Source organism: Rhizobium sp. BK376 (assembly GCF_004341625.1).
In the GTDB taxonomy this organism is placed as follows: domain Bacteria; phylum Pseudomonadota; class Alphaproteobacteria; order Rhizobiales; family Rhizobiaceae; genus Rhizobium.
In genome coordinates, this window is the sequence record NZ_SLZG01000002.1 from 1 (window position 1) to 55,824 (window position 55,824).

A 55,824-nucleotide genomic window follows, 5' to 3' on the forward strand; every position below is an offset into this window, starting at 1 on the left:
AGATGGGTCTGCGAGCAGGCCCATCAGCAGATGAAGGAAGAACTCGGCCTCGATCACTTTGAAGGCCGATCATGGCAGGGCCTACACCGACACGCCTTGATGACGATGATTGCCTATGCCTTTCTTCAGCATCAGCGCCTCAACAAGGCAAAGCGGGAAAAAAAGAAAGAGGCACGGCCCGCCTAAGCCGACACTGCCAGCTGTCCGGCGTGCCGTCATAGCCGCACTCTCAAACCACCATCCACCACAACGATGTCCACACTGCCGTATCAGGTTCCAAATGAACCTAAATTCAATTCTGCCAAAGTAGTGCTCGGCGGCGTAGACAAACTCCACATGTCACGGTTTCCCTTAAAGCGCCCCGTGCAGGCACGCCTTGGCCGACGAGTTGTCGAGGAGGGTTTGAGCTTCTTGTTCGTTCCTTCGTCACTATGACGAAACCCGAACCCTCCTCAGTTTGCGAATACGATGATGGACAAGAGGTGTCGTCAAGACCTGATGAACGAGAGCAGGTCGGGGTTGAGGATATCCGCATGTGTGGTTAGCATGCCATGGGGGTAGCCAGGATAAGTCTTCAGCGACCCGTTCTTAAGCAGGTTGACCGCACGCGGCACGGAACTTGCGAAGGGGACGACTTGATCGGCCTCGCCATGCATCACGAGCACCGGCACGGTGATCTTCTTGAGGTCTTCGGTATAATCTTCGAGCCAAGAGTCGACAGTCGCGTGGTGAGCGAGGGCACCGCCGGCCATTCCTTGGCGCCACCAGTTCGCAATGATCGCCTCCGAAGGCTTGGCCCCATCGAGGTTATAGCCATAAAACGGGTTCTCAGGGACGAAGCGGAAGAACTCCGCCCGGTTGCCCAGCACGCCTGCCCGGATCGCTTCGAACCACTCCGGCGGTTGACCGGACGGGTTTTCCTCGCTCCGGTACATGTTCGGCGTCAGGGAAGCGACCAGTACCGCCTTCGCGACGCGCTCCTGGTGGCGAGCGACATAGCGAGCCACCTCACCGCCACCTGTCGAGTGCCCGATATGGATCGCGTCGCGCAGGTCGAGGTGTTCAGTTAAGGTCGCGAGGTCGGCAACCCAATGGTCCATATCGTTGCCGGTGCTGGGCTGGTCAGACCTGCCGTGTCCGCGCCGATCATGGGCGATCACCCGGTAGCCGTGGCGAAGAAAGAACATCATCTGGGCATCCCAGTCGTCCGCCGATAGCGGCCAGCCGTGGCTGAAAACGATCGGCTGGCCTGAGCCCCAATCCTTGTAGAAGATATTTACGCCGTCTGTAGTCGTGATCGTAGGCATGATTTGCTCCTTTGATAGCCGCGGATAAAAGTCATCACTCGCTGTCGCGGCGTTTTAGCGAGAAACTTATTAAATACATGACCGGTCGTATATTAATCGGCCAAAAATTATTCAGGCCACAAGGGCAGGCAAAACGAAACCTTCAAAGCTGTCGAACGGCGACCGGTTACGTTCGACTTTGGCGCGCGTGACCGCACCTTCGAACGCGTCGATCAACGCGACGGCGACCTGTCCTGGCTCCTTTCCAGCCGGCAATTCGCCCTGGGCCTGGGCTTCCCCGAGGCATTCAGTGAGCGAGGCCGTCCATTGGCGGTAGATTGCGGCCAGCTTAATGCGTACTTGCTCGCTCGACGGCGTGACCTCGAGCGCCATATTCCCGATCAGGCAACCAACCGCGTAACCGCGGCGCCCGTGAAACTCTGCCAGGCCCGCGAAATAGCATGCGATACGCGCGAGCGGCGTCATGTTGTGATCGGCCAAAATCGGGCTGTAGGTAGCAATCAATGAATCCCAATACTCGGTCAGCACTTCAACAGCAAAAGCCTCCTTGCTTTCGAAATAATTGTAGAACGACCCTTTGGGTACACCGGCCGCCGCCGTAATCTCCTGCACGCCGGTGGCATTGAAGCCGAGGGTGCTGACGAGGTCTCCCCCCTTTTCCAGGAGGCGCGATCGGGTTTCTGGATTGGCTGGTCTCGGCATAGCTAAGCTTTAAGGTTGGTGTTTGCGTTTCGATGGTTTATATATGACCAGTCGTCTTTTAATTGTCAAGCAGTTTTTTGCTGGGACAGGGTAATGCATTCACACCCGCTGCGATCGCTGCGCCAACGCCTTTATGGGCGCATCACCCTCGCCGCCATCCTCCTATTTGGCCACTCCGTTGTGAGTCCTGAGCCTAGATTATTTGAGCAAAAAAAGGCCGGCATACGGGCTGTAGAGGTCCGCAGGCCGGCCGAGTAGGACTGAAGAAGAAGGGACGATACGCTTCAGTCATCGGACGGTTGTCCATCCGATAGAAAGCAGGCTACCGCCCGTCGCCTGAACGGCCGCAGAACCGGGCGTTCATCTGTCGTTCACGCGCAAATTCGCGTCAAAATCGCAGGCTCTTGAACTGCGCCGGCCCCATCACCATCTCCTTTTTGCGGGCGCCGAAAGGGTCCGCGGAACCGTCTCGGGGCCGCCGCAACAGGGGTCTCAGGGGCAATATCAGTATCGCAAACAGTCGCTCACAGGAGGACACCATGCGTCACGTAGACTTCTCTCCCCTTTATCGTTCCACCGTCGGTTACGACCGCCTCTTCACCATGCTCGATAGTCTGGCCCAGCCCGATCAGGCCCAGACCTATCCTCCCTATAATATCGAGCGCACCGGTGAAAACACCTACCGTATCACCATGGCGGTTGCCGGTTTCGACGAGAAGGAACTCTCCCTTGAAGCCCATGCCCATGTCCTGACGGTCAAGGGCGAAAAGAGCGACGAGGGCACCCAGAACAGCGAATATCTCTATCGCGGCATCGCCAAGCGCGCCTTCGAGCGTCGCTTCCAGCTTGCCGACCATGTCGAAGTCCAGGCTGCTTCCCTGAAGAACGGCCTGCTGCACATCGACTTGCTTCGCAACATTCCGGAAGCCATGAAGCCGCGCAAGATCACGATTGCCGCTGAGCCGGTCGAGGCTCCCAAGGCTATCGAAGCCCAGGTGATCAACAGCTAATTTTCCCGATTTCCGGGTAACGGAAAGGCGGCGTTCCGAATGGGACGCCGCCTTTTTTACGAATGCCTGGCCAGCCCCATAAGAAGCTAGATGGGAAGTGATCGAAGCTTTGTGCCTTTGTTTATGGGCACTTCATGCATCGACGGCGGCTGGAGCAGATTGGTGATCTGCAATATCTCGGGCCAACGCCATATGAGAACAGATGCCACCTGATGAAGAGGAGCCTTTTGATAGGCGGGCGCTAGGATGAAGCCATGAAGTCCAGCTGATCGCAGTGCGGCTCTTTCTGCCGCATTTTTCAGTATACGGCCGTCTCCGGATACAAATATCCAACGATCATTGGATTTTCTAAGAAAATCGATCCACTCGACATCTTTCGAATTTCTACCGTTTGGCAGACCTGCAATGTCTCGAATATGTGCTGCAGCATGACCTTCGTGTTCAATGAATCCATGCAAGGTGGAGGCAAAAACTGGAGACGTGCAATTGTCAAAAAAGACCTTCACGCAGCGAGCCGTTGTTCCATCATCGTTTCAAATTCGATTGCGTGCTTGATCGCCGCTTCGGATACGTCATATGCGCGGGCTGCGGCCCGTATACTTCCGTTTTGCTCGACGGCAGCCGCTAAAACCGCAGTCGGCACACTCGATGATGCATCGATTGGCTGACCGAAAGATCGGGTTGGATCGACAACAATATTGAGCCGTCGTCCGCCTGGCCACCAAATTGCCGGACTACCATCGTCACCGAACTCAACCGTTTTTAAAATTGGATCCAATATGCCGTTAAATTCGAACTGGCGGCGGAAGAGATTAAGCAATTGTTCGCGCTGCTCGCCGCCTTCATCTTCTTCCACGATGTGAAGAAAAATCTCGCGACCGTCAGTTCTGAATTTATTGGTGGATAGTGGGCGCTCCCGTCCGATCACATCTCTGGCAACAAGAATTGCCGAGCGAACTCTAATTGCTGAGACGCCGGCCCGAATGAAGGCGTCGGCCACCCGCACCTCCATGAGATCATGGAAACCTAGAAAGACGCTGTCATCGTCAAGCGAAATTTGAGGAGTCCAAAGGGGAGGATAGAATCTGTTTTGGATTCGATGACCTCTGAGCCAACGAGAAATCTTCACGGTGGGAATGCGAAGAAGCCGTCCCGCTTCCGCAGGTGTGTATACCCCCATACCGATCAATTCATCGCTGTTCATGTGGCCATAATCCATCGCGTTGATTCGGTGTCAACGGATAAGCTATCAAGGGCTGCCTTTTGCAATAGGATCGAGCCGATTAGTCCTCATTTAGGCCGTAGTGGGGGTTTGTTCAGCTTGCTCTCTACTTTTCCGGTTCGCCGCGTCAGCATATTTCTGGGCAATGACGGCGCAGGCCATCAATTGGATCTGGTGGAACAGCATCAGGGGCAGCACGATTGCGCCGATGCTCTGGCCGGCAAAGATGACGCTTGCCATCGGTACGCCGCTTGCGAGACTCTTCTTCGATCCGCAGAATGTGATGGTGATCTCGTCAGCGCGCGAGAAGCCGAGGGCGCGGCTGCCGAACATGGTGATGCAGAGAACGAGCGCCAACAGGACCATGTTGGCGATGATCACGGTTGCAATGTCGCCTATGGAAAAGGTGTGCCACAGGCCTTCGACGACGGCTTCGCTGAATGCGGAATAGACCACCATCAGGATCGAGCCGCGGTCGACCGGCATCAGGATCTTCTTCTTGGAGCGTATCCAGTTGCCGATCCAGGGCTGGAGGATCTGGCCGAGGATGAAGGGGGCGAGCAGCTGTTCCATGATCTGTTCCAGCACGCTCCAGGAGAAGCCGCCACCATGGCCGCCGACGGAGAATAGCAGGCCGACGAGCAGGGGCGTCAGGAACATGCCGAAGATATTGGAGGCCGATGCCGCGCAGATCGCAGCCGACACATTGCCGCCGGCGATCGAGGTGAAGGCAATAGAAGACTGCACGGTCGAGGGCAGAACGCTGAGGAAGAGGATGCCTGTATACAGCGTCTGCGGCAGCACCGTCGGTACCAGCACGCCCATGCCAAGGCCGAGCAGCGGGAACACGCCGAACGTGGTCAGCAGGATAGCGAGATGCAGCCGCCAGTGCAGGGCGCCGGCTATGACGACGTCGCGAGACAGGCGTGCACCGTGCAGGAAGAAGAGAAGCCCGATGGCGAAGTTCGTTGCGATGCCGAAGTAGTGCGCGGTTGAACCCTGTACGGGGAAGAAGGATGCTGTCAGCACTGTCAGTACGAGCAGCATGGTGAAGGTGTCTGGTAGAAAGCGGCGCATGATGCCTATCCCGGTCGCATAAAATATTGCCTTGCTCTTACCGCTATCGCGATCCACGATGCAAGGAATAACAGTTATCAAGAAGGTGGATGCCTCATGCTGGATCTCACGCAGTTGCAGAGCTTCGTCGCCGTCGAGCAAATGGGAAGTTTCACTTTGGCCGCCGAGCGGCTCGGCCTCGGCCAGTCGACGGTCAGCCAGCATATCCAACGGCTCGAGGCCACGCTCGGACGCAAGCTCCTGGCGCGCGACACGCACCGCGTCGTGCTGACCGGCGATGGCGAGGCGCTGCTCGGTCACGCGCGGGCGATGCTGTCGATCCAGGGGCAGGTGCAGTCGCTGTTTGCCGATAACAGCCTGCGCGGCACGCTGCGGCTCGGGGTTTCGGAGGATTTCGTCACCAGCCAGCTGCCCGATGTGCTGGAGGAATTCGTGCGCTCGCATCCGTCGGTCGATCTGGAACTGACGGTATCGCTGAGCGGCATACTTTATGAGATGCAGGATAATGGCGAACTCGACCTTGTCCTTGCCAAGCGCCGGCTCGGGGACACGCGCGGGCGTCTGGTCTATCGCGAGCCACTGGTCTGGCTTGCCCGCGATCCCGAACTCATCCGTTCCTCCGCCGCGCCGCTGCCGCTGATTGCGTTTCCGGCGCCGAGCGTCACCCGCGCCATTGCGCTCGAGGCGCTGCGCCGTCAGGGCGTGCCATGGCGGATCGTCTGCACCTGCGGCAGCCTGAGTGGGCTTACGGCCGCCGCTCGCGCGGGGATGGGCGTGCTGGTGCAGCCGCGCAGCATGGCACCGACGGGGCTGGAGGAGATCGGAACGGAGTGGCTGCCGCCGCTCGAGGATGTCGAATTCGTGCTGGTGCCGCGCAAGGGCGCCGATCAGCTTCTCGTCAGCGCGCTGTCGGAGGATATTCTCGCGAAGATCAGGGATTTGCGGGCGGGGTAGGGTAGCCGACGCCCTGGACGGTCATGGCCGCTTCCGCAGGCAAGGATTTCGCCGATCTCGCCTTCGTCAGGAAACAGGCGAGCCCAATGCAAATGGCCGCTACCCCGAAGCCAGCAAAGACATCTATCACGTAGTGATTGGCGATAGTGAAAGCGGATACCGCCATGAGTACATTCAGCAGAAGAGCAGGATAGCGAAGAGGTTTCAGGTCCCACATTGCCCAGGCACAGATCGCAGCTACTGCCGCATGTCCCGACGGGAAGGTCAGGATGCCTTTTGTTTCTGTCAGCCTGAAGATGAAATTCGGATCTTCTCTGATCGCATGCAACTGCGGAACGAAGTCGCTCCAAAAGTAAGGGTTCAGGTTCTGTAGTTTGGACGCATCCAGCGGGTAGGTCGCTACAGTTCCAAATGCCGGAAATGCGCTGGCGAACACGGCGGATATGAAGATCATCGCGCCATACGCGAAGACCATGCGGTATGCGCGTGTCGTTCGGCCGAAGATCGAAAGCAAGTACGGCACAGTCAGCAACTGGAAACTGAAGCTCGTGTAGGCCAGCATCAAAATCCGAGCCAGCAGAGCATGCCTATCGACAAAGCCGATCATGGACGGCCAGTCGACGCCAAGACCGCGATCGATCGCTGCCAGGAAATGGTCGGCGAGCGGCATGTCCAGGCGCATGGAGAGATAAACAAACATCATGCCGGGCAAGCTCAGAAGAAGGCCTGCACAAATGGTTTCGACCATTACCCGCAGCCTCAGCATTCGCCGGTATCCGCACCATCCGCCGACGATTGCGAGAAATCCCAGCGTCGCCAACAGCTTGCCGGTAAAGTCGTCATAGTCGATCCGCATCCCGACCGACCATGCGAGGGGAAATGCGATTGCATAGGCCAGTGCGACAAGGCTCCAAAGCAGATATCTTGATCGCTCGAGTTCGGACATGACTTACTCCCAACGCATTCGACTTAGGCGAAAAACGTTAACGGTGCGGTAAAGTCACGTTTAAATTATCGCATAGGTTGCGCTTGCTGGTGTTATGTTCTCTCTAAGATTGAGCAGCAGCCTCGAACGAAAGGGCATGACGTGACCCGACATGCCCGATTTATCCTGAAGATTTCGTCAGCCCGCCAGGCAGCCTAGGAAGCCTTCGACATCAGCATCGGTCGTCGCAAAACTTGTCACGAGGCGGATCAGGGTTTCGTCGGGGGTGATCAGGTCCGGCTGCTTTTCCGGGATCGGCCATTCGTAGAATTTCGCGCCCTTGTCTTCGGCGGTTTTCGCTGCCGACTTGGGAATGATGGCGAAGACTTCGTTCGATGCCGTCTGCCAGGCGAGCTTGGCACCGGCGGCGGATTCGACGCCAGCGCGGAGCTTGTCGGCCATGGCATTGGAATGGCGGGCAAGGTTGAGCCAGAGGCCGTCCTCGAAGTAGCCATCGAACTGGGCGGCGATGAAGCGCGACTTGGAGAAGAGCTGGGCGGCGCGCTTGCGGATGAAGGCCATCTCCTTGGCCATCTCAGGATTGAAGAAGACGATGGCCTCGGCGCACCAGCAGCCGTTCTTCGTGCCGCCGAAGGAGAGGATGTCGACGCCGCGCTTCCAGGTCATTTCGGCCGGCGTTGTATCGAGCGCGACGAGCGCGTTGGCAAAGCGTGCGCCATCCATGTGCAACGGCAGGCCGTTTGCCTTGCAGATCGCGGAGATAGCGTCGATCTCGGCCAGCGAGTAGATGGTGCCGATCTCGGTTGCCTGGGTAATGGTCACGGCCGCCGCGCGGCCATGATGGACGGCGTCCTGCGGAAAACGGGCGACCTTGGTGGCGAGCGCCTTGGGATCGATCTTGCCGGCTGCGCCGTCGACCGTCGCCAGCCGCGCGCCGCTGAAGAAGTCGGGCGCGCCGCATTCGTCCTCGGCGACATGCGCCTCGTTATGGCAGAAGCTGATGCCGCCGGGCTTCTGGACGCTGGCGAGCGACAGCGAATTCGCGGCCGTTCCTGTTGCAACGAAGAAGACGGCGACTTCGCGCTCGAAGATCTCGGAAAAGCGGGCCTCGACCTTGCGGTCGAGATCGCTGGTGCCGTAGGCGGCTGCAAAGCCGCCAGCTTCCTTGACAAGGCGTTCTGCGATTTTGGAATGGGCGCCGGCCCAGTTGTCGGAGGCAAAGAACATGTGATGAACCAGTGAAAAATTGAAGGTTAAAGCGATAGGGGCGGACATTAGTCCAACGCCCCTATGGGTCAAGCCCGAGGGCGGCCGCGACCCATCACAGAAATTGAACTACGCAATCAACAAACAAAATGATCCACCGTGGCGAAACTTTATTTCCGGATTTTGATGCAATCGGCAATCTTCCGTCGTTAAGGGCAGATATTTTGCCGTTAACCTCTTGCGAAGGAGAATGCTTTCTGGCATAGAACTGATGAATTAGGACAGGGTTGCTGTCCTATTTTGGCCGTTGAGGCCGAAGATGCGCTGAAAACCCTGGAGATGACGGGATTTCACGCTATAGTTCTCGCGAGCGCTGCCGCAAGGGCAGAGCGGCGGTGAGCAAGTAGCAGGCGCGGAACGCCGACGGTGATGCTCCGCCACGAGCGACCGTTTGCGGACGTATCTTCACAATGCAACAGCGCTGTCCCGCGCGCCGCATCCGGAATAGCCGGTGCGACGCGAGAGAAGGGTCGCCCGCGACGCGGGCCTATCGGAGGAAAGACGATGACGAACAGGACGCCGTCCATGACTTTTGACCAGATTGCCGCCGTAGAGGCCAAGGCAACGGCCAATACGTCGAAACGCGCCGCCGTGGGTCTTCCGCCGAAACAGGGCCTTTACGATCCGCGCAACGAACATGACGCCTGCGGTGTCGGCTTTGTCGCGCATATGAAGGGCAAGAAGTCGCACCAGATCGTGGCTGACGGCCTGTTCATCCTGGAAAACCTGACGCATCGCGGTGCCGTCGGCGCCGATCCGCTGATGGGCGACGGCGCGGGTATTCTCGTGCAGATTCCGGACCGTTTCTTCCGCGAGGAGATGGCGACGCAGGGCGTCATCCTGCCGAAGGTCGGCGAGTATGGCGTCGGTCACTTCTTCCTGCCGCAGGACGAAAAGCTGATCGAGCATTTCAAGAAGACGATCAAGGATGTGATCGCCGAGGAAGGCCAGGTGTTCCTCGGCTTCCGCGAGGTGCCGGTCGACAATTCCTCGCTCTCCAAGGCGCCCGACATCGCCGCAACCGAGCCGCATCATGTTCAGGTCTTCATCGGCGCGGGCAGCCATGCTGCGACCGAGGACGAATTCGAGCGCCGGCTGTTCACCCTTCGCAAGGTGATCTCAAACCGCATCTATGATGAGTATGAAGGCGAAGAGAGCGGCTTTTATCCCGTCTCGCTGTCGAGCCGGACCATCGTCTACAAGGGCATGTTCCTCGCCTATCAGGTCGGAGCCTATTATAAGGACCTGGCGGATCCGCGCTTCGAGTCGGCCGTTGCCCTCGTGCACCAGCGCTTCTCGACCAACACCTTCCCGTCCTGGAAGCTGGCGCACCCATACCGCATGGTCGCCCATAACGGCGAGATCAACACGCTGCGCGGCAACGTCAACTGGATGGCGGCACGTCAGGCATCCGTGTCTTCGCCGCTCTTCGGTGACGACATCTCGAAGCTGTGGCCGATCTCCTATGAAGGTCAGTCGGACACCGCCTGCTTCGACAACGCGCTCGAATTCCTGCAGCGCGGCGGCTATTCGCTCGCCCATGCCGTGATGATGCTGATCCCGGAAGCATGGGCCGGTAACCAGTCTATGGCGGCAGATCGCAAGGCGTTCTACGAATATCATGCTGCCCTGATGGAGCCGTGGGACGGACCGGCTGCTGTCGCCTTCACCGACGGCAAGCAGATCGGCGCGACGCTCGACCGCAACGGTCTTCGCCCGGCACGCTATCTCGTCACCAATGACGACCGCGTCATCCTGGCGTCGGAAGCCGGCACGCTGCCGGTGCCGGAAGAAAACATCATCCGGAAGTGGCGCCTGCAGCCGGGCAAGATGCTGCTGATCGACATGGAAAAGGGCCGCATCGTCTCCGACGACGAAGTGAAGTCGGAGCTTGCGACCAAGCATCCCTATCGCAACTGGCTGGATCGCACGCAGCTTATCCTTGAAGATCTGAAGCCGGTCGAGCCACGCGCTCTGCGCCGTGACGTTTCGCTGCTCGATCGTCAGCAGGCATTCGGCTACACGCTGGAAGACACCCGCATCCTGATGTCGCCGATGGCGACGACGGGCCAGGAAGCGATCGGCTCGATGGGCACCGATACGCCGATCTCGGCCATGTCGGACAAGTCGAAGCTGCTCTACACCTATTTCAAGCAGAACTTCGCGCAGGTGACGAACCCGCCGATCGACCCGATCCGCGAAGAGCTCGTCATGAGCCTTGTGTCCTTCATCGGCCCGCGTCCTAATATCCTCGACCACGAGGGTGCGGCCAATGCCAAGCGTCTGGAAGTGCGCCAGCCGATCCTGACCAATGGCGATCTCGAAAAGATCCGTTCCATTGGCCATACGGAAGATCGCTTCGACACCAAAACGCTCGACTTTACCTATGATGTCGAGCGCGGCGCCGAAGGCATGCCCGATATGCTCGACCGGCTCTGCGAGCGCGCGGAAGCAGCCGTCAAGGGCGGTTACAACATCATCGTGCTCTCCGACCGCCAGATCGGGCCGGATCGCATCGCGATCCCGGCGCTTCTGGCGACGGCTGCCGTCCACCATCACCTGATCCGCAAGGGGCTTCGCACTTCGGTCGGTCTCGTCGTCGAAACCGGCGAGCCGCGTGAAGTGCATCATTTCTGCCTGCTCGCCGGCTACGGCGCTGAGGCGATCAACCCCTATCTCGCCTTCGACACGCTGCTCGACATGCATGCCAAGGGTGAATTCCCGAAGGAAGTGGACGCGAGCGAAGTCGTCTACCGCTACATCAAGGCGGTCGGCAAAGGCATTCTCAAGGTCATGTCCAAGATGGGCATCTCGACCTACCAGTCCTATTGCGGCGCGCAGATCTTCGATGCCATCGGCCTGCAATCGGAATTCGTCGCCAAGTATTTCTTCGGCACGGCGACGATGATCGAAGGTGTCGGCCTTGAAGAAATCGCCGACGAGACTGTCGCCCGCCACAAGTCCGCGTTCGGCCGCGATCCGCTGCTGGCAAGCACGCTCGATATCGGCGGCGAATATGCCTACCGCATGCGCGGCGAGAGCCATGCCTGGACGCCTGACGCGGTTGCAGCCCTGCAGCACGCCGTTCGCGGCAATGCAGAGGATCGCTACCGTGAATTCTCGGAAATGGTGAACACCTCGGCGTTGCGGATGAACACCATCCGCGGCCTGTTCAAGATCAAGAGCGCGGAAGAGCTCGGCCGCAAGCCGGTTTCGCTCGATGAGGTCGAGCCGGCCGCCGATATCGTCAAGCGTTTCTCGACGGGCGCCATGTCCTTCGGCTCCATCTCCAGGGAAGCACATACGACGCTGGCGATGGCGATGAACCGGATCGGCGGCAAGTCGAACACCGGCGAGGGCGGCGAGGAAAGCGATCGCTACATGCCACTGCCGGACGGTTCGCAGAACCCGGAACGCTCGGCGATCAAGCAGATCGCCTCCGGCCGCTTCGGTGTGACGACCGAGTATCTCGTCAATGCCGATGTGCTGCAGATCAAGGTCGCGCAGGGCGCCAAGCCCGGCGAAGGCGGACAGCTGCCCGGCCACAAGGTCGATGCAACTGTTGCCAAGACCCGCCACTCGACCCCGGGTGTCGGCCTGATCTCGCCGCCGCCGCATCACGACATCTATTCGATCGAGGATCTGGCGCAGCTGATCTACGACCTGAAGAACGTCAACCCGACGTCTGATGTCTCGGTCAAGCTCGTCTCGGAAGTCGGCGTCGGCACGGTTGCCGCCGGTGTCGCCAAGGCGCGCGCCGACCACATCACGGTCTCCGGATTCGATGGCGGTACGGGCGCTTCGCCGCTCACCTCGCTGAAGCATGCCGGCAGCCCTTGGGAGATCGGCCTTGCCGAAACCCAGCAGACGCTTGTCCTGAACGGCTTGCGCTCGCGCGTCGCCTTGCAGGTGGACGGCGGTCTCAAAACTGGTCGCGACGTCATCATCGGCGCGCTTCTCGGTGCGGACGAGTTCGGCTTTGCCACTGCGCCGCTGATTGCGGCAGGCTGCATCATGATGCGCAAGTGCCACCTGAACACCTGTCCGGTTGGCGTCGCGACCCAGGATCCTGTCCTGCGCAAGCGCTTCAAGGGAACGCCGGAGCACGTCGTCAACTACTTCTTCTTCGTTGCCAACGAGGTCCGGGAAATTCTCGCCTCGCTCGGCTTCACCAAGCTCGACGACGTCATCGGCGCTGCCGAGCTTCTGGAGAAGGACGACATGCTTGCCCACTGGAAGGCGAGGGGGCTCGACTTCGGCCGCATCTTCCACAAGGTCGAGGCACCGAAGGAAGCCACCTACTGGACGACGCGCCAAAACCACCCGATCCACGACATTCTCGACCGCAAGCTGATCGAGCAGGCCGAGCCTGCGCTGACGGCGCGGCAGAAAGTCTCGATCGACGTCGACATCAAGAATGTCGACCGTTCGGCCGGCGCGATGCTGTCGGGCGAAGTCGCCAAGCGCTTCAACCACAAGGGGCTGCGCGAAGACACGATCAACGTCACGCTGACGGGTACGGCCGGCCAGTCCTTCGGCGCGTTCCTTGCGCGTGGCGTCACCTTCACCCTGATCGGTGACGGCAACGACTATGTCGGCAAGGGCCTGTCGGGCGGTAAGATCATCATTCGTCCGCCGGAGAACTCGCAGATCGTTGCCGAGAACTCGATCATCGTCGGCAACACCGTTCTTTACGGCGCGACCGAGGGCGAGTGCTACTTCCGCGGCGTTGCCGGCGAGCGTTTTGCCGTTCGTAACTCCGGCGCGATCGCCGTCGTCGAGGGTGTAGGCGACCACGGTTGTGAATACATGACCGGCGGCGTGGTCGTCGTGCTCGGCGGAACTGGACGCAACTTTGCGGCTGGCATGTCGGGCGGCGTCGCCTATGTGCTCGATGAGCAGGGCGATTTCGCCAAGCGCTGCAACATGGCGATGGTCGAGCTTGAGCCGGTTCCGGAAGAGGACGACATGCTGGAGAAGCTGCACCATCATGGCGGCGACCTCATGCACAAGGGCCGCGTCGACGTCTCTGGCGACATGACCCGTCACGACGAGGAACGTCTCTACCAGCTGATCTCCAACCATCTCCACTACACGGGCTCGACCCGGGCCAAGGAGATCCTGGATGCCTGGGCTGACTATCGTCCGAAATTCCGCAAGGTCATGCCGGTCGAATACCGCCGTGCCCTTGAGGAGATGGAACGTAGCCGGATGGGTGTCGCGGCGGAGTAAGTTGGGTTTGGGAAAATGCTGTGATATGACACGTCATATCACAGCGTGGAGGTTGCGATGAACGAACATTCCGAAGTCATCAAAATCGCCCAGGTATTCAATAATGGTCGGAGCAGGGCGATCAGAATTCCAAGAGAGTTCGAATTCGATGCGGACAGGGTCGAGATCCGGATGACTGAGAAGGGCGACCTGATTGTTCATCCGCTCAAGCGGAAATCTCTGCTTGAGGTGCTGGCCACGCTTGAGCCGCTTGGTGAAGAGGATCGGCTACCTGAAATCGAGGACTATCCGCCGGAGCCTGTCGATCTTGGTGGAATTGACGAAAAGTGAGGTATCTGCTCGATACCAATATCGTTTCGGACATCATGCACAATCCGCAGGGACGGGTAGTTCAGCGGATTGCGCAAGTTGGTGAGGACCTTGTTTTTACCAGCATTCTCGTCGTTTCCGAAATTCGTTTCGGTATCGCGAAGAGCCAGTCGAAGAGGCTGGCAAAAAGGCTGGTGGAAATTCTCGATGTGTTTCCCGTCGAGAGGTTCGAAGGGCCAGCTGATGAACATTACGCCGCTATTCGTGCGGCGCTGGAAGGAATAGGCCGAAAGATCGGCCAGATGGATATGCTGATAGCAGGGCATGCGCTGGCACTCGATGCGGTGCTGGTGACGGCCAATGAGGGCGAATTTTCCCGCGTGCCGGGATTAAAGGTTGAAAACTGGCTGCGCTGAGGAAGAGGCGGTCATGACAGTAGTAAGGGAAGACAGCATGGGCAAGGTAACAGGTTTCCTGGAAATCGACCGGCAGGTGGCGAAGTATCAGCCGGCGTCGGATCGCATCCGCCATTTCCGTGAATTCACGATTCCTATGTCGGACCCGGAAGTACAGAAACAGGCCGCGCGCTGCATGGACTGTGGCATCCCCTATTGCCACGGTCCGACCGGCTGCCCGGTGCACAACCAGATTCCGGACTGGAACGACCTCGTCTACAACAACAACTGGGAAGCGGCGATCCAGAATCTGCATTCGACCAACAACTTCCCGGAGTTTACCGGTCGCGTCTGCCCGGCGCCCTGCGAGGAAGCCTGCACGTTGAACCTCGAAGATGCGCCGGTTGCGATCAAGACCGTCGAGCAGGCGATTGCCGACAAGGCTTACGAGCTCGGCTTCATCCGGCCGGAGCCTGCAACGGTTCATACCGGCAAGAAGATTGCCATCATCGGTTCCGGTCCTGCCGGCATGGCGGCTGCGCAGCAGCTCGGCCGCGCCGGTCATGAAGTCCATGTCTACGAGCGCGAAAGCAAGGCTGGTGGTCTGCTGCGCTACGGCATCCCCGACTTCAAGATGGAAAAGAACTTCATCGACCGCCGCGTCGAGCAGATGAAGGGCGAGGGCGTCACCTTCCATTACGGCGTCAATGTCGGCGTCGATCTGAAGGCCGAGGAGCTTCTGGCGGGGCACGATGCCGTGCTCTATTGCGGCGGCTCGGAAACCCCGCGCGAGGCCGGCATCCCGGGCACCGATCTCTTCGGCGTCCATGATGCCATGCCCTATCTCGTGCAGCAGAACAAGCGGGTCGGCCGCGAGAACATCGACAGCGTCGGTTGGGCCGCCGATCCGATCCTTGCCGGAGCCAAGCATATCGTCGTCGTCGGTGGTGGCGATACGGCATCGGACTGCGTTGGCACCGCGTTCCGCCAGGGTGCGGTCAAGGTCACGCAGCTCGACATCCGCCCGCAGCCGCCGGAGAAGGAAGACAAGCTCGCCGTCTGGCCGTTCTGGGCAACCAAGATGCGCACCTCTTCCAGCCAAGCGGAGGGCGCCGTGCGCGAATTCCAGGTTGCGACGCTGGAATTCATCGGCGAAGACGGGATCCTGACCGGCGTGAAGTGCTGCGAAGTGGATGAGCGCCGCCGCCCCGTCCAGGGCACGGAATTCATCATTCGCGCCGATCTCGCCTTCATCGCCATCGGCTTCCGCGGCCCGTTCAACAACAGCGTGCTGAAGGAACTCGAAGGCAAGCTGACGCTGAATACGGACAAGCGTGGCTCGACCAATGTCGTCGCCAACGAGAAGGACTACAAAACCTCGGTCGACAAGCTCTGGACCGCCGGCGACGTGCGTCGCGGCCAGTCGCTGGTCGTCTGGGCGATCCGCGAGGGCCGTCAGGCGGCCCGCGCTATCGATGAAGAACTGATGGGCGCGAGCGTCCTGCCGCGATAAGCGTAGTCTTTGAGACTGACATCAAAAAAGGCCGCGCTTGCGGCCTTTTTCATTGGATGCCAGTTGTTCTCACGGTGCTGCTCGCTTCAGACGGTAATCATCGACACGGCCGGCGGGGGCGGGGGCCATCTCTCCTTTTTCGACCAGGAGATCGCGCGGCGATTGGGTCGAAGGTGCTGGAGAGATTGCTGCGCCCAAGAGTTCCGCTCCGCCGTCAAGATTGGGATCCGAGAGGCTGATCGGTTGCGTGCGCAACGGTTGATTGACCTCTGAAGGTGGCAAATCGGCGTTTATCGCAGCGTTGTCCGTATCCAGCCGTGTAATGTCGGGGCTTGCCTGATCGCCGAGCAGTCGACGTGCGGATTTTTCGACATAGAAGGCGACCTTGCGCCGGCCGGCGGCCGTCATGTTGATACCATCAGCGGTTCGCAGCCGCACCTGCTGGCCGTTGATATCGGAGCCGGTTATGACGAAGTCTCCGTTCTCATCGGTGAAGCCGTCCCAGATATTGATGAATTCGCCGCCGATGCTCGTCACCTTGCTCTGGTAGATCTGGTTCAGCTTGACGACATCAGCCGTCATCGAATCAGAGCCGAAGGATGGCAGTCCGACCCATAGCAGCGGGATGTGCCGGTCCGTGACCAGCTTGGCGAAATCCTGCACACGCTCCTCATAAGCCATGTACCAGGCGTCGGTGCCGAATTTTTCGTTCAGACCGTCGCCGATCATCTGCTGGCGGTCGTTGGAGCCGATCATGACGACCACGATCGCGGGCTTCACCTGATCGATCATTTGCGGCAATTGCTGCGGCCAGTTGTAATAATCCTGGCGAACGAGCCCCGAGGCGACGTTGCCGCGCGTATCGATTACGACGCCGGGGGAGTTCGAGAAGGCGTCATCCAATCCGCTACCGAGGCCGCCTGCAAGGAAATCGCCGACGACGAGAATCTTCTGGGCAGTATCCAGCTTTTCGGCTGGCGGTGGTTCGTCGGGCTGCGTGACGATCTGGCGAGGTGGGGAGGCCGGTGCTGCCTTCTTGCGCGGCGGGCGGGCCATGCGCCGGGGCGCCTGCTGAGCGGGAGCGTAATAGTAGGGTTCCTGGACGCGGCGGCCAAACAGCATTTCAAGCAAGGTGCGGCGCTGCTGTTGCGGCTGCTGCGCCTCAGCAGGCATTGCCAGTCCGACGAACGCAAAACACAGCGCAAGCAGGGCCGCAGCGATTGCTCGTGCGGCGGCCACTCTTGTCATGCGGTGGGACTGGTTATTCATTCGACCGCTTTCCGATTTAGGCCCATTTTCTCATGGAGCGGGCGATTCCGTCCAGCCGCCAAGTGGTCCGATCGGTCTATTTGCGCAGTGCGTTCAGCAAGTCCTTTGACGGTTCGCCGTCGGCGTTCATGCCCATGCGCTGCTGGACGGCCTCGATGGCTGCCTTTGAACCTGATCCGAAATTGCCGTCCACAGTGCCGTCATAATAGCCCAGCGTCTTCAGGCGCGTCTGCAGCTCGAATTTCTCCTTGATGTCGAGCGTGCCGTCCGGGCGCGGCCATGCCTGCTGCATGCCGCCAAAGCCTGCGATTTGGTCGGCCAATACTCCGACCGCAAGCGCATAGCTGTCGGACGCATTGTAGCGCTTGATCGCGAAGAAATTGGCCGTCATCAGGAAACCGGGTCCATTCGGGCCGCCCGGCATCTTCAATTGCGCGCGGTCGGTGCCGAGGCGGAAGCTCTTGCCGTTCGGCCGGGAAAATCCAAGGGCGGCCCATTGCGCCAAGGTGCGGGTCTTGCCGATCTGGGCGTTGCCGCCCTTCGGCACCACGACTTCGTAACCCCAGGTCCTGCCGCCCTGCCAGCCGTTCTTCATGAGAAGATTGGCGGAGGTCGCAAGTGCATCCGGCACGGAATTCCAGATGTCGGCGCGACCGTTGCCATCGGCGTCGACGGAATAGAGCAGGTAGCTTGTCGGGATGAACTGCGTATGCCCCATGGCGCCTGCCCAGGAGCCTGTCAGTCCTTCTGCCGAAACGTCGCCTTCCTGCAGCATCTTCAGCGCGGCAATCAGCTGCTTCTTAGCATAGCCGGCGCGCCTGGGATCGGCATAGGCAAGCGTTGCCAGCGCGCGCGGCACGTAGTGAAGCCGATCGTCCTTGGCCAAAACCGTGCCGTAATTCGATTCCATCGACCATATGGCAAGCAGGATATTACGGTCTACGCCATACCGCTGCTCGATCGAGCGCAGGGTAGAACCGTATTTAGCCGCCATTTTCCGGCCGACATCAGCGGTATAAGGGTTGACGCGGGAGTCCATATAGTCCCAGATTTGGGTCTTGAATTCAGGCTGGTATGCCGCTTTTTCCAGGACCGTCGGATCGGGGTCCGTCACGCCGGCAAATGCCTTACGGTAGGTTGCCGACGTGATTCCGCTTCTGGCGGCAACGTCGTAAAAGCCGGAAATCCACTTTTGGAACCCGGTGTCGGCGCTGGCGTTATTAGGGGTCAGTCCGACGAGGGCACCGAAAGCAAGCGCCAGCGTCAGGCCGCGAAGGGAGGTTCTGTAGCGTTCGATCATCACAGCCGCATCCGTCATGTCCGATGGTCGGTTCGCGATGCACAAGGCATCGGTTCATGCACGAAAATACAGAAACGAAGTCAACAAATTCTTTACCATGGAAGACAGGCTCAGTCACCATTTGCAAAACAGTAGCAAACTTATACTAGAGACTAGCCAGTTTGCCTTGAGCCAAGGCAAATCATTCGCCCCAGGAGGTATGTGTGGGAAAGCATAGTAAGGTGCGTAAGGCAGTATTTCCGGTGGCCGGACTTGGAACGCGGTTCTTGCCCGCGACAAAGGCCGTGCCGAAAGAAATGCTGACCGTCGTCGACAAGCCGGTCATTCAGTATGTGGTCGATGAAGCGATGGAAGCCGGTATCGAGCACTTCGTCTTCGTCACCGGCCGCAGCAAGCACGTCATCGAAGACTATTTCGATATCCAGTTCGAGCTGGAGCATACGCTGCGCCAGCGCAACAAGAAGGCGGAACTGACGCTGTTGAACGGCTTGCTCCCAAAGGCCGGCACAGCGAGCTTTACGCGCCAGCAGGAGCCGCTCGGTCTCGGCCACGCCGTCTGGTGCGCCCGCGAGATCGTCGGCCACGAGCCTTTCGCGCTGCTTCTGCCCGACATGGTCATGCGCGCCGAAAAGGGCTGCATGAAGGGCATGATCGAGCTCTACGAGCATAGCGGCGGCAACGTCATCGCCGTCGAGGAATGCGATCCGGAACAGACGCACAAGTACGGCATCGTCGGCGTCGGCGACACGGTCGGCTCGGGCTTCAAGATTACCGAGATGGTCGAGAAGCCGGCAAAGGGTACCGCGCCCTCGAACTTCTTCATCAACGGTCGCTACATCCTGCAGCCGGAAATCTTCTCGATCCTGGAAACCCAGGAACGCGGGGCCGGCAACGAGATCCAGCTGACCGACGGCATGCTCAAGCTTGCGAAGGAGCAGGATTTCGCCGGCTATCACTTCAAGGGCGAGACCTACGACTGCGGCGCCAAGGATGGCTTCATCCTCGCCAACGTCGCCTTCGCGCTCTCGCGCGCGGATATCCGCCCGACCATCGAAGATGGTTTCAAGGCGCTCCTCAACGCGTTGAAGTAATCCATCGTCTCTTAGGCGGCGCCCCGCTTGTGGCGCCGCATTTCCCTGGAGCATTTCCGTTTTTCTTCGAAGCACGGAAATGCTTTATCTCTTTGATTTGGCACAATTCCAGACGCAAAACCGCGCTACACTTTCGCTGGAATTGCTCTACCGCTTGGCGGCAATGCCGATGCCGGCGATGAATTGTTGGGTGTCGTCACCCGTCTTTCTCGATGTCAGCTCGTAGCCGAGGTCGCCGGTCAGGTCGAAGTACCGGTTGATGCCCCAGGCAAGGCCGGTGCCGATGTCGTACACTGTCTCATCATCGAAAGTGCTGTTCGAAGGATAGTCGCGCCAAGTGATGCCGCCGGTCAGCTTGCCCGTCAGGTTGTCGCGCAGTTGATGATTGATGGTGTTGGTCAGCTGATAGGCGACGTAGCCGCTGTCGCCTGCTGCCGTCGACGGTTCGACGGTGGTGGAGAAGCCGATGTTGACATCGGTGCCGCGCTGCGGCGACCAGGCGATGTTGCCGTCGATCGTCGGCGAATCGATGGCCTCCAGGCGGGAATCCTCGAACTCGGTGCGTTGATAGCCGATGCCCAACTCACCCTTCAGCTTTTCGCCGAGATCGACTTCGACACCGACCTTGCCGCCATATCCATGGTTTGAACGGGCGTAGCCATCCGAATCGAGGTGCTGGTCGTAGAGTGTGCGGCCTAGATCGGCCTCGATGAAGGGAATGATCGCCGGGGAGAGTTCGTAGCCGATGCGGCCTCGCCAGGTGCCGGCCGTTTGGTTGCGGTCGCTGAGATTGACTTCCGTTCCATCGGAAAGCGTGGCGTTGGAATAGATGGTGCGGGTCAGCGCCACGGCTGTGGTGCCGCGCAGCAGGCCGAAATCGCGCTCGATGGAGAAGCCGCCGTCAAACTGATTGACGGCAGACTGCTTTGACGCATTGGCGATCGCGTTCGGATCGTCGGTATCCTCGCGGAAGAACTGGTAGCCGGCGGTCACATGCGCAGTGGTATCGGACGGAAGATCTAGGCGCAGGTCCGCATTGATATCGACCGTCGGCTTCTCTTCGCCTGTGCCGCTGATGTTCTTCTGCCAGACGCCATCGCCCTTGATCGTCAGCGAGTGTCGGTCCCAGTCCGATGTCAGCGTGCCGTTGAGATCAGTCTGCAGGTAGGAGCGGTCCTCGTCGTCGACGGAGCCGGTGGTCTGCTTTTCATAATTGATCGATTGGTTGACCGAGGGGCGCAGCGTAAACGTTCCAATCGGAATTCCCTGCGCGTCGTCGCGATCCGGATGCTGCTTGGCATTCAGGTTATCGACGGTCGTTTCACGGGCGTTGAGGCGCCTGAGATCATCGTCGAGGATGGAGCCCGTCGTTTGGGCGTCGGTGCCATCCAGCCGCAGACGGGGATTGAGAGGCGCGTTGCTGTCGTCGCTGGTGCTCTGGGTCGCGGCCTTCGAGGTCTTCGTCGAGGTGGCAGAGCCGGTCGAAGAGGAGCCGCCCGTTGCCGTATTTCCAGGAAGTGTATCGGAAAGGCTGGTGTCGTCGGTTGCGGATTGATTGGAATACAGCGACTGCGAACTGGCCGCGTCCGGCAGGACAAGAATGCCGCAGCCGAGCAGAGCCGACGCGGCGCAGGCCGTCAGCCGGAAGGGGCGTCCACCCGTCCTGTCATTCCATATGCCCATGCAATTTCGCGTCCGGCATTTCTCAAATTCGTTACCTGAACGTAAAGCGATGTGGTTAACGCATCGTTGAGAAATTGATGCGGGCTGGAGCACTTCTTCGCAATCTCGAAAAGTTGAGAGTGCCTGTTCGCCGATTTGTCGGGGGATCATGTCTGCAGTGTATATCATTCCGTGCATTGCCCGATGGACTCGGATGGTGAAAAGCGTTAACGCTCAGCCCATGAACAAGAGAGCAGTCAACCTTGTTGAAGATGGCGTGATCAGTTCCGCCACCCGCACGATCGCCACCGAACGAAGAGGCCTTGAGGCGCTGGAGCGAGCGCTCGCCAATGGTCTGGCCGGTCCCTTCAATCGCGCCGTCGAACTCATCGGCCATAGCACGGGCCGGGTCATCGTAACGGGCGTCGGCAAGAGCGGCCATATCGGTGCAAAGCTCGCTGCCACTTTCGCCTCCACAGGAACGCCGGCGTTTTTCGTGCATTCGGCCGAGGCCAATCACGGCGATCTCGGCATGATCGCCCAGAACGACGTCATCATCGCCATGTCTTGGAGCGGCGAGACGGCGGAGCTGAAGAATATCGTTTCCTATTCCCGCCGGTTTTCAATTCCGCTGGTCGCAATTACATCAGGCGAAAAATCGACGCTCGGCCGGGAAGCTGACGTTGCTATCGTACTGCCGAAAGAAGAGGAGGCTTGCCCGCACGGGCTGGCGCCGACCACGTCGACGATGATGCAGCTTGCCATGGGCGATGCGCTTGCCATCGCGCTGATGGAGGCCCGCGGTTTCACCGCCGGCGATTTCCATGTATTCCATCCCGGCGGGAAGCTCGGTGCTTCCCTTACCCACGTTGCCGATATCATGCATACCGGCGATCGCGTTCCTGTCGTGAAGCACGGAACGCCCTTTACCGAGGCAATCTCGGTTCTTTCGCGCGGGCGCTTCGGCTGCGTCGCGGTGCTGGACGACGACGGTCGCCTGTGCGGGATCGTCACGGAGGGCGACATGGCCCGCAACCTGACGCGCAACCTCTCCGAACTCGATGTCGATGACATCATGACGCGCACGCCAAAGATCGTGAAGCCGACCACGCTTGCGACCAGTGCGGCCGCCGTGCTTAACCGGCACAATATTTCGGCGCTGATCGTGATCGATGAAGACAACCGGCCGATCGGGCTTGTGCATTTCCACGATCTGCTGCGGATCGGCGTCGTCTGATCAGAATGGTTCGACAGTCAGATCCCGGCCGTTGCTTGCGACGATCCTGACGCGCGTCCCGGCCGGCAGATCCGGCCCCATGACTGACCAGAATGTATCATCGAGGCGAATGCGACCGCGACCTTCGGCGATCGGTTCCTGCAGGGTCGCCGTACGACCGACGAGGCTCGCGCCACGCTGGTTCAGGAAGGGTTGGTCGGATGGTTTGTCGTTGCGATAGATATAGCGGCGGCCGAGCACGACCGTTATCACGGCAAGCGCTGCGAAGAGCAGCAACTGCAGCTGCCAGCTCCAGAACGCCTGATCCCATAGCGCCAGAGACAAAGCGCCGACGATGATGGCGGCAAGGCCGATCCAGACGAGGAAGACGCCTGGAACGATCAGCTCGGCCGCCAGCAGAACCAGTCCGACCACCCACCAGCTCCAGGGGCCAAGTTCCTCGGCCAGGCTCAGCAGCATGGATCAACTCCCTTGTGACGAAAGCGGATTGACCGACGGCGTGCTGCGCGGAGCGGTCGGGCGCGGCCGCGGGGCCGGCGGGACCGTTCCGCCGTCGTTGCCGCTATCGCCAAAGACCTCGCGGGCAATAGCGCCGATACCGCCGAGCGAGCCGAGGATGGACGAGGCTTCCATCGGCATCAGCACGATCTTGGAATTGCCAGCGGAACCGATCGCCGTCAGCGCTTCGGTGTATTTCTGCGCCACGAAATAGTTGATGGCCTGCACGTCACCGCTGGCGATCGCCTCGGAGACCATGAGGGTGGCCTTGGCTTCGGCCTCGGCCAGACGCTCGCGCGCCTCGGCGTTGCGGAAAGCCGCCTCGCGCTGGCCTTCGGCTTGCAGGATCGCGGCCTGCTTTGCGCCTTCGGCACGAAGGATCTGCGCGTTGCGGGAACCTTCGGCTTCCAGAACCTGCGCGCGCTTCTCGCGTTCCGCTTTCATCTGGCGTGCCATGGCGTCGACGAGATCGCGTGGCGGCTGGATGTCCTTGATCTCGACGCGGGTAACCTTGATACCCCATGGTCCGACCGCCTCATCGACGACGCGCAGGAGCCTGTCGTTGATCGTGTCGCGGTTCGACAAGAGCTCGTCCAGATCCATAGAGCCCATGACGGAGCGAATATTGGTCATGGTGAGGTTCAGGATGGCGTTTTCGAGGTGGGATACCTGATAGGCAGCCTCTGCGGCATTCAGCACCTGGTAGAAGGTCACGGCATCGGCGGAAACGCTGGCATTGTCCTTGGTGATGACCTCCTGGGTGGGCACGTTCAGTACCTGCTCCATGACGTTCATGCGTGCGCCGGTGCGCTCGATGAAGGGGAGGATCAGGTTGAGGCCCGGCTCCAGCGTGCGGGTATAGCGGCCGAAACGTTCGACCGTGTAACGGAAGCCCTGCGGTACCGTCTTGACGCCCGCAAACAGCACGAGGATGACCAGCACGACAAAGGCGATTACAACGATATCGAAACCACTGAAAAGCATCGAATCTCCTCTGGACCGGCCTCGGTCCTTGCGCCATGGCGCTTGTTAAGATGTGGGGATTTAACACGAAATTTGCAACGCGCGGATATAAAAAGCGTGGCCGCAGGAGCGTGTGTCAACTATAAGCCGCCAGCGCCCTACAATTTGAAGTGATCGCCGATCTCACCGCTTCACAATCTTGCCTCTTTGGCCTATTAGCCCCGCCATTCGCATCCGGTCGCAGCCTACCCGGTCAAAACAAGGACACAGTCATGAAAACTATCGTCATCTGCTCCGGCGGATTGGATTCGGTCTCGCTTGCCCAAAGGATCGCGGCCGAGCAGGATCTCTTGAGCCTCCTCTCTTTCGACTACGGACAGCGGCATCGCAAAGAACTGGACTTTGCCGCCACTTGTGCCAAACGGCTCGGGGTTCCGCACCAGATCGTCGATATCAGCGCGATCGGGGCCAGCCTCGGCGGTTCGGCCCTGACCGACGAAATCGATGTCCCCGATGGCCATTATGCCGAGGAGACGATGAAGGTCACCGTCGTCCCCAACCGTAATGCCATTATGCTGGCAATCGCCTTCGGCGTCGCAGCCGCCCGCAAGGCCGGTGCGGTAGCGCTCGCCGTACACGGGGGCGATCACTTCATCTATCCCGACTGCCGCCCCGGCTTCATCGACGCTTTCCGGACCATGCAGGAGCATGCGCTCGAGGGCTATGCCGACGTGACCCTGCTTGCGCCATATGTCACGGTTTCGAAGGCTGATATCGTCACCGATGGCGCCAAATACGGGACGCCCTTTGCCGAGACCTGGTCGTGCTACAAGGGTGGCGCGCGTCACTGCGGGCGCTGCGGCACCTGCGTCGAACGGCGCGAAGCCTTTCACCTGGCAGGTGTCGACGATCCGACCGAGTATGAGGATCCGGATTTCTGGGTCGCCGCCACCAGCGGCTTCTCGGCGACGGAGGTCAAGTGATGTTCAGGATCACCAAGGAGTTTCATTTCTCGGCGTCTCATCAGCTGACCGCGCTGCCGCCCGATCATCAATGCGCCCGGCTTCACGGGCACAATTATGTCGTCGAAGTCGAGCTTTCGGCAGATCGGCTCAACGAATACGGTTTCGTTCGCGACTATCACGAGCTGGCGCCGCTGAAGCGCTATATCGATGACAGCTTCGACCACCGGCATCTGAACGAGGTGTTTGGACACGGGCAGGTGACCGCCGAATGCCTTGCCAAGCACTTCTACGACTGGTGCAAGGAACTGCTGCCGGAGACCAGTGCTGTGCGGGTCAGCGAGACGCCCAAGACCTGGGCCGAGTACCGGCCATGAGCGGCGAGCGGCAAGGCGAAATCCGCGTCAGCGAGATCTTCGGCCCGACGATCCAGGGCGAGGGCGTGCTGATCGGCCTGCCAACCGTTTTCGTGCGCTCCGGCGGCTGCGATTACCGCTGTTCGTGGTGCGACAGCATGCATGCGGTCGATACCCGCTTTCGTGCCGACTGGCGGCCGATGTCGGTCGAGGCTGTCTGGGCGGAGGTAACGCGCCTTTCCGGGAACAAGCCGCTGATGGTGTCTCTTTCGGGCGGCAACCCGGCCATCCAGCCTTTCGGCGATCTCATCCGTCGTGGACATGAAGAGGGCTACCGGTTTGCGCTGGAGACGCAAGGGTCCGTCGCGCGCGACTGGTTTGCCGATCTTGACGTCCTCGTCCTGAGCCCCAAGCCGCCCTCAAGCGGCATGGATACGGATTGGACTGTGCTTGCAGACTGTCTCGAGATGGCAGGCGACGGACCAGAGATCGTGTTGAAGATGATCGTCTTCGACGATGCCGATTATGCCTATGCCAAGTCTGTCGCGGCAAGACATCCGCGCTATCCGGTCTATCTGCAGCCGGGCAACCACACTCCCCCGCCGCCGGATGCCGACGATGCCTATGTCGACATGGAAGGGCTGATGGCACGCATGCTCTGGCTGGTGGACAAGGTCACGCGGGACCGGTGGTTCGAGGCCCGTGTGCTGCCGCAGCTTCACGTCATGCTCTGGGGTAACCGAAAGGGCGTCTAAAACTCAGGTTTCAGGACGTAACGATCAGGCCACTCGCGTGCCGGGTTCCGGTCGAGGTGCGAGTGCGACGGTGTTTCTGCCCATGCGTTTCGCCTCATAGAGCGCCTTGTCGGCCTCCTGCAGCAGCTTTTCGTATGTTGTCTCGACTGGCGAGGCGGAGGCGACGCCCAGGCTCGCGGTTACGCGACCATCGCCGAGCCCGCGATGGCGGATGTCCCGTCGTTCGATGGCCGCCCGGATGCGTTCCGCCATCGCCAGCGCCTGCAGAGGCCCCCGGCCAGCCGAGAGCACTAGTATTTCCTCGCCGCCGAAACGGAACACGAAGGATGCCTCGTCGGCTGTTTCGCGAATGCATTGCGAGACGGCGCGAATGCAGGCATCGCCCTCGATATGGCCGTGAAAATCATTGAAGAGCTTGAAGTGGTCGATATCGAGCAGGATGGCCGAGATCGTCGACGGTCGTCCGGCTTCGTGCCAAAGCATTTCGCTGATCCGCGCCAGCGAACGGCGGTTCAACAGTCCCGTCAGTTCGTCGTGCTCGGCGTTGAGTTCGAGCCGGCTGTAGAGAAGGCTGCCTCGCAACTGGTTCAGGAAATTCTGCCGATCGGTCCGCTCCAGGAAATAGGCGCTGACCGCCAGGAAGATCGAGAGTGTCAGGTAGAAGGTGACGATGCCCGAATAGGTGACGTCATCGAAGGCGCCGGTGAGATGCGTGATCGCGAAATGCGAAGCGCACATCAGCGTCAACCCAGCCAGTATGGCGGGAAAACGCGGGCGCAACGCGATGACGAAGAAGAGGAAGGCGGCGGAATTGCCGTTCTGGTAGACGAAGAGATAGTGGCTGCTGCTATCCGTGGCGACGGCCATGGGAAGCGTCACGCCGAGCACGGCGATCGCGATCGACAGAAGGTCGTAGAGGAGCGCATTCGGCCAGCGGCGCACGGCCAATATGCAGCCAATGACGAAGGGCGTGAAGACAAGGAAGCGCGCCTTGACCATATCGTCGAAGACGTCAGGCACCATGGTCCGGTCGCCGAAATAGACGAGATCATAGATCAGCGTGCCGATGATGCCCCAGATGACCGAGAGCCTTACGCGCGCTGCCGCATAATCCTTGCTGAATCTCGGTTCCAGATCCGGGGAAAAGCGGAGAAGACGAAAGCCGCGCGCAATCTGGCGCTCTACATGGTCCAATGTCACGACGCTCATCGCCGAAATCCCCGCATACAGCACGACTGCTTAACGCTAGGGCAGAAAGCTGAAGAATTATCTAAAGTTAGAATGGGTTGTGAAGGAGAGGTAACTTCGTGCGGCCCCCTCACCCTACCCTCTCCCCGAGGGGCGAGGGGGAGATGGCGTGCCCCCTCAGACCCACCCCCGAAGTTCGCGGCGGACGACCTTTTCCAAAACCCGCATCCCGTCCTCGCTGTCGTTGAGGCAGGGGATGTGGGTGAATTTCTCGCCGCCATTGTGATGGAAGGACTCTTCCGCCTGGACGGCGATCTCTTCCAGCGTTTCGAGACAGTCGGAGACGAAGCCGGGGTTCATGACGGCGATGCGCTTGACGCCGTCCTTTGCGAGCTTTTCGACGGTCTTGTCGGTATAAGGTTGTAGCCACTCTTCCGGCCCGAAGCGGGACTGAAAGGTCACCATGAACTTCTCCTTGGGCAAGCCGAGCCTTTCGCGCAGCAGACGTCCGGTCTTCTGGCACTGGCAATGGTAGGGATCGCCCTGCTTGAAGTAGGACATGGGAATGCCGTGGAAGGATGCGAGCAGCATTTCCGGCTGCCAATCCAGCGTCGCCAGATGCCGGGTGACAGAGTTGGCGAGGGCCTCGATATAGGTCTCGTCATCGTGATATTCGGGCACGGTGCGGATTGCCGGCTGCCAGCGCATCGCCATCAATTTCTGGAATGCCTTGTCGTTGACCGTCGCGGTCGTCGCAGCCGCATATTGCGGATAGAGCGGGAAGAGGACGATGCGGTTGCAGCCGGCCGCCTTCAGCGCATCGATGCGCGAGGCGATCGAGGGCTGGCCGTAGCGCATCGCCCAGTCGACGACGACGTTTGGCAGGTCCTTCAGCCGTTCGCCCATGAGGTCGGACTGGTTGCGGGTGAAGGTGCGCAGGAAACTCTCGTTCTTTTCCTTGTTCCAGATCGTCTCATAGGCCTTGCCGACCTTTCCCGGGCGGGTGTTGAGGACGATGCCGAAGAGGATCGGGTACCATTTCCAGGGCGACCATTCGATGACACGCTTGTCGGTCAGGAATTCCCTCAGGTAACGGCGCATGGACGCGTAATCGGTGCCATCGGGCGTGCCGAGATTGACGAGAAGGATGCCGACCTTGCCGAAGGTGATCTGCGGGTGGTCGGTCGGCATGGCTTTAAGGTCTGCGGTCATGATGTCGGTCCCGGCGCGCGTCGATCTATACCGACCGTTCTGCGTCGCTAGCGGCGAACGGTCGGCCTTTACTTAGAAACAAATCCGGATCCGGGAAAGGCTCGACTCTATATCATGAGACCTTTTGTCCTGATTTCCGTTCTACTTGGCCGGGATGGTCAGGTCGTGGCCGACGGGCAGCCGGCGCGGATTGAGATTCTTGTTGGCCTCGACCAGCTTCCGCCAGAGTTCGGCGTCGCCGTAGTAGTGCTTGGAGAGATCCCAAAGCGTATCGCCGGCAACGATGACATGGGTCGTCGGTGTCGTCGCTTGCTCTGTCGCCGGCTCCGGTGTTGGTGCCGCGGCGGGCTCTGACGGGCTTGGTGTCGGAGCAGCGGGCGCCGGGGTGGATTGCGGTGCAGCAGGTGCCGGAGCGGGCCCAGCCGATGGTTCGGCGGCCGGCGCCGTCGGGGCCGGGGTTGCCGTTCCGGTGTCAGGGACAGGAGCCGGAGCCGGCGCTGGTGTAGCGGGCGTTTCCGTTGCCGGGGCCGGAGCCGGTGCCGGGGTTGTCGGTGAAGCTGGCGCGACCTCGGCCGGGGCAGGCTGGGTGGTCTGTGCCGTCGTATCGGCAGGAGGGACAGGTGCCGCCGGTTCCGATGGTGCCGGAGCTGCCGGGGTTGCCGGCGCTGTTGCTGCAGAGGTGTCGCTTGGGGCTGGCGCGGGGGCCGTGGTGGTCGGCGAGGCTGGTGCAGGCTCGGCGGGAGTCGGCTGGGTGGCCTGAGCCGTTCTATCGGGAGAGGCAGCAGGCGCTGCCGGTTCTGATGGAGCTGGTGTTGCCGGTTCCGATGGTGCCGGCGCTGCCGGTGCTGGTGCAGCAGATGTACCGCTCGGGTCTGGCGCAGGGGCCGGTGTGGCAGTTGACGCGGGCGCAGGCGGTGTCGGCGCCGGCGATGCAGGGGCAGGCTGGGCGGTTTGAGCAGTCCCGTCGGAAGAGGGAACAGGCGTTGCCGAAGCCGGAGGCGTCGGTGTGGTGGGTGCTGGTGTTGAACCCGGAGCAGGGGTATCGGGAGCCGCGGCCGCCGGTGCGGCGGCATTCTCCGACGGTGCCGGCGCGGGCTTTTCGCCCGAAGGGGCGATCTGCTTCTCGGTCGGCTGCGTCGATTCCTGCTGCGGCGAACCGGTAGCTGCGACCTGCGTCACGCGGCCGTCGAGATATGGCTTGTAGGGATTGTGTGCGGCGAGATAGTCGGCCACCACCTGTTCCAGGTTGGGGCCGAAGTCATAGGCATTCTTTCCGTCCTTGGCGAAGACCGTGTAACCGTCGCCGCCAGCGCGCATGTAATTGTTGCTGACGACTCCGTATGTCTTGTTCTGGTCGAGGGGCGCGAAATTGTCGCCTTCCTTGACTTCAACCGACGTGACGCGGCTGCCTGCCGGCTTCGATTTGTCGAAGCTGTACTTGATGCCCGACACCTGGGGGAAGCGTCCGGCACCATCATCGATCTGGCTTAGGCCGTTTTCAAGCGCGGCAATCACATCGGCGCCGGTCAGCTGGAAGGTCGAAATCGTGTTCTGGAAGGGCAGGACGGTGAGCACATCGCCCATGGTAACATTGGGGCCGCCGATCGAGGCGCGCAGACCGCCGCCGTTCTGGATGGCAATGCTGATCCCCTGCGCCTTGGTACGGTCGAGCATGGCGTCGGCGACGAGGTTGCCCATCGAGCATTCCTTGGCGCGGCAAACTTCGCGCGAACCTTCGATCGGGCCTTCGGTCGAGCCGATCACCTTCTGGCGCAGCTCTTCGATCGGCTTGGCCATCTCCTTGACGCGCGCGACGATTGCCGGATCTTGGGGAACAGACGAATCAAGCAGGATCGGATCGCCCTTGGCCTCCTTGACGACGCCATTGTCATCGAAGGTGACGACGATATCGCCCAGATATTTGCCATAGGCGGCGGCGGTCACGACAGGCACTTTATAGCCGCCGGGATTGTCGACCATGGTCGGATATGGGCCGGCAGCTTTCGGATCGGTGTTCGACAGAAGCGTATGTGAGTGGCCGCCGACGACCACATCGACACCGGGGATCTTGGCGATCTGGTCAAGGTCGCGCGGGTAGCCGACATGGGTGAGCGCGATGATCTTGTTGACGCCCTGCGCCTTGAGCATGTCGACTTCGGCGTTGATGGCCTGCGCGTCGTCGGTGATCTTGATATGCGGACCTGGGGAGGCGAGCTCCGGCGTGTCGTTCGCCACGGCGCCGACGATGCCGATCTTCTGGCCGCCGATATCGAGGACGATCGACTTCTTGACGCGGTCGCCAAGCTTCGATTGTGCGTCGGGAACGACATTGGCGCCGAGAACGGGGAACTGCACCTTGTCGAGGAATGGCGCCAGCGCCTCCTCGCCGTCGTCGAATTCATGGTTGCCGACGGTCATGGCGTCGAACTTCATGTCGTTCAGGAACTCGACTTCGGCTGCGCCCTTGTAGGTGGTGTAGAACAGCGATCCCTGGAAATTGTCGCCTGCATCCAGCAGGAGGACATTCTGGCCCTGAAGCGCCTGGCGGCGCTGGTCGATTTCCGTCTTCATCCGCGCCACGCCGCCGAAGCATTCCTTCTTGCTTTCCTCTTCCGCCGAGCAGGTGGCGTCGAAGCGATTGATCGGCTCGATGCGAGAATGAAGATCATTGATGTGCAGGATGTTGAGCTGGTAGTCGGCAAAAGCCGCACTGGTGCTGAGCGCCAAGGCTGAGACTGTCAGAAGTCCCATTCCCAAAAGCAGTTTCATCTTCTCACCCCTATTCTGGCGAAGGGCGAAACCTTCGCAACCCTCTCCCGCCTTGCGGGATCAGAAACTCTACGGGAGCACTCTATCGCGCTGGCAACTATAGAAAAAGCTGGCTTCTGCAGCTTCTTTTCCAAGAGGTATCACGCAAAAAAGCTCCCGCAAGGAGAGCTTTTCGCAATGGTTTGGAAAATGTTGGTATCAGCGACGTGCGAGCGAGAATTGGGCGCCGCTATCCGACGTGCAGTTCAACTGATTGGGGCCGACCAAGGCGCAGTTGACCTTGGACTGCGTCTTGCGCACGAGCGAGGTCATGTTGATTTCGACGAGGCCGGGCGACGTGCTTGTATAGGTGCCCGAGGCCAGAAGCTGGTTACTGTCTGTCGTGCGGGTGGTGAAGGCACCGGCCTGGAAGGTCGAAATGATGCCGTTCGGGTCGGCCCAGTTGCCCTCGACAGTCTTCGGAGCGGACGAAAGCGGCGTGGAAACATTCGTGGGCGTCGACGAGCCGAAGCTCATGCATGCTGACAGCGACGCGGCCACGAGAAGGAGGGCGAAGCTGGTTCTGATTTTCATTGTGTGTCTCCCGCAATGCTTTAGTTGGACTGTGCGCCGCAATATTTGCGAAAAACATGGCGCGCTGTCTGCCTGAAAGCAAGGCTTTGGGATGCATCGCTTGCGATTTATCCGACGAGCGTAGCAAAAATGCCCGCACCATCGGCGCGGGCATCTCGAGTTTCAAATATTAGGGCCGATCAGCGAACCAGGATATTCTTGAACTGCCAGGGATCCTTGGTGTCGATATCTTCCGGGAACAGGCCGGGGCGACCGTCGAGCGGCGTCCAATCGGTATAGTGGCCTTCGACCGGGCCGAGATAGGGCAGCTGTACTTCGAGGCAGCGCTTGTAATCGACCTCGTCGGCCTCGACGATGCCGGCCTTCGGATTTTCCAGAGCCCAGACCATGCCGGCGAGAACGGCAGAAGTCACCTGTAGGCCGGTCGCATTCTGGTAGGGAGCGATTCGGCGGGTTTCTTCCAGCGAAAGACGCGAGCCGAACCAGTAGGCATTCTTCTCATGGCCGTAGAGCAGGACGCCGAGTTCGTCGATGCCGTCCTCCAGCTCGTCCTCGTCGAGAACGTGGTGGACAGGCTGCGGATTGCCGCCATTGCCGAACATTTCGTGCAGCGAGAGCACGGCGTCGTTGGCCGGATGATAAGCGTAGTGGCAGGTTGGGCGGAAGGTGACTTCGCCGTCCTTGTCGCGCACCGTGAAGTAATCGGCGATCGAGATCGATTCGTTATGAGTGACCAGGAAGCCGTATTGCGGGCCGGGGGTCGGGCACCAGGTGCGGACGCGGGTATTGGCGCCGGGCTGCTCCAGGTAGATCGCGGCCTTGGAGCCCTTCTTATGCTTCTTGGCGTTCTTCGGCATCCATTCTTCATGGGTGCCCCAGCCGAGTTCGGCCGGCTGCATGCCTTCGGAGATGAAGCCTTCGACCGACCAGGTATTCCAGAAGACGTTGAGCGGCTTCGGGTGCTTGGTGCGTTGGGTGTCGCGCTCGGCAATGTGGACGCCCTTGACGCCGAGCTTCTTCATCAGCTTCGCCCAGCCTTCGCGGTCGTTCTGATCAGGCTCTTCGAACTTCAGACCGGTATCGCGCGCGAGGTTGACGAGCGCCTGCTTGACGAACCAGGAGACCATGCCCGGATTGGCGCCGCAGGTGGAAACGGCCGTGGCACCGCCCGGGTTCTTTTCCTTTTCCTTGCGCACGGTTTCGCGCAGAGCATAGTTCGTGCGGTCAGCATTCGACATGTTCTTGTCGAAGTAGAAGCCGAGCCAGGGCTCGACAACGGTGTCGATGTAGAGCACGTCATGCTTGCGGCAGAGCTTCATGATATCGAGCGAGCCGGTGTCGACCGAGAGATTGACGCAGAAACCCTGGCCTTCGCCTTCGGTCAGGAGCGGCTTCAAGAGCTCCTTGTAATTGTCCTTGGTGACATATTCCTTGATATGACGGACGCCGTGCTTCTTGAGGATCTCCATGTCGGAGGGCTCTTCGCGCGGGTCGATAACGACCATCCGGCTCTTGTCGAATTTAAAGTGGCGCTCAATCAGGGGCAGGGTGCCGCGGCCGATGGAGCCAAAGCCGATCATCACGATCGGACCGGTAATTTCGGCATATACCGGATAGTTCTCTTCCGTCATTCTTTTCTCCTTCGAAAGGCTGGAGCCATTCGTGTACGAAATTTAGGTGAAGTTTGCGCGAAACCGCGCGAGTATGTGCGGCTCTAAGCATAAATTTCTGTCACAATAAAGAGCCGGTGCATGATTGCAGGCAGTGGTGCGCCGCTAAGCCGCCAAAGTGCCTTGGTGAAACACCATGCGCCAGTTTCCGTCATCTTCCAAACGCCAGATTGAACTTCTCAACGTTTTTCGCTCGCTTCCATCTGAACGGGTGTGAACTGACTGGTAGGTCAGCAGTGCAACGCCTTCGGCGAGCAGCTTCAACTGAAAATCCGTTCCGCTGGTAACTCCTCTGTCGGGCTTCTCGCGTGGCAGTGCCTCCAGGGTCTGGTCAAAGTCCCAGAAACGGCCGGAACTGCCGATCTCGCGAAAGTCGGGCGACAGCAAGCCCGCTATCGCTTGGGCGGACGACCGGATGGTGGGATCGAAGAGCTTTTCCTCAAGCTGGCGAAGATGGGTGGCGAGATCGTCCATGGGATCAGCGCTTCAAAATGTCCAGTCCATCGACCACTGTTGTCACTGCGACTTCGGTGATTTCGTATTCGGCAATGCCGTGGATGGTGAAAGGGTCGGCGGCAACATAGGCCTCGATTTCGGCGCGGTCTCCGACGGCGAGAATCACGCCGCCGGTGCGCGGCACTTTACGGCCCGAGGCCAGGAACCAGCCCTCGGCATAGCCCTCCTTCACCCAGGCCATATGCGGCTCCATGTGCTTGTCGGCTTCCTCGTTGGGCTTCACATAGGTGAGGGCGAGTATATGCATCGAAATTCCTTTGGCAGAGATGGGGCGGCACATTTCGGCACAGATGAGTATCGTATCAAGTCACTGTCATCCATCATCTTTTCAGAACTTTGCATCATAGTGCCGCTGCTTGATCCCTAAGCCCCGGATTTGACCATGATGGACAATATATCCGAGCGGTTCGCCACGCTGCAGTGTGCGACTTCCGTTCTCATCGCACTCTATGACCAGGAAGACCGATTGCGCTATGCCAACGCGGCTTTCCGCTCGGCCTTTGCGCTGGATCCGGTGGAGACGCCTTTATGGGGTGATCTCATGCGGCGCAATACACTCGCTGGGAAGGGCACGATAATTCAAGCCGCGGATTTCGAAACATGGCTGGTGTCCGCGCAGTCGCGACGAGGCAAATTGCCGTTCAGGGCCTTCGAGACCGATCTTGCGGATGGGCGTTGGCTCTGGATGACAGAGACCGTTGAAGGGGACGGATGGATGTTGTGTATCGCGACCGACATTACCCACATCCGCGCGAGCGAAAGAGATCTGCGGCAGGACCGCGACTTTGCCCTCAAGGCTTCGCAAACCGATGAACTGACCAGCATCTCCAATCGCCGCTTCATGATGATGGCGCTTGAAGATCTGGTCTGCCGGCAGGTGGATGCCGGGACCGCACTTGGCTGTATCTGCATAATCGATCTTGATTTCTTCAAGCGGATCAACGACAGCTTCGGTCATCAGACCGGAGATGGTGTGCTCATCGATTTTGCGCGACGCGTGCATCCTCTCGTTCGTCGCCGCGACAGTTTCGGCCGCATCGGCGGCGAGGAATTCATGCTGATCCTGCCCGATACGACGCTTGCGCAGAGCGAGATGATCGTGGACCGGATTTTGCAATCGGTTCGCGGCGCGAGGCCAATCCAGGCGATGCCGGGCTTTTCCTATACCTGCTCGGCTGGCCTCGTCGAACTCCGTCCAGGCGAGACGGCGCGAGAAATCTATTCGCGCGCCGATGCTGCGCTCTACATGGCCAAGCACACCGGCCGCGACCGATTGAAGATCGTCGCTTAGGACGTGCGACCAATCACTATTCCGTTGAACCGGTCGAACGTTTGGGACGGATGAGACCTGACGCATCGCGTACCATCACGCGCCGACCTGGAACACCTAGGTACTCGTCGACTGAGCAACGTCCGGCTTGATCCTGCACAGTTACAACAAACCGTGGCCCATATCGTTCTACGGAGTAGCGTGTCGTTAGCTCACGAAATGCACTGATATCGGTGCCATGTCGCTGACAGAGATCGCAAAGGGCCTTTGCATAGAGAGCGATCGCTTTAGCGAGCGATTCTGACGTGGGTCCGCCGGAAGTCGTGCCGTTGAGGAAATCGACGAGTATGTATCTTTCGGGACTTCTTGCAGCCTCTCCAAATATCTCCGTGGCATAAACGCCGATCAGCAGACCGACCCCGCTTGCAAGGGAGTCGGATATGTTATGGCCAATCGATCTGAGTTTGCCGATTTTCACATCAACACCTAGGAACACAAAGATATAAATGAAGGGCGTCTTGATTGCTTGGTATTGCTTGATCGCCGGCGTCAAGGATTTACGATTTTTGCCGCGATCAGTCCGCGCAACGAATTCCCGACAAAGAGTTGGGCGTTCGCCAGATCATCCCTTGATATGCGACCGACACGGGCCTTGCGCTGGCATATGAGTTCGGTGCGCAGCACGCCGACGAGCAGGCCGCAGGCGATCGGCGGGGTGCGAAGGATGCCCGAGCCGTCATCAAGAAAGACAGAGGTGATGGTGCCTTCGCAGACGTCGCCGCGCTCGTTCAGCAGGATGACTTCGTCTGCCTGCTCAGCAGAGTATTCCGCGCGGGCAGCCTCATAGATGCTGCGGCGTGTCGTCTTGACTCTGAGAAGCTTGTCATTCGAATCAAGCCTCGTCCTTGCGACACGGACAGTCCATACAATATCAAATGCAAGCGGTGCGAAGGGGGCAGTCGTCACCTCGATCCGGCCCCTTGAATCGAAGGTGAGCCGAACACGCAGAGGGGCGGCACTGCCGACCACTGCTTCCTGAAGCTTTGCCACTGCTTCGCTTGGCTTGGGAAAATCGAGCCGGCGGGCTGACCGTTCCAGTCGCGCGAGATGCAGGCGCAGGCGGACGAAGCCCTGTTCCGGCTCGTAGCGAAGCGTTTCGATCAGCGAGATGTTCTCTAGCGCTCGATCCATCGGTCCCCCACTGCAAAGCGCGCTTTCAGCAGGCATTCCTCGTATTCCGCTTCCGCGGTCGAATCAAAGACGATGCCGCCGCCGACGTTGAAGACGGCACGGCCATCTTCGAACAGGCTGATGGTGCGGATGGCGACGGAGAAGCGCATGGCGCCGTCAGGTGAGATCATGCCGATCGCGCCGCAATAGGCGTCGCGCGGGCCGGTCTCCAGGTCATGCAATATTTCCATTGCCCGCATCTTCGGGGCGCCCGTTATCGAGCCGCAGGGGAAGAGAGCGGCGAAAATCTCGGCGATGGAAAGATCCGGCTTCAGCTTCGCCTGTACATGGCTCACCATCTGATGGACGGTCGGATAGGTCTCGACATCGAAGAGTTTTGGAACGTCGAGCGTGCCGACTTCTGATATCCGCGAGATGTCGTTGCGCAGCAGGTCGACGATCATCCGGTTTTCGGCCTGCGTCTTCTCGTCGGCGAGCATGGCGGCGACGATCTCCGCGTCTTCGGCCGGGCTATTGCCACGCTTTGCGGTTCCCTTCATCGGATGCGTTTCGATCCAGCCGTCCCGGTCGGTGCGGAAGAACAGTTCCGGCGAGCGGGAGAGGATGATCGGGCCGCCGAGATCGGCAAGTGCACCGTATTTGACCGGCTGGCGATCGATCAGTGACCAGAAGGCGGCGCGCGGATCGCCGTCCCAGCGGGCGGTGATCGGCATGGTGAGATTCGCCTGATAGCAATCTCCCTGGCGCAGATGCCAGTGCAGGCGGTCGAAGCGCTCTTTATATGCTGCGAAGTTCCATCCGGCTTTGGGGGCGGACAGGAATTCCGTGTTTTCTGTTCGTTGTTTCGGTTGGGCGAGGGGGTGCCCTGCCTGTTGAGGCGCATCGAAGATGCCGAAGCAGAGGAGGGGCGTTTCTCTATTGTCCGGCGTGAAGGGCGCCAGCTTCTGCTCGAAGGCGTAACCGGCCTCGTAGGAAAGATAGCCCGCAAGCCATTTGCCGGCACCATGCGCCTCTTGTAGGCGGTCGAAGGCAGGCAGGATATCGGCTGCGCTGCGGACGACGACCATGTCCGACGGCTCGGCGAAGAGCATTGTTTCGCCGGTCGTGTCGTCGCGGAAGAGGATGGAGCGCGTCGAGCGTGTCATGGCTTGATGCGTTTATCAGGTGACGGGACTGCGGCAAGCGTTGTTTTGCGACCTTGACGTGGTGCCGTGCGGCTAGCCCCCTCTGCCCTGCCGGGCATCTCCCCCATAGATGGGGAGATCGGCTGGGCGCACCGGCGTCGCCAGCAATTAACCTGGCGACACGCTGAACCGCTTGAGATGCGCGCAGTCAAAGCCGCTTGTGATCTACCTCCATGTGCAGGGGTGCCCAGCACGCGGCGCAGCGCTTACCCCCGATCCAACGCCTCAAGCTCATCGATCAAGCCTTCGATCATCGACAGACCCTTGCTCCAGAAGGACGGATCCGTCGCATCAAGCCCGAACGGCTTCAGGAGTTCGGAATGGTGCTTGGTTCCGCCGGCTTTCAGTAGCTCGAAATACTTGTCCTGGAAGCCCTGTTCGGCGTTCTGGTAGACCGCGTAGAGCGAGTTCACCAGGCAGTCGCCGAAGGCATAAGCGTAGACATAGAAAGGCGAGTGGATGAAGTGCGGGATATAGGTCCAGTAGGTCTCGTAGCCTTCCGAAATCTTGATCGCAGGTCCGAGGCTTTCCGACTGCACCGATAGCCAGAGTTCGCCGATATCGTCCGCCGTCAGCTCGCCAGCTTTCCTAGCGGTGTGGACCTTACGCTCGAATTCGTAGAAGGCGATCTGGCGCACGACGGTGTTGATCATGTCCTCGACCTTCTGGGCGAGCATGGCCTTGCGCTCGCGCTTATCAGTGGTCTTGTCGAGCAGCGCGCGGAAAGTCAGCATCTCGCCGAAGACGGAAGCGGTTTCGGCAAGCGTCAGCGGCGTCTGGCACATCAGCGCGCCCTGGCCGCCGGCCAGCACCTGATGGACGCCGTGGCCGAGCTCGTGGGCGAGCGTCATCACGTCACGCGGCTTGCCGAGATAGTTGACGAGCACATAGGGGTGCGCGGAGGGAACGGTCGGATGGGCAAAGGCGCCGGGCGCCTTGCCGGGGCGAACAGGCGCGTCGATCCATTGCTCATCGAAGAAGCGCTTGGCGATCGAAGCCATCTTGGGAGCGAAATCCCCATAGGCCGAAAGAACCGTTTCCCTTGCCTCGCTCCAGGGGATGAGGGCATTCGGCGTTTCGGGAAGCGGCGCGTTGCGATCCCAGAAATTCATCTGCTCCATGCCGAGCCACTTCGCCTTCATCTTGTAATAGCGATGCGACAGGCGCGGATAGGCATCGCGGACGGCAGCGGCAAGCGCATCGACCACATCACGCTCGACGCGGTTGGCCAGGTGCCTGCTGTCGGCGATATCCTCGAAACCGCGCCAGCGATCTGCGATGTCCTTATCCTTGGCGAGTGTATTCGTGATCAGCGTGAAGACGCGCAGGTTCGCCCTAAAGGTTTCGGCGAGCGCCACCGCCGCCTTCTTGCGCGTTTCGGGCTCGGGGTCCTGGAGCAGGTTCAGTGTGACTTCCAAAGGCAGCTTTTCACCGTCGATCTCGAAGCGGAGATCGGCCATCGTCTCGTCGAAGAGCCGATTGAAGGCAGCGGCCGAGGTCATCGACTTTTCGAGAAACAGCTGCTCGATCTTGTCGTCGAGCTGATAGGGCTTGTCCTTCCTGAGATCGACGATCCAGGGGCGGTAGTGGCCGGCAGCTGAATCATTGACCATGCAGGCGTCCATGATGGCGTCTTCGATGCGGTTGAGCTCCAGCGGGAAGAACAGGAGATGGGCCGCATATTCGGTCAGCTTCGCCTGGACGTCGCCATAGAGTTTGCCGTTGGCCGGATCGGTCGTGTTGGAAAAATAGGTGAGGCCGGCAAAGGAGCCGAGGCGGCCCATGACATCATCCAGGGTCTCATATTCCTTGAGGGCTGCGCCGATACCTTCATCGCCACTCTTCATCGCTGCCGTGGCAAGCTTGCCTTTCCATTTTTCCTCGAAGGCGATCGATGCCTTGCCTGCCTTTTCCATATCGCTGACGAAAGCGGTCGATGTGGCCGAAGGATAGAGATCCTGCAATTTCCAAGTCGGCAGGTCGCCGAGCTCGGCCGAACCGGCTGCGGAAGGATCGGCTGAAAGGTTAAGGGCGGAGCGGAAGGAATGGGGACTCATGAGCATTGTTCCTCTGCTTTTCTTTATCTGGCACGGTCCATACCGTGTCTATTGCGCCCTGAAGGCCACCGCAAGCCTTGATTTTCGGGCAGAAAGCGTCGGTCTGGAACGATTTCGACGTTTGTTGCGATGCTTAAAATGCAATTGTTTCTCAAAACTGGATGTTCAAGCCTTTCTGTCAGAGTCTCCGCCAGGTTTCGCATGAGGTGAGGCACCAATGACCGCATATAACGACGCCAAGGGGGGCGCGCAGATTCTTGTTGTAGAGGATGATCCTGTACAGCGGCGTCTGCTCAAGAATGCCGTGGAGCGATATGGATATATCGCCCATATGGCAGAGAATGGCCGGCTCGGCCTGGAAATCTTGAAGCGCAACAGCGGCCAAATCAATGTGATCGTACTCGATCTCATGATGCCGGAGATGAACGGCCTGGAGTTTCTCGGCGCCCTGCACGAGATGGGAACGGATATTCCCGTCATCGTGCAGACGGGGCAGGGGGGCATCGAGACCGTGGTGCAGGCCATGCGTGCCGGCGCCTTCGATTTCGTGGTCAAGCCGGTATCGCCGGAACGGATCGCGAGTTCGATCTCCAACGCTCTGAAACTCGACCAGCGCGAGGCAAAAGCCCGAGCCGGACGCAAGTCGCGTTCGGGGGCCATCAGTTTCGAGGATATCGTATCCGCCAGCCCGGCGATGATGCGGGTCATCGATCTGGCCCAGCGCGCTGCGCAATCCACGATCCCCGTCGTGCTCGAAGGTGAATCCGGCGTCGGCAAGGAGCTGGTGGCACGCGCCATCCAGGCCGGCAGCGATCGCTCGGGCAAACCGTTCGTGACGGTCAATTGCGGTGCCATTCCGCATAATCTCGTCGAGAGCATCCTGTTCGGCCACGAGAAGGGCGCGTTTACCGGCGCGACGGAGCGCCACATCGGCAAGTTCATGGAAGCCGACGGCGGCACTCTGTTCCTCGACGAGGTCGGCGACCTGCCGCTCGAGGTTCAGGTCAAGCTGCTGCGCGCCGTGCAGCAGGGCGAGATCGAAACGGTGGGCGCGCGCCAGCCGCACAAGGTCAATGTCCGGCTGATCTCGGCCACCAACAAGGACCTCATAGAAGAAGTGAAGGCCGGCCGGTTCCGCGAGGATCTCTATTACCGCCTGAACGTCTTCCCGATCACCATGCCGGCGCTGCGTCGCCGCAAGGAAGACATTCCGCATCTCGTCCGGGTCTTTGCCGAGCGGTTTGCGCATGAGCAGAAGATCGGCCATTCGATCGGCGTCAGCGCCGGCGCGCTTGCGCTGCTGACCGCCTATGACTGGCCGGGCAATATCCGCCAGCTGGAAAACGCGATCTTCCGCGCCGTGGTGCTTGCACAGGGTCCGGAACTCGTGGAAGCCGATTTCCCGCAGATCGCAGCACAGCTGCCCGGTTACCTCACATCGGACCATCTGACGATTGTCGCGGATGGCCGTCGTCCCTCGCTTGTCGAGGCAGTTCCGGCTTCGGCCGACAACCACGAAACGGGCGCGGAAACGGTCCATGCACCGATGTCGCATGTCTCGCCAGCAGAGGCCGTCGATCTCTTCACGCCGGACAATGTGATCGTCAGCACAGGTCCCTCGGGCGACGTGCGCAAGCTTGCCGACGTGGAAGAAGAGCTCATTCGATTCGCGCTGAAATTCTACCGCGGGCAGATGAGCCAGGTGGCGCGCAAGCTCGGGATTGGCCGATCAACCCTCTATCGAAAGTTGAAGGACTACGGGATAGACCCGGATGACCCGCAAAAACACGCCGCATGACGGATTTTTTAATGATTAGACAAGCATAATTTGTTACCCGTCGTAAATGTCTTGTTAGTGGATCGTTCACTATGTAAAGAAGAGGTTGATCAGCTGTGGCATTTTTGCCATCGTGTGACCGCAATTGACAGCCATTTGATCGTGATACGACGTCTGTCGGACGGGGACCGATTTGCCTAGTTTGAATGGAAATACCAAGCGCGAAGGCTTGAGCATATTTTCCGTGTGCTCTGCGATAAGCCGCAAGGTGGCCAAGGCAGTTGCTGTGGTCCTCCTTGCCGCAGCCGTTTCCACTCCCGTATTCGTCAGTACGCCTACGCAGGCGACTGGCGATACGCGCAGTCTCAAGATCTATTACGTCCATACCGGCGAAAAGGCGGTCATCACCTATAAGCGGAACGGCAAGTTCGACCCGCGTGGCCTCGAGCAGCTGAACCGAATCCTGCGCGACTGGCGCAAGAACCAGCCGACCAAGATGAACCCCCGCCTGTTCGATCTGATCTGGGAAGTCTACCGCGAGAGCGGCTCGCATGAATTCATCTACGTGATCTGCGGCTTCCGTTCGCCGGAAACCAACGAAATGCTGCGCACTCGCACCTCCCATACCGGCGTTGCCAAGAAGAGCCAGCATATGCTCGGCAACGCGATGGATTTCTACATTCCTGACGTCAAGCTCTCCAAGCTTCGCGAAATCGGCATGAAGCAGCAAGAGGGCGGCGTCGGCTTCTACCCGACATCGGGCTCGCCGTTCGTGCATATGGACGTTGGCGGCGTGCGCGCATGGCCGCGCATGGATCGCCAGGATCTCGTCCGTCTCTTCCCCGATGGCAAGACGATGCATATCCCGGCCGACGGCAAGCCGCTGCCGGGCTACCAGGAGGCTGTCGCCGATTACAAGCGTCGTCTCGCCGGCGAAGATATCCAGATGGCCAGCGCTTCGCCGAAACATCGCGGCTTCTTCGCCATGCTGTTTGGTGGTGGCGGTGCTGACGAGGACGAGGATAATTCCGATACCGAATCGGATACCGCAACTCCGGCCAAGGCAGCGCCTGTCGCCGTTGCCTCCAATCAGGCCCAGTCTGACGATGACGATTCAGGCGCGCCCGCTTCGGCCGCTGCGCAGGTCGCAAGCGTGAACGCGCCCATTCCGCAGGTTCGTCCGGCCTTCGGCGATGCGCCTGGCGGCAGCGAAGTTGCATCCGCACTGGTCTCGCCTTCGCAGGGTAACGCCGCCCAGGATGCGCTCAATGCTGCCTTGCCTGCCAATGGCCAGCAGCAATCGGCCGATCTCAGCGCCTATAACGTTCCCGTCCCTTCGCTGCTTGAAAACCGGCGCTCGCCCGGGGATGCCGGAGTCGCCTCTGGCGATCCCGAAATCGCGTCCGTCGATCCTGACATGAGCGGAGAGCGGCTCACCGGCGTTCCGGTTCCGGCCGAGCGTCCTGCCGTCGCCGAGAACCTTCTTGCGTCGACTGATGCCGATCCAGACGCGCAGGACGATGCAGCCGACGAGGGCACACTATCTCCGGCAGTCGTAGCTGCGCTTGAGCAGCGTCGGGCCGATGAAAACCTTCAGAACACGGTGTCCGCGCCTGCTGTTCCGGTCAATACTGCTCCGGCGGTCGCTTCCAACCCTGCTCCGACGGTCGCATCCAATCCGACCCCGACGGTTGCTTCCAATTCGGTGCCCGTGCCGGTTCCGCCGCCTGGACAGATGCCTGTGAACGCCTTGCAGGCCATCAACGCGGCAATGCCTAAGAAGGTGCCTACGCCGCGTCCTCCGGTGCAGATGGCAGCGCTTGCGCCTGTCAGCGTCAGCGGCACTGCTCGTTTCGGCGATGCGTTTGAGGTGCAGCCGCAATCCTCCGCACTGCAGGGCAATCCGATCGCGGCAGGTCTTCCCGTCAAGGGCGGTCGTCCCGGCAAGCAGGATGCAGATGTTGCGAGCGCAAGCCACGCCGCCGTCCGCACCGAGCCTAAGCTGACCGAAAAGATGATCTCGCAATGGGCGCTGACCAATTCCCGCCTGGAGGTCAGCAACCGACCCGTCAAGGCGCCGCGCTTCGTCAGCCAGACGCTCCGCGCCCAGCCGGTCGCGGTCTATACACAGGGCTTCAAGGTGCAGACCGCGTCGATCGATCCGGGTCGCTTCAGCGGCACCGCCGTGAATTTCTTGGAAGTCAAGAAGTTCAATTCGGTCCAGTAATCGTAGGGTTTATTCCAAAAGAAAACCGCCGGAGCGATCCGGCGGTTTTTCGTTTCTGCGTCAAATCAAAGAGGTAGAGCGCTTCCGCGATTTCAAGAAAAGCGGAAATGCCCTAACGTCCTTGGCTCAGCCTTCCGGCGGAGCCTCGATCATGCCGAGTGCATGCAGGTAGGTATCGAGGATCAGGTCCTCTTCCATGCGTTCCTGATCGTCCTTCTTGCGCAGCGCGACGACCTTCTTCAGGATCTTGGTGTCGAATCCCATGCCTTTGGCTTCGCCATAGACATCCTTGATATCGTCGGCGATGGTCTTCTTTTCTTCTTCCAGCCGTTCGATGCGCTCGACAAAAGCGCGAAGCTGATCGCGGGCGACGCCATGAGCATCAGACATCATTGTCTCCTGATTGCGTGATGGATTTGGAATTTGGTCGGGTCGTTGACCTGCCGCGAACGGGACCGAAGGTCAAGCCGTTTCAAGGGAAGGCGGCTATTCTTTCGGTTTATTGCGTTCGAAATCGGCTTTTTGCACAGGGCTGGCCTCGGCCTGATGCAGCCTTTTCCAATCTTCGTAGGGCATGCCGTAGACCTTTTCGCGCGATTCCTCCTTGGAGACATCGAGGCCGGCCTCGTCGGCGGCTTCGCGATACCAATTGGAGAGGCAATTGCGGCAGAAGCCGGCAAGGTTCATGAGGTCGATGTTCTGGACATCGCTACGCTCGCGCAGGTGCGAGATCAGGCGACGGAAGGCAGCGGCTTCCAGTTCGGTCTGCTGGTCTTTGCTCAACTCGGTCATTGGTCTGTCTCCTCACGCCTCATATGGGCCGGTGCGCGAAGCGTGGATTTCGTATTCGTGCAGCGCCGGATCGGCGTTCAATTGTTCGAAGATCGGCGCCAGCCGGGCGGCCCATTCGGCAATGCCGTCTTCGTCGCCGATCAGATCCTGCCGAACCTCCAGCAACGCATGCGGTATGCCTTTCACCATGCAATGGCGGTACATGGTATCGCCTCTCAACGCGCCGTCATAGGGTTCGTTGTCACCGATCACGAGATCGGTATCCTCACGCAGCTTTGCAAGCAGCGGCAGGACCGCGCGAGCATCGCTGTCCCACAGCACGCTCGCATGCCACGGGCGAGGCACGCCCTTCCAGGCGGGCGTGAAGGAATGCATGGACAGCACCAGCGGTGCCTTGCCGATTGCGCGCTCGATCGCGGCGATCTCGGCCGATACGGCATGATGATACGGCCGGTGGAATGCGTCGATGCGATAGTTCCATTCTTCATCCGAGATCGGATGATTGCCGGGAATGATGGCGCCGTCGGAGATCTTCATGATCAGCGTCGGGTCGTCCTCGCCGCGGTTAGGATCGATCAACAGACGGGAAAAGCCGCCGAGGACAGCCGGGACGCCGAGCTTTTCGGCGAGCGCCTTGCACAGGCCTTCTACACCGATGTCATAGGCGATGTGGCGGGCAAAGGCGGTCTCGGCAAGGCCCAGGCGACCATAGCGATCGGGCAGGCGGTTCATGGCGTGGTCGCCAAGAATGACCATGCCTTTGTCACGATTGCCGGATATGATTTGGTAAGGATTGAAGTCGTCCACGAGGGGATTGCCCTTGCCTCATTTACAGTCGCTGCTTGATGGCATGCGTGCGCCGAAGGTGCAAGGCTTGCCGGATCGCCAGTGCTGCGAGAGGTCGTCATGACGATGGCGTGAAACGAATATAACCGATTAGCATTGCGTTGACATTCGGCTGATGGCAGCGCAAGAAGACGAAACAAAAATAACCGTGGAGCCATTGAAGCCGTGTTCAGCACAGTCGCGCCAAGCTTCGTTACGCGGTCCGGTCCGCTTGCTCGAATTGCCCTCTTCGCCTTTGCCGCCTTCTCGCCGTTCTTCATAGCGAATGCCGCCCATGCGGACTTCCGTGTCTGCAACGGAACACAGAATCTCGTCGGCGTGGCGATCGGTTACCGGGCCAAGGAAGGCTGGACGACGGAAGGCTGGTGGCAGGTGCCGGCAACGACCTGTGCGACGCTGATCGAAGGCCCGCTTCAATCCAGATATTATTACCTTTACGCAGAGGACGCCGCCCGGGGAGGACGTTGGACGGGCGATGTCGACATGTGCGTGGCGGAAAATGAATTCAAGATCGTCGGCGTGAAGGATTGCTACGCCCGCGGTCATCAGAAAATGGGATTCAAGGAATATGACACCGGACGTCAGGCGAGCTGGATGGTTCAGCTCTCCGATAGTCCTAGCGCCCAGGCAAATCAGGGAAGCCAGAATTAATGAGACGCAACCGAAAAGTTAAAATCCTCGCCACGCTGGGTCCGGCCTCGTCCTCCGAGGAAATGATCCAGAAGCTGCACGAAGCCGGCGCCGATCTGTTCCGCATCAACATGAGCCATGCCAGCCATGATGTGATGCGGTCGCTGATCGAGCGCATCCGTGCGGTCGAGACCCGTTCCGGTCGTCCGATCGGCATTCTCGCTGACTTGCAGGGTCCCAAGCTGCGCGTCGGGAAGTTTGCCGATACCAAGGTCGATCTCAAGATCGGCCAGACGTTCACGCTGGATAACAACGACACGCCCGGCGACAACAGCCGCGTGTTCCTGCCGCATCCGGAAATTCTCGAAGCGGTAAAACCTGGCGATCGCCTGCTGATCGACGACGGCAAGCTCGCTCTGCGCGCTGAAAAATGCGATGGCAAGAGCATCGTCACGACCGTGATTGCGGGCACGAAGATTTCCGACCGCAAGGGCGTGAGCCTGCCCGATACCATTCTGACTGCCGGCGTTCTGACGGACAAGGACAGGGCCGACCTCGACGCGGTTCTCGCAACCGACGATGTCGACTGGATCGCGCTGTCCTTCGTGCAGCGTCCGGAAGACCTGGTCGACGTGCGCAAGATCGTTCGCGGTCGCGCCGGCCTGATGGCGAAGATTGAAAAGCCGCAGGCGATCGAGCATATCGAAGAGATCATCGAGCTGTCCGACGCGCTGATGGTTGCCCGCGGCGATCTCGGCGTTGAAATGCCGCTCGAAGCCGTTCCGGGCATCCAGAAGCAGCTGATCCGCGCCTGCCGCCGTTCCGGCAAGCCGGTCGTCGTTGCGACGCAGATGCTGGAATCGATGATTACGTCGCCGGTTCCGACCCGCGCCGAAGTGTCCGACGTCGCGACCGCCGTCTTCGAAGGCGCCGACGCCGTCATGCTGTCGGCAGAATCCGCTTCGGGCGACTATCCGGTCGAAGCCGTCGCCATGATGGCCTCGATCGCCCGCACGATCGAGCGCGAGCCGCATTATCCCGGCGTCATCTACGCCCAGCGCCCGCAGCCGGAAGCAACCGGCGCCGACGCCATCTCGCTTGCCGCCCGTCAGATCGCAGAGACGCTGAAGCTTTCGGCGATCGTCTGCTACACCTCGTCGGGTACCACTGGTCTTCGCGCTTCGCGCGAGCGTCCGCAGGTTCCGATCATCGCCCTGTCGCCGATCATCCAGACCGCTCGCCGTCTCTCCGTCGTATGGGGCCTGCACTGTGTGGTCACGCATGATGCGACCGACCTGGACGATATGGTCGATCGCGCCTGCCGCATCGTCGCCGCCGAAGAGTTCGGCAAGCCGGGCGACCGCATCATCATCTCCGCCGGCGTCCCTCTCGGAACGCCTGGTGCCACCAACATGCTGCGCATCGCCTATATCGGTTCCGACGGCCAGAGCGGCATCTGAACCGATCAGGCTCGAATAGCTGAGGCCCGCTGCCGAAAGACAGCGGGCTTTTTCGTTGATATGGGTGGCATATAGTCCTTTCCAACGCATAGCTGTTCTGCCCTGACATGGGATTTGAAACGCCGACGCGCTTGTCTACATTGCCGGGGGTATTCGGGCGGATCGCCGTCAGGCAGGATGGAGAAGAAGAGATGAAAGTCGGCTTTATCGGATTGGGTCAGATGGGCAGCGCCATGGCGTCAAACCTGTTGAAGGCGGGCCATGCGGTGACGGTTTACAATCGCTCGCGCGACAAGGCGGAGGCGCTTGCAGTAGAGGGCGCAAAGGTTGCGGCATCGCCGGCCGAGGCCTGCGACAACGAAGCGGTGTTTACCATGCTAGCCAATGACGATGCGCTTTCGGCCGTCGTTCACGGCGACCAGGGGCTGATTGCCGGTCTCGCCAAGGGGGCGATCCATATCTCGGCTAGCACCATCAGCGTTGCCATGTCCGAGCGGCTTACCAGGGAACACGCTGAAGCCGGCCAGCGCTTCGTCGCAGCCCCCGTCTTCGGCCGGCCGGAAGCAGCGGCGGCTGCAAAGCTCTTCATTATTGCGGCCGGCGCCAAGGATGCTGTCGATGCGGTATCACCGCTGTTTGACGCGATCGGCCAACGCACCTTCGTCGTTTCCGAGGAGCCGAAAGCCGCCAGTCTCGTCAAGCTCAGCGGCAACTTCATGATCGCTTCGACCATCGAAACGCTCGGCGAAGCTATGGCGCTGGCGGAGAAGGGTGGTGTCGATCGCCATCAATATCTCGACATCCTGACCTCGACGCTGTTCACGGCGCCGATCTTCAAGACCTATGGCGGACTGATCGCCGACCGCAAATTCGAGCCGGCAGGTTTTGCAGCACCCCTCGGACAGAAGGATATCCGTCTGGCGCTCGCCGCTGCTGAATCGCTCAACGTGCCGTTGCCGCTGGCAAGCCTTTTGCGTGACCGCTTCCTGACCCTGCTCGCCCATGGCGGCGAGAAGCTGGACTGGTCCGCCGTTGGTGCCCTGGCAGCAAAGGACGCCGGGCTCAAGGATTAAAGAGAGGCCCAACCGGGCCTCTATGCCGCAACGCCTCCGTGGCTCAATGCGCGTGTGAACACGTCGCCGTCGACATTGCCGCCTGATGTCACGGCGATCACGGTATCGCCGTTGATCTCGTTGCCGTGGAAGAGTGCCGCCGCCAACGCGACGGCGCCGCCCGGTTCGACGACGATCTTGAGCCGGGTAAAGGCAAGAGCCATGGCTTCCTGCGCCTCATCGTCGGTCACGACGATGCCGGGACCGCACAGGCGCTTCATGATCGGGAAGGTAATGTTGCCGGGCTGCGGGGTGACGATGGCATCGCAGATCGAGCCCTGCATGGCGGCGTTGCGCTCGATCTTGCCTGAGGCGAGGGAGCGCGTCGTATCGTCGAAACCGAAGGGTTCGCAGGGACGAACCTTGAAGCCGGGGGCCTTGGCTTCCAGCGCCAGGGCTATGCCCGATGTCAGGCCACCGCCGCCGCAGGGGACCAGCACCTCGGCGGACGTAATTTCATGCTCCTGCGCCTGCTCGGCGATTTCAAGCCCTGTCGTGCCCTGGCCGGCGATGACCAGAGGCTCATCGAAAGGCTTGATCAGGGTCAGGCCGCGTTCTCTGGACAGGCGCGCGCCGATCTCGTCACGGTCTTCCTTGACGCGATCGTAGAGGACGACTTCGGCACCGAAGGCGCGGGTATTGTCGATCTTCAGCTTCGGCGCATCCGTCGGCATGACGATGACCGAGGGGACCCCGTGCAGCTTGGCGGCCAGCGCCACGCCCTGCGCATGATTTCCCGATGAAAAGGCAATCACACCTTTGGCGCGGACCGACGGTTCCAAGGCAGAGACAGCCGACCAACCGCCGCGAAACTTGAACGAGCCGGAATGCTGGAGGCATTCGGCTTTCACGAAGAGGCGGCGCCCCGCAATATCATCCAGGAAAGGGGAGGAGAGAATCGGCGTGCGGCGTGCGCGGCCGCCCAGGCGAATGCGGGCGGCTTCGATCATTGCGATATCGACCATGGAAAATGCTCTCTGCTGCAGAAAGGTAAGTCCCTCTATCCATAGGACGGAGCGACATTTTGCGAAACAGCGACTTTGTCGCGGTGACAGCATTTTTTTCGAGGTCAGGCAGCAGATGCCGCCCCTTGGTAATTCCTGCTCGCCAGGCGTTAGGCCGCGACTTCCCGGATCGCTCGCGCAAAGACGGGCAAGGAGCGCTCCACCATGCCGTCGTTTGCGGTCAAGCTGATCCGCAGGCGTCCGGGCAATTGGGCGACGCTGCCGGGCAGCACCCAGATGCCGTCCTTTGCAAGACGCGCCGCGAAGGCCATGTCGTCAGGTATCGGGGAGCGGGGAATGAGATAGAAGGTACCTTCGGGCACCGGCAGGTCGTATCCCGCTGCTCTCAGGCCTTCGATCATGCGATCGCGCCGCCGCTGAAGGGCTGCGACATCGACGCTGAGTTTCTCCAGATCAGGCAGTGCCCGCTGCATGGTACGGCCGGCGAAAGCCCAACCATGTGAAACCTGTGCCATGTCGACAGCCTCGCGCAGCCGTATGCGGTCCGCCTCGGGCATATCCGCCCCGAGTGCGAGCCAGCCCAGGCGCTCGCCGGGGGCGAGCAAGGTCTTGCCGAAGGAATAGGCGACCAGCGTGTGCGGATAGCTCTCGGCCGGGCTGATATGGGCATGGCCGTCAAACACCAGCCGCGCATAGGGCTCGTCGGCAAGGAGATAGATCACCCTGCCAAATCTTTCGGACGCAGCCGTAAGCTTATCCGCGAGCGCGTCGAGCTGGGCGCGGGGAAAGATGCGGCCGGTCGGATTGTGCGGCGTGTTGACAACAACGACGCGGGTGCGCGCGGTGATCATTGCCTCGATCCTTGCGAGATCGAGGTCAAAGGTTTCCGGCACGAGGTCGACAGCGACGGGTGTTCCTGCAGCGCCGCGAATCTGGGCGCCATAGGCAAACCAGCCGGGACGCGGATAGATGACCTCATCTCCCACCTCAAGCACGGCAAGCAGCGCTGCCGCGATTGCGCCGAACCCTCCGGCCGTAATCGCAATGTCGGCCGGCTCATAGGAGCGGCCGCGGGCTTCGCTCAGCCTGCGGGCGACCGTTTCGCGCGCCGGAGAATCATATTTCTTGTAGCCGAACCAGTGAACATCCTGCGGCTCGGCGTGGCGGACCAGCGCATCGACGAGGCCGCGCAACGGCATTTCCTGCGGATTGCCGAACATGAAATCACAGGCATCAGGCCCGAGACCGTCGCCCTCCAGAACCTTTTGCGCAAAATCCATGACGGTGCGCATTTCCTCTGTCACGGCGAGCATCCGGCTGGACACGGTGGCGATTGGCATGACGCACCCCCTGTTGCAGGCGGTGCATATCCCCCGACGAAACCGCCCCTCACCAAGACTACCATTCTTTCGTGATCCACAAATAGTAGAAAGTTCTTATATATTGAGGGAGGCCGACATAAACGAACTTGGCTGGACAAATGGCTGTGTCAGGTCGACATCAGGCATACGACGATCGGGTGACGTAGACTTAATTCCTCGTTCGACAACAGCGACCGCTCACAAGCCCCATTTTGGCCCATCAGGGGTCAGGATGATTTCGACGGGATCACCGCAGACTTCCACGCAGGGGCCGCCAAGTTCATTCCAACGGAACAGGTTGAGGTGCCATCCGCCGGGTATCATCCGAGACCGATCGATGATGCCGTCTGCCCCGGCGGATCGAGCAATATCAACATTGCGCCAGGAGGCAGGCTCTCGTCCTTCGGACAAGGCGATACGCCAGGATTCGTTGGATAGATCACGATCAATTCCAAGCTGCCTGCAAGCCTGTTCGTCATGTTGATCGAGCACCACAGCCTCACTGACCCTCAACGGAACGACAACCCGCGGGCGTTGATCCTCACGCATGTATCCGGCAATGGCCATGATGGACCATTCCAACGCGGCGCTTGTGTAAAGGGTCGGCTCTCCCAAACGATGGTAGCGACCTGCACTGGCCGGACCCGGAGGGTCCAATACCTGGTCAACACGATCTGCCATGACAGAGCGGAAGAAAATCCCGGATACTTTTCTAAATGGTGTTTGGGTCCCGACCATTCCGCAGCTCCGCCCGCTTTGTTCGACTATGCTGCCTCGGCGTCTATGGCGCTATTGCGAAGGTCTCGTGACAGTTACTTCAAGCCGATAGCCGATGCGCTTCAACGGCTACAGTCAATTCGTGTCAGGCAGAGACAGATGGCCGACACTGTAGGTCTGCGCGCCGAGTTGCCGGGCCGATTTCGGCAGATCGGCCCAGAGCCGGAAGCGGACCTCAGTCCAGCTTCCCGGTTCGAAGGCGGCGACTGAGGCGAGTGCTTCGTTCCGTGCGACATCGGCAGAGACGGCATCGCTCTCGCGCTTCCGGATTTCCGCGAGCGGGGCATAGGGTTCTATGTCGATGATCTCGCGGGTGGCGAAACGGGCGGCGCGGATATGTTTCGAGACTTCCGCGTTCCAGACGATCCAGGTCTTCACCTGCGGCCAGCCGAAGGATTGCGTCAGCGTTTCGAAGCCCGGGCCACAGATGAAGTCGCTGAGGCCCTCGCCCTTTTCCCAGACATAGAAGGGTGCATAGAGGTTTTCGGTGCTTGACGTCACCGCATCAGCCTTCCGGGCACTGAGATAGGCCTTGAACTTGAGGTTGGGGAAATTGTCCAGCAGGGGGCCCTTGTCGCGGATGCGGCGATCGATGATCGTCATGTCGTAGTTCGCCGGCAGGGTGAAGGAATATTGCATCGCGATCATGGTCTCAGTCCTCCGTCTTGCTCGACGGCTTCCAGCCAGGTGGCGGTGCTGCCGTCTTTCACGCCCTGGATGCTGATATAGGAAAAGGTGCTTTCCGGGGTAGCGCCATGCCAGTGGCGCTCTCCAGCTTTAAAGGTGATGCAGTCGCCGGCGCGCAGCTCCTCGACCGGACCATCGCCGCGCTGGGCCAGACCCACGCCTGAGAGCACGTAGAGGATCTGGCCCTCCGGATGCGTGTGCCAGCGCGTGATCGTGCCGGGTTCGAGGACGGCGCGCATGGCGGTGAGATCGCCGTCCCTGTTGCCTTCAACCAGCATCTCCACCCAGAAGGGCGCGGTGGCAATGCCGTCAGGAGAGCGCGTAGTGGCACTGCCCGCGCGGTGAACGGGAGAAGCGTCGGCTGTTTGTTTCTGCGAGTTCTGCATTGCCTTCGTCCGGTCCCGTCTCAGGCCTTTTCCAGCATTTGCGCGATGCCGTTGCTGAAGGACCAGTCTTCGAGCTGCGTGGTGGTAACCGTCACCATCACGTCCTCAGGCCGTACGCCGGGTGCGTCGGCGAGCAATTCGACGATGCGCCGGTAGAAGGCCTGCTTCACCTCGGCCGAACGCGGCCTGCCGATGGTGACGTCGAAGAAGATGAAATCGTCGGAGCGTGGGCCGCCGAAATAGTTGCGATCGAAAATCAGTTCGCCAGGCTCCAGCTGATGGATCGTCTGGAAACGGTCGGCCTCCGGCACATTGAAGGTTTCGACCATGGCGCGGTGAAAATTGTCGGAGATGGCCTTCAGGTATTCGGGCGACTTGCCGCGATGAAGGGAGATACGAGTGAAGGGCATGGGAGCCTCCTTGTTGTTCATCGAACTTGACGCAACTGTTATCGCACGCGATAATCATCCGGAAAATCAGATAATATTGGATCGATGATCCCAAAAAATAGGATGATTTCAGATGGCCCGCGTCATCTTCGATCTCGATGTCTTGCGCAGCTTCGTTACCGGTATGGAGCTCGGCAGTTTTGCCAAAGCCGCCGATCGGCTCGGGCGCTCGACGTCAGCCGTCAGCGCGCAGCTTAAGAAATTGGAGGAGCAGGCGGGGACGCCGATCTTCCGCAAGGCCGGGCGCGGCCTGGCGCTGACCGAAGCCGGCGAGACGATGCTTGCCTATGCCCGCCGTCTGCTCGACCTTAACGACGAGGCCGCTGCTGCTGTCCACGGCCTCGAGCTGGAAGGCTGGGTGCGGCTCGGCCTGCAGGAGGATTTCGGCGAGAACCTGCTGCCTGAGGTGCTTGGACGATTCGCTCGGGCGCATCCGAAGGTGAAGATCGAGGCTCGCGTCGTGCGCAATATCGAGCTGGTGGAACGCGTGACCTCGGGACGGCTCGATCTGGCGCTCGCCTGGAGCGACGGCTATCGCTCCGCCCATTGCGACCGCATCGCCGAGGTGCCGATGCGCTGGATCGGCCCGGCGCATGGTGACGTCGGCTGGAATATGCAAAGCGGCGAGCCGATGCCGATGGCTTCGCTGGAAGCGCCCTGCCTGCTGCGGAGTGTTGCGACCAAGGTGCTCGACCATGCCGGCGTTCCCTGGCGGATCTCCTTCGTCAGCCCCAGTCTTGGTGGGCTCTGGGCGGCGACTGCCGCGGGACTTGGTCTGACAGTGCGGACGCCGCTTGGCCTGCCGGACAAGGTCCGTCTTCTCGATCCCGGCGAAGCGGGATTGCCGGCGCTGCCGAAGCTCGATCTGGTGCTGCACCGGGCTGAAGCCGAGCCAAGCCCGGCGACGCAACGGCTGGCCTCGATCGTGTTGCAGACCGTGCGGTCATCGATTGGGGAGCTGGGTCTTCTTCCGACCGAAAGCGTTACCGCTGCCGCTTAGACATTCCGGCGCAGCAGTTCGGTGAGCTTGTCGATCGTTCCGTCTGCCTCGACGGCGGTGTAGACGACAAGCTTCAGGTCCGGACGATCGGTCACGGCGAAGCTCGTATGCTCGAATGACATCAATCCCTGCTGTGGGTGATTAAGTCGCTTGTGGCCGGCGGGGAGCTGCAGCACTTCGTGGCGCGCCCACCAGTCGCGGAATTCGCGGCTGTCGCGTTTCAGCGCTGCGATCAACCGTTCGAAATCCGGATCGCCGGCATAACGGGCATTGTCCGAGCGGAACATGGCCAGCGACATGCGGGCAAGGCCCTCCCAATCGACCAGCAGCTTGCGATGGTCCTTGTTGGTGAAAACGAGGCGCATGATGTTGCGTTCGTCACCTTCCAGCTTGCCGTAATCGCCGAAGAGGGCGACGGCCGCACTGTTCCAGGCAAGCACATCCCAGCGGCGGCCGATGACATAGGCGGGTTGCTGCGTCAGGCTCGCCAGCATGCGCTGAAGGGGCTCGCCGACATGATCGGGATCGGCCATTTTCGGCTCCGGCGGCTGCCGGTCGTTGAGGATGAAGAGATGACGCCGCTCCACCGGGTCCAGCAGCAAGGCGTCCGATAGCGCCGTCAGCACTTCGGGGGAGGGGCGGACGTCGCGACCCTGTTCCAGCCAGGTGTACCAGGTCGTGCCGACGCCGGCGAGCAGCGCGACTTCCTCGCGCCGCAGGCCGGGCGTGCGGCGACGGTAACCTTCCGGCAACCCGACATTGGATGGCGACAGGCGTTCGCGGCGCGAGCGGAGGAAGGCTCCGGCTTCGCGGCGGCGGGCTTCGACGGCAATCTGAAGATCTCTCATCCGCTCATCATATCAGGATTGATACTAGGATAAAACTGGAACTGTTTGGCCTTTTTCAATTGTGCGAACGTCTCCTCATCAGCAGGCAAAACGAGGTGCATCGCATGACGGAAAGACAGAAAATCGTGCTGGTGACAGGTTCGACGGATGGCGTCGGCCGTTACGTCGCCATTCAGCTCGGGCGGGATGGCGCCACTGTGCTGGTGCATGGACGCGACCGGATGCGCGGCGGGGAAGTTGTCGCCGAGATCGAGGCGGCGGGTGGAAGCGCGCAATTCTACGAGGCTGATTTCTCCTCGCTGGATGGCGTGCGCGAATTGGCCAACGCGATCGGCAAGGACCATCAGCGGCTCGACGTACTGGTCAACAATGCCGGGATCGGTACCGGTGGGCTCGACAACAGGCGACAGCTCAGCCGCGACGGGTACGAGCTGCGTTTCGCGGTGAACTACCTGTCCGGTTTTCTCCTGACCTATCTTCTGATGCCGCTGTTGAAGGCAGCGCCCTCCGCGCGGATCGTCAACGTCTCCTCGGCCGGTCAGCAGGCGATCGATTTCGACGATCCGATGCTGACGCGAGGCTATAGCGGCACGCGCGCCTATTGCCAGAGCAAACTCGCGCAGATCCTCTTCACCTTCGATCTTGCGGCCGAGCACGAAGGATTCGGCATCACCGCCAACTGCCTGCATCCGGCGAGCTACATGGACACGACCATGGTTCGTGCCGCCGGGATTTCACCGGCCAGCACGGTGGAGGAGGGCGGCAGGGCGATATTGCAGCTTGCAGCCTCGGCTCAACTGGAAGGCCGAAGCGGGCTCTATTTCGACGGGCTGCGGGCCAGCCGGGCAAAC

Annotated in this window: 52 protein-coding genes and 1 pseudogene (1 of these 53 only partly in view); 20 read left to right on the top strand and 33 right to left on the bottom strand. The window is 60.3% G+C overall.

What is annotated here, in order from left to right; translation table 11 throughout:
- A pseudogene (locus tag EV561_RS04540) lies at positions 1–186 on the top strand (IS701 family transposase); the annotation flags it as partial.
- A 302-nt stretch (positions 187–488) separates the two neighbouring features.
- Here EV561_RS04540 and EV561_RS04545 read toward each other — a convergent pair.
- Positions 489–1,307, bottom strand: coding sequence for an alpha/beta hydrolase (locus EV561_RS04545; protein WP_132518116.1), 819 nt, complete (start codon positions 1,305–1,307; stop codon positions 489–491).
- Between the two features lie 111 nt (positions 1,308–1,418).
- Positions 1,419–2,009: a TetR/AcrR family transcriptional regulator gene (locus EV561_RS04550; RefSeq protein WP_132518118.1), complete on the bottom strand. Its 591-nt coding sequence runs from the start codon at positions 2,007–2,009 to the stop codon at positions 1,419–1,421.
- A 539-nt stretch (positions 2,010–2,548) separates the two neighbouring features.
- Between EV561_RS04550 and EV561_RS04555 the strand changes: the two genes are divergently transcribed.
- Positions 2,549–3,019, top strand: coding sequence for an Hsp20 family protein (locus tag EV561_RS04555; RefSeq protein WP_132518120.1), 471 nt, complete (start codon positions 2,549–2,551; stop codon positions 3,017–3,019).
- 86 nt (positions 3,020–3,105) lie between these two features.
- Here the strand turns inward: EV561_RS04555 and EV561_RS04560 are convergent, their stop codons facing one another.
- The 3 genes from EV561_RS04560 to EV561_RS04570 form a co-directional block, all read right to left on the bottom strand.
- Positions 3,106–3,525, bottom strand: coding sequence for a hypothetical protein (locus EV561_RS04560; RefSeq protein ID WP_132518122.1), 420 nt, complete (start codon positions 3,523–3,525; stop codon positions 3,106–3,108).
- Entirely contained in the window at positions 3,522–4,223 is a 702-nt protein-coding gene (locus EV561_RS04565) for a hypothetical protein (protein ID WP_132518124.1), read from the bottom strand. The genes EV561_RS04560 and EV561_RS04565 overlap by 4 nt, the downstream gene beginning before the upstream one ends.
- A 90-nt stretch (positions 4,224–4,313) precedes the next feature.
- Positions 4,314–5,318 (bottom strand): bile acid:sodium symporter family protein, encoded by a 1,005-nt coding sequence (locus EV561_RS04570; protein WP_132518126.1) that lies wholly within the window; start codon positions 5,316–5,318, stop codon positions 4,314–4,316.
- Positions 5,319–5,414: 96 nt separating this feature from the next.
- Between EV561_RS04570 and EV561_RS04575 the strand changes: the two genes are divergently transcribed.
- Complete coding sequence (locus EV561_RS04575) at positions 5,415–6,272, top strand: LysR substrate-binding domain-containing protein (protein ID WP_132518128.1); 858 nt, start codon at positions 5,415–5,417, stop codon at positions 6,270–6,272.
- Here EV561_RS04575 and EV561_RS04580 read toward each other — a convergent pair.
- Together EV561_RS04580 and EV561_RS04585 are read right to left on the bottom strand one after the other, a co-directional pair.
- The gene (locus EV561_RS04580) at positions 6,250–7,218 is read right to left on the bottom strand and encodes a phosphatase PAP2 family protein (RefSeq protein ID WP_132518130.1); all 969 of its coding nucleotides are present in this window, start codon (positions 7,216–7,218) and stop codon (positions 6,250–6,252) included. The genes EV561_RS04575 and EV561_RS04580 overlap by 23 nt on opposite strands.
- A gap of 177 nt (positions 7,219–7,395) precedes the next feature.
- Positions 7,396–8,445 carry a low specificity L-threonine aldolase gene (locus tag EV561_RS04585; RefSeq protein ID WP_132519806.1) on the bottom strand — a complete coding sequence of 350 codons (1,050 nt, stop codon included), beginning with the start codon at positions 8,443–8,445 and terminating at the stop codon, positions 7,396–7,398.
- Positions 8,446–8,988: 543 nt separating this feature from the next.
- On the opposite strand from EV561_RS04585, the gene gltB reads away from it, so the two are divergent.
- Genes gltB through EV561_RS04605 form a run of 4 tightly spaced genes read left to right on the top strand, consistent with a single transcriptional unit; the run spans position 8,989 to position 15,933 of the window.
- Positions 8,989–13,716: a glutamate synthase large subunit gene (gltB, locus tag EV561_RS04590; RefSeq protein WP_132518132.1), complete on the top strand. Its 4,728-nt coding sequence runs from the start codon at positions 8,989–8,991 to the stop codon at positions 13,714–13,716.
- 57 nt (positions 13,717–13,773) lie between these two features.
- Entirely contained in the window at positions 13,774–14,046 is a 273-nt protein-coding gene (locus EV561_RS04595) for an AbrB/MazE/SpoVT family DNA-binding domain-containing protein (RefSeq protein WP_132518134.1), read from the top strand.
- On the top strand, positions 14,043–14,441 hold the full coding sequence (locus EV561_RS04600) for a type II toxin-antitoxin system VapC family toxin (RefSeq protein WP_132518136.1): 399 nt from the start codon (positions 14,043–14,045) through the stop codon (positions 14,439–14,441). Before EV561_RS04595 ends, EV561_RS04600 begins: the two co-directional genes overlap by 4 nt.
- Positions 14,442–14,478: 37 nt before the next feature.
- On the top strand, positions 14,479–15,933 hold the full coding sequence (locus tag EV561_RS04605) for a glutamate synthase subunit beta (protein ID WP_132519808.1): 1,455 nt from the start codon (positions 14,479–14,481) through the stop codon (positions 15,931–15,933).
- Positions 15,934–16,002: 69 nt separating this feature from the next.
- Here EV561_RS04605 and EV561_RS04610 read toward each other — a convergent pair whose 3' ends face one another.
- Both EV561_RS04610 and EV561_RS04615 read right to left on the bottom strand, forming a co-directional pair.
- Entirely contained in the window at positions 16,003–17,202 is a 1,200-nt protein-coding gene (locus EV561_RS04610; protein ID WP_132518138.1) for a DUF459 domain-containing protein, read from the bottom strand.
- 76 nt (positions 17,203–17,278) lie between these two features.
- Positions 17,279–18,502, bottom strand: coding sequence for a lytic murein transglycosylase (locus EV561_RS04615; RefSeq protein WP_132518140.1), 1,224 nt, complete (start codon positions 18,500–18,502; stop codon positions 17,279–17,281).
- A gap of 203 nt (positions 18,503–18,705) precedes the next feature.
- Here EV561_RS04615 and galU point away from each other — a divergent pair, with 203 nt between their 5' ends.
- The gene (gene galU / locus EV561_RS04620; RefSeq protein WP_132518142.1) at positions 18,706–19,593 is read left to right on the top strand and encodes a UTP--glucose-1-phosphate uridylyltransferase GalU; all 888 of its coding nucleotides are present in this window, start codon (positions 18,706–18,708) and stop codon (positions 19,591–19,593) included.
- A 147-nt stretch (positions 19,594–19,740) separates the two neighbouring features.
- Here the strand turns inward: galU and EV561_RS04625 are convergent, their stop codons facing one another.
- Positions 19,741–21,276 (bottom strand): outer membrane beta-barrel protein, encoded by a 1,536-nt coding sequence (locus EV561_RS04625; RefSeq protein WP_132518144.1) that lies wholly within the window; start codon positions 21,274–21,276, stop codon positions 19,741–19,743.
- Positions 21,277–21,496: 220 nt separating this feature from the next.
- Here EV561_RS04625 and EV561_RS04630 point away from each other — a divergent pair, with 220 nt between their 5' ends.
- Complete coding sequence (locus EV561_RS04630) at positions 21,497–22,492, top strand: KpsF/GutQ family sugar-phosphate isomerase (protein ID WP_132518145.1); 996 nt, start codon at positions 21,497–21,499, stop codon at positions 22,490–22,492.
- Here EV561_RS04630 and EV561_RS04635 read toward each other — a convergent pair whose 3' ends face one another.
- Positions 22,493–22,951: an NfeD family protein gene (locus EV561_RS04635; RefSeq protein WP_132518147.1), complete on the bottom strand. Its 459-nt coding sequence runs from the start codon at positions 22,949–22,951 to the stop codon at positions 22,493–22,495.
- A gap of 3 nt (positions 22,952–22,954) precedes the next feature.
- Positions 22,955–23,974, bottom strand: a complete 1,020-nt coding sequence (locus EV561_RS04640) for an SPFH domain-containing protein (RefSeq protein WP_132518149.1) — start codon at positions 23,972–23,974, stop codon at positions 22,955–22,957.
- Between the two features lie 251 nt (positions 23,975–24,225).
- On the opposite strand from EV561_RS04640, the gene queC reads away from it, so the two are divergent.
- Genes queC through queE form a run of 3 tightly spaced genes read left to right on the top strand, consistent with a single transcriptional unit; the run spans position 24,226 to position 26,026 of the window.
- Positions 24,226–24,936, top strand: a complete 711-nt coding sequence (gene queC, locus EV561_RS04645; RefSeq protein WP_132518151.1) for a 7-cyano-7-deazaguanine synthase QueC — start codon at positions 24,226–24,228, stop codon at positions 24,934–24,936.
- The gene (gene queD / locus EV561_RS04650) at positions 24,936–25,292 is read left to right on the top strand and encodes a 6-carboxytetrahydropterin synthase QueD (protein ID WP_132518153.1); all 357 of its coding nucleotides are present in this window, start codon (positions 24,936–24,938) and stop codon (positions 25,290–25,292) included. Before queC ends, queD begins: the two co-directional genes overlap by 1 nt.
- Positions 25,289–26,026: a 7-carboxy-7-deazaguanine synthase QueE gene (gene queE, locus EV561_RS04655; RefSeq protein WP_132518155.1), complete on the top strand. Its 738-nt coding sequence runs from the start codon at positions 25,289–25,291 to the stop codon at positions 26,024–26,026. Before queD ends, queE begins: the two co-directional genes overlap by 4 nt.
- Before the next feature lie 24 nt (positions 26,027–26,050).
- On the opposite strand, the gene EV561_RS04660 is transcribed toward queE, so the two are convergent.
- The 7 genes from EV561_RS04660 to EV561_RS04690 all read right to left on the bottom strand — a co-directional run bounded on the left by EV561_RS04660 (position 26,051) and on the right by EV561_RS04690 (position 34,201).
- Positions 26,051–27,235 (bottom strand): GGDEF domain-containing protein, encoded by a 1,185-nt coding sequence (locus EV561_RS04660; RefSeq protein WP_132518157.1) that lies wholly within the window; start codon positions 27,233–27,235, stop codon positions 26,051–26,053.
- Between the two features lie 156 nt (positions 27,236–27,391).
- Positions 27,392–28,426 (bottom strand): ferrochelatase, encoded by a 1,035-nt coding sequence (gene hemH, locus EV561_RS04665; RefSeq protein WP_132518159.1) that lies wholly within the window; start codon positions 28,424–28,426, stop codon positions 27,392–27,394.
- A 141-nt stretch (positions 28,427–28,567) separates the two neighbouring features.
- Positions 28,568–31,195: a bifunctional metallophosphatase/5'-nucleotidase gene (locus tag EV561_RS04670; protein WP_132518161.1), complete on the bottom strand. Its 2,628-nt coding sequence runs from the start codon at positions 31,193–31,195 to the stop codon at positions 28,568–28,570.
- A 198-nt stretch (positions 31,196–31,393) separates the two neighbouring features.
- A complete protein-coding gene (gene omp10, locus EV561_RS04675) occupies positions 31,394–31,768 on the bottom strand; it encodes an outer membrane lipoprotein Omp10 (protein WP_132518163.1) in 375 nt (124 codons plus the stop codon).
- A gap of 179 nt (positions 31,769–31,947) precedes the next feature.
- On the bottom strand, positions 31,948–33,399 hold the full coding sequence (locus EV561_RS04680) for a homospermidine synthase (protein ID WP_132518165.1): 1,452 nt from the start codon (positions 33,397–33,399) through the stop codon (positions 31,948–31,950).
- 144 nt (positions 33,400–33,543) lie between these two features.
- The gene (locus EV561_RS04685) at positions 33,544–33,912 is read right to left on the bottom strand and encodes a DUF4440 domain-containing protein (RefSeq protein WP_132518167.1); all 369 of its coding nucleotides are present in this window, start codon (positions 33,910–33,912) and stop codon (positions 33,544–33,546) included.
- A gap of 4 nt (positions 33,913–33,916) precedes the next feature.
- A complete protein-coding gene (locus EV561_RS04690) occupies positions 33,917–34,201 on the bottom strand; it encodes a YciI family protein (RefSeq protein ID WP_132518169.1) in 285 nt (94 codons plus the stop codon).
- A 138-nt stretch (positions 34,202–34,339) separates the two neighbouring features.
- Between EV561_RS04690 and EV561_RS04695 the strand changes: the two genes are divergently transcribed.
- Positions 34,340–35,245, top strand: coding sequence for a sensor domain-containing diguanylate cyclase (locus EV561_RS04695; protein ID WP_132519811.1), 906 nt, complete (start codon positions 34,340–34,342; stop codon positions 35,243–35,245).
- 16 nt (positions 35,246–35,261) lie between these two features.
- Here the strand turns inward: EV561_RS04695 and EV561_RS04700 are convergent, their stop codons facing one another.
- From EV561_RS04700 to EV561_RS04715, 4 genes are all read right to left on the bottom strand, one after another.
- Positions 35,262–35,777: a hypothetical protein gene (locus EV561_RS04700; RefSeq protein WP_132518171.1), complete on the bottom strand. Its 516-nt coding sequence runs from the start codon at positions 35,775–35,777 to the stop codon at positions 35,262–35,264.
- The gene (locus EV561_RS04705; RefSeq protein ID WP_132518173.1) at positions 35,774–36,415 is read right to left on the bottom strand and encodes an aminotransferase class IV family protein; all 642 of its coding nucleotides are present in this window, start codon (positions 36,413–36,415) and stop codon (positions 35,774–35,776) included. Before EV561_RS04705 ends, EV561_RS04700 begins: the two co-directional genes overlap by 4 nt.
- Positions 36,400–37,560 (bottom strand): aminodeoxychorismate synthase component I, encoded by a 1,161-nt coding sequence (locus EV561_RS04710; protein WP_132518175.1) that lies wholly within the window; start codon positions 37,558–37,560, stop codon positions 36,400–36,402. Before EV561_RS04710 ends, EV561_RS04705 begins: the two co-directional genes overlap by 16 nt.
- 245 nt (positions 37,561–37,805) lie before the next feature.
- A complete protein-coding gene (locus tag EV561_RS04715) occupies positions 37,806–39,656 on the bottom strand; it encodes a M3 family oligoendopeptidase (RefSeq protein ID WP_132518177.1) in 1,851 nt (616 codons plus the stop codon).
- A 217-nt stretch (positions 39,657–39,873) separates the two neighbouring features.
- Here EV561_RS04715 and EV561_RS04720 point away from each other — a divergent pair, with 217 nt between their 5' ends.
- Both EV561_RS04720 and EV561_RS04725 read left to right on the top strand, forming a co-directional pair.
- On the top strand, positions 39,874–41,454 hold the full coding sequence (locus EV561_RS04720) for a sigma-54 dependent transcriptional regulator (RefSeq protein WP_132518179.1): 1,581 nt from the start codon (positions 39,874–39,876) through the stop codon (positions 41,452–41,454).
- A gap of 172 nt (positions 41,455–41,626) precedes the next feature.
- Complete coding sequence (locus EV561_RS04725; RefSeq protein WP_132518181.1) at positions 41,627–43,660, top strand: DUF882 domain-containing protein; 2,034 nt, start codon at positions 41,627–41,629, stop codon at positions 43,658–43,660.
- 126 nt (positions 43,661–43,786) lie between these two features.
- Here the strand turns inward: EV561_RS04725 and EV561_RS04730 are convergent, their stop codons facing one another.
- From EV561_RS04730 to EV561_RS04740, 3 genes are all read right to left on the bottom strand, one after another.
- Positions 43,787–44,050, bottom strand: a complete 264-nt coding sequence (locus tag EV561_RS04730) for a DUF2312 domain-containing protein (protein ID WP_132518183.1) — start codon at positions 44,048–44,050, stop codon at positions 43,787–43,789.
- A gap of 96 nt (positions 44,051–44,146) precedes the next feature.
- A complete protein-coding gene (locus EV561_RS04735) occupies positions 44,147–44,452 on the bottom strand; it encodes a DUF1244 domain-containing protein (protein WP_132518185.1) in 306 nt (101 codons plus the stop codon).
- Positions 44,453–44,464: 12 nt separating this feature from the next.
- Positions 44,465–45,259, bottom strand: a complete 795-nt coding sequence (locus EV561_RS04740) for an N-formylglutamate amidohydrolase (protein ID WP_132518187.1) — start codon at positions 45,257–45,259, stop codon at positions 44,465–44,467.
- Positions 45,260–45,454: 195 nt separating this feature from the next.
- On the opposite strand from EV561_RS04740, the gene EV561_RS04745 reads away from it, so the two are divergent.
- The 3 genes from EV561_RS04745 to EV561_RS04755 all read left to right on the top strand — a co-directional run bounded on the left by EV561_RS04745 (position 45,455) and on the right by EV561_RS04755 (position 48,461).
- Complete coding sequence (locus EV561_RS04745) at positions 45,455–45,949, top strand: DUF1036 domain-containing protein (protein WP_132518189.1); 495 nt, start codon at positions 45,455–45,457, stop codon at positions 45,947–45,949.
- Positions 45,949–47,388 carry a pyruvate kinase gene (gene pyk, locus EV561_RS04750; protein ID WP_132518191.1) on the top strand — a complete coding sequence of 480 codons (1,440 nt, stop codon included), beginning with the start codon at positions 45,949–45,951 and terminating at the stop codon, positions 47,386–47,388. The genes EV561_RS04745 and pyk overlap by 1 nt, the downstream gene beginning before the upstream one ends.
- A 191-nt stretch (positions 47,389–47,579) precedes the next feature.
- Complete coding sequence (locus EV561_RS04755) at positions 47,580–48,461, top strand: NAD(P)-dependent oxidoreductase (protein WP_132518193.1); 882 nt, start codon at positions 47,580–47,582, stop codon at positions 48,459–48,461.
- A gap of 20 nt (positions 48,462–48,481) precedes the next feature.
- On the opposite strand, the gene EV561_RS04760 is transcribed toward EV561_RS04755, so the two are convergent.
- The 6 genes from EV561_RS04760 to EV561_RS04785 form a co-directional block, all read right to left on the bottom strand.
- Positions 48,482–49,465 carry a threonine/serine dehydratase gene (locus EV561_RS04760; protein ID WP_132518195.1) on the bottom strand — a complete coding sequence of 328 codons (984 nt, stop codon included), beginning with the start codon at positions 49,463–49,465 and terminating at the stop codon, positions 48,482–48,484.
- Between the two features lie 149 nt (positions 49,466–49,614).
- The gene (locus EV561_RS04765; RefSeq protein WP_132518197.1) at positions 49,615–50,805 is read right to left on the bottom strand and encodes an aminotransferase class I/II-fold pyridoxal phosphate-dependent enzyme; all 1,191 of its coding nucleotides are present in this window, start codon (positions 50,803–50,805) and stop codon (positions 49,615–49,617) included.
- Positions 50,806–51,024: 219 nt separating this feature from the next.
- On the bottom strand, positions 51,025–51,564 hold the full coding sequence (locus EV561_RS04770) for an RES family NAD+ phosphorylase (protein ID WP_132518199.1): 540 nt from the start codon (positions 51,562–51,564) through the stop codon (positions 51,025–51,027).
- 114 nt (positions 51,565–51,678) lie between these two features.
- On the bottom strand, positions 51,679–52,251 hold the full coding sequence (locus tag EV561_RS04775) for a DUF4865 family protein (RefSeq protein WP_132518201.1): 573 nt from the start codon (positions 52,249–52,251) through the stop codon (positions 51,679–51,681).
- The gene (locus tag EV561_RS04780; protein WP_132518203.1) at positions 52,248–52,676 is read right to left on the bottom strand and encodes a cupin domain-containing protein; all 429 of its coding nucleotides are present in this window, start codon (positions 52,674–52,676) and stop codon (positions 52,248–52,250) included. The genes EV561_RS04775 and EV561_RS04780 overlap by 4 nt, the downstream gene beginning before the upstream one ends.
- A 20-nt stretch (positions 52,677–52,696) precedes the next feature.
- The gene (locus EV561_RS04785; protein WP_132518205.1) at positions 52,697–53,086 is read right to left on the bottom strand and encodes a tautomerase family protein; all 390 of its coding nucleotides are present in this window, start codon (positions 53,084–53,086) and stop codon (positions 52,697–52,699) included.
- A 112-nt stretch (positions 53,087–53,198) separates the two neighbouring features.
- Between EV561_RS04785 and EV561_RS04790 the strand changes: the two genes are divergently transcribed.
- Entirely contained in the window at positions 53,199–54,125 is a 927-nt protein-coding gene (locus EV561_RS04790; RefSeq protein ID WP_132518206.1) for a LysR substrate-binding domain-containing protein, read from the top strand.
- Here EV561_RS04790 and EV561_RS04795 read toward each other — a convergent pair.
- Positions 54,122–54,973 carry a helix-turn-helix transcriptional regulator gene (locus tag EV561_RS04795; protein WP_132518208.1) on the bottom strand — a complete coding sequence of 284 codons (852 nt, stop codon included), beginning with the start codon at positions 54,971–54,973 and terminating at the stop codon, positions 54,122–54,124. The genes EV561_RS04790 and EV561_RS04795 overlap by 4 nt on opposite strands.
- A 104-nt stretch (positions 54,974–55,077) precedes the next feature.
- On the opposite strand from EV561_RS04795, the gene EV561_RS04800 reads away from it, so the two are divergent.
- On the top strand, positions 55,078–55,824 hold the 5' portion of the coding sequence (locus tag EV561_RS04800; protein WP_132518210.1) for an SDR family NAD(P)-dependent oxidoreductase. Its footprint extends 87 nt past the window's final position; 747 of the gene's 834 nt are visible here — the first part of the coding sequence; it begins with the start codon at positions 55,078–55,080; its stop codon lies beyond the right edge, outside the window.

Excerpts from the sequence above, each read along its gene's own strand:
- EV561_RS04545 (WP_132518116.1), bottom strand. The coding sequence starts at position 1,307 with ATGCCTACGATCACGACTACAGACGGCGTAAATATCTTCTACAAGGAT.
- EV561_RS04550 (WP_132518118.1), bottom strand. The coding sequence starts at position 2,009 with ATGCCGAGACCAGCCAATCCAGAAACCCGATCGCGCCTCCTGGAAAAG.
- EV561_RS04555 (WP_132518120.1), top strand. The coding sequence starts at position 2,549 with ATGCGTCACGTAGACTTCTCTCCCCTTTATCGTTCCACCGTCGGTTAC.
- EV561_RS04565 (WP_132518124.1), bottom strand. The coding sequence starts at position 4,223 with ATGAACAGCGATGAATTGATCGGTATGGGGGTATACACACCTGCGGAA.
- EV561_RS04570 (WP_132518126.1), bottom strand. The coding sequence starts at position 5,318 with ATGCGCCGCTTTCTACCAGACACCTTCACCATGCTGCTCGTACTGACA.
- EV561_RS04575 (WP_132518128.1), top strand. The coding sequence starts at position 5,415 with ATGCTGGATCTCACGCAGTTGCAGAGCTTCGTCGCCGTCGAGCAAATG.
- EV561_RS04580 (WP_132518130.1), bottom strand. The coding sequence starts at position 7,218 with ATGTCCGAACTCGAGCGATCAAGATATCTGCTTTGGAGCCTTGTCGCA.
- EV561_RS04585 (WP_132519806.1), bottom strand. The coding sequence starts at position 8,445 with ATGTTCTTTGCCTCCGACAACTGGGCCGGCGCCCATTCCAAAATCGCA.
- gltB (WP_132518132.1), top strand. The coding sequence starts at position 8,989 with ATGACGAACAGGACGCCGTCCATGACTTTTGACCAGATTGCCGCCGTA.
- EV561_RS04595 (WP_132518134.1), top strand. The coding sequence starts at position 13,774 with ATGAACGAACATTCCGAAGTCATCAAAATCGCCCAGGTATTCAATAAT.
- EV561_RS04605 (WP_132519808.1), top strand. The coding sequence starts at position 14,479 with ATGGGCAAGGTAACAGGTTTCCTGGAAATCGACCGGCAGGTGGCGAAG.
- EV561_RS04610 (WP_132518138.1), bottom strand. The coding sequence starts at position 17,202 with ATGAATAACCAGTCCCACCGCATGACAAGAGTGGCCGCCGCACGAGCA.
- EV561_RS04615 (WP_132518140.1), bottom strand. The coding sequence starts at position 18,502 with ATGATCGAACGCTACAGAACCTCCCTTCGCGGCCTGACGCTGGCGCTT.
- EV561_RS04625 (WP_132518144.1), bottom strand. The coding sequence starts at position 21,276 with ATGGGCATATGGAATGACAGGACGGGTGGACGCCCCTTCCGGCTGACG.
- EV561_RS04630 (WP_132518145.1), top strand. The coding sequence starts at position 21,497 with ATGAACAAGAGAGCAGTCAACCTTGTTGAAGATGGCGTGATCAGTTCC.
- EV561_RS04635 (WP_132518147.1), bottom strand. The coding sequence starts at position 22,951 with ATGCTGCTGAGCCTGGCCGAGGAACTTGGCCCCTGGAGCTGGTGGGTG.
- EV561_RS04640 (WP_132518149.1), bottom strand. The coding sequence starts at position 23,974 with ATGCTTTTCAGTGGTTTCGATATCGTTGTAATCGCCTTTGTCGTGCTG.
- queC (WP_132518151.1), top strand. The coding sequence starts at position 24,226 with ATGAAAACTATCGTCATCTGCTCCGGCGGATTGGATTCGGTCTCGCTT.
- queD (WP_132518153.1), top strand. The coding sequence starts at position 24,936 with ATGTTCAGGATCACCAAGGAGTTTCATTTCTCGGCGTCTCATCAGCTG.
- queE (WP_132518155.1), top strand. The coding sequence starts at position 25,289 with ATGAGCGGCGAGCGGCAAGGCGAAATCCGCGTCAGCGAGATCTTCGGC.
- EV561_RS04660 (WP_132518157.1), bottom strand. The coding sequence starts at position 27,235 with ATGAGCGTCGTGACATTGGACCATGTAGAGCGCCAGATTGCGCGCGGC.
- hemH (WP_132518159.1), bottom strand. The coding sequence starts at position 28,426 with ATGACCGCAGACCTTAAAGCCATGCCGACCGACCACCCGCAGATCACC.
- EV561_RS04670 (WP_132518161.1), bottom strand. The coding sequence starts at position 31,195 with ATGAAACTGCTTTTGGGAATGGGACTTCTGACAGTCTCAGCCTTGGCG.
- omp10 (WP_132518163.1), bottom strand. The coding sequence starts at position 31,768 with ATGAAAATCAGAACCAGCTTCGCCCTCCTTCTCGTGGCCGCGTCGCTG.
- EV561_RS04680 (WP_132518165.1), bottom strand. The coding sequence starts at position 33,399 with ATGACGGAAGAGAACTATCCGGTATATGCCGAAATTACCGGTCCGATC.
- EV561_RS04685 (WP_132518167.1), bottom strand. The coding sequence starts at position 33,912 with ATGGACGATCTCGCCACCCATCTTCGCCAGCTTGAGGAAAAGCTCTTC.
- EV561_RS04690 (WP_132518169.1), bottom strand. The coding sequence starts at position 34,201 with ATGCATATACTCGCCCTCACCTATGTGAAGCCCAACGAGGAAGCCGAC.
- EV561_RS04695 (WP_132519811.1), top strand. The coding sequence starts at position 34,340 with ATGGACAATATATCCGAGCGGTTCGCCACGCTGCAGTGTGCGACTTCC.
- EV561_RS04705 (WP_132518173.1), bottom strand. The coding sequence starts at position 36,415 with ATGGATCGAGCGCTAGAGAACATCTCGCTGATCGAAACGCTTCGCTAC.
- EV561_RS04710 (WP_132518175.1), bottom strand. The coding sequence starts at position 37,560 with ATGACACGCTCGACGCGCTCCATCCTCTTCCGCGACGACACGACCGGC.
- EV561_RS04715 (WP_132518177.1), bottom strand. The coding sequence starts at position 39,656 with ATGAGTCCCCATTCCTTCCGCTCCGCCCTTAACCTTTCAGCCGATCCT.
- EV561_RS04720 (WP_132518179.1), top strand. The coding sequence starts at position 39,874 with ATGACCGCATATAACGACGCCAAGGGGGGCGCGCAGATTCTTGTTGTA.
- EV561_RS04730 (WP_132518183.1), bottom strand. The coding sequence starts at position 44,050 with ATGTCTGATGCTCATGGCGTCGCCCGCGATCAGCTTCGCGCTTTTGTC.
- EV561_RS04735 (WP_132518185.1), bottom strand. The coding sequence starts at position 44,452 with ATGACCGAGTTGAGCAAAGACCAGCAGACCGAACTGGAAGCCGCTGCC.
- pyk (WP_132518191.1), top strand. The coding sequence starts at position 45,949 with ATGAGACGCAACCGAAAAGTTAAAATCCTCGCCACGCTGGGTCCGGCC.
- EV561_RS04755 (WP_132518193.1), top strand. The coding sequence starts at position 47,580 with ATGAAAGTCGGCTTTATCGGATTGGGTCAGATGGGCAGCGCCATGGCG.
- EV561_RS04760 (WP_132518195.1), bottom strand. The coding sequence starts at position 49,465 with ATGGTCGATATCGCAATGATCGAAGCCGCCCGCATTCGCCTGGGCGGC.
- EV561_RS04765 (WP_132518197.1), bottom strand. The coding sequence starts at position 50,805 with ATGCCAATCGCCACCGTGTCCAGCCGGATGCTCGCCGTGACAGAGGAA.
- EV561_RS04770 (WP_132518199.1), bottom strand. The coding sequence starts at position 51,564 with ATGGTCGGGACCCAAACACCATTTAGAAAAGTATCCGGGATTTTCTTC.
- EV561_RS04775 (WP_132518201.1), bottom strand. The coding sequence starts at position 52,251 with ATGATCGCGATGCAATATTCCTTCACCCTGCCGGCGAACTACGACATG.
- EV561_RS04780 (WP_132518203.1), bottom strand. The coding sequence starts at position 52,676 with ATGCAGAACTCGCAGAAACAAACAGCCGACGCTTCTCCCGTTCACCGC.
- EV561_RS04785 (WP_132518205.1), bottom strand. The coding sequence starts at position 53,086 with ATGCCCTTCACTCGTATCTCCCTTCATCGCGGCAAGTCGCCCGAATAC.
- EV561_RS04790 (WP_132518206.1), top strand. The coding sequence starts at position 53,199 with ATGGCCCGCGTCATCTTCGATCTCGATGTCTTGCGCAGCTTCGTTACC.
- EV561_RS04795 (WP_132518208.1), bottom strand. The coding sequence starts at position 54,973 with ATGAGAGATCTTCAGATTGCCGTCGAAGCCCGCCGCCGCGAAGCCGGA.